The 46,342-nt window shown below is 43.1% G+C and carries 45 protein-coding genes and 1 pseudogene; 23 read left to right on the top strand and 23 right to left on the bottom strand.

All coding sequences use genetic code 11. From position 1 onward, the window contains the following. Both H6G48_RS27235 and H6G48_RS15685 read right to left on the bottom strand, forming a co-directional pair. A pseudogene (locus H6G48_RS27235) lies at window positions 1-302 on the bottom strand (IS1634 family transposase); the annotation flags it as partial. Between the two features lie 114 nt (window positions 303-416). After that, the gene (locus tag H6G48_RS15685) at window positions 417-662 is read right to left on the bottom strand and encodes a four helix bundle protein (protein ID WP_242034663.1); all 246 of its coding nucleotides are present in this window, start codon (window positions 660-662) and stop codon (window positions 417-419) included. Between the two features lie 182 nt (window positions 663-844). Between H6G48_RS15685 and hemE the strand changes: the two genes are divergently transcribed. Together hemE and H6G48_RS15695 are read left to right on the top strand one after the other, a co-directional pair. Further along, a complete protein-coding gene (gene hemE, locus H6G48_RS15690) occupies window positions 845-1,897 on the top strand; it encodes a uroporphyrinogen decarboxylase (protein WP_190722439.1) in 1,053 nt (350 codons plus the stop codon). Window positions 1,898-2,064: 167 nt separating this feature from the next. Further along, window positions 2,065-3,012 carry an NAD-dependent epimerase/dehydratase family protein gene (locus tag H6G48_RS15695; RefSeq protein ID WP_190722440.1) on the top strand — a complete coding sequence of 316 codons (948 nt, stop codon included), beginning with the start codon at window positions 2,065-2,067 and terminating at the stop codon, window positions 3,010-3,012. Between the two features lie 204 nt (window positions 3,013-3,216). Here H6G48_RS15695 and H6G48_RS15700 read toward each other — a convergent pair whose 3' ends face one another. Together H6G48_RS15700 and cysC are read right to left on the bottom strand one after the other, a co-directional pair. Further along, entirely contained in the window at window positions 3,217-4,944 is a 1,728-nt protein-coding gene (locus tag H6G48_RS15700) for an ABC transporter ATP-binding protein (protein ID WP_147073660.1), read from the bottom strand. A 372-nt stretch (window positions 4,945-5,316) separates the two neighbouring features. Continuing rightward, window positions 5,317-5,862 (bottom strand): adenylyl-sulfate kinase, encoded by a 546-nt coding sequence (cysC, locus tag H6G48_RS15705; protein WP_061432214.1) that lies wholly within the window; start codon window positions 5,860-5,862, stop codon window positions 5,317-5,319. A gap of 278 nt (window positions 5,863-6,140) precedes the next feature. Between cysC and H6G48_RS15710 the strand changes: the two genes are divergently transcribed. After that, entirely contained in the window at window positions 6,141-8,309 is a 2,169-nt protein-coding gene (locus tag H6G48_RS15710; RefSeq protein ID WP_190722441.1) for a lytic transglycosylase domain-containing protein, read from the top strand. Window positions 8,310-8,488: 179 nt separating this feature from the next. Then, window positions 8,489-9,319, top strand: coding sequence for an energy-coupling factor transporter transmembrane component T family protein (locus H6G48_RS15715; RefSeq protein WP_190722442.1), 831 nt, complete (start codon window positions 8,489-8,491; stop codon window positions 9,317-9,319). A 144-nt stretch (window positions 9,320-9,463) separates the two neighbouring features. Here the strand turns inward: H6G48_RS15715 and coaE are convergent, their stop codons facing one another. Beyond that, on the bottom strand, window positions 9,464-10,063 hold the full coding sequence (gene coaE, locus H6G48_RS15720) for a dephospho-CoA kinase (RefSeq protein ID WP_190722443.1): 600 nt from the start codon (window positions 10,061-10,063) through the stop codon (window positions 9,464-9,466). Window positions 10,064-10,228: 165 nt separating this feature from the next. After that, on the bottom strand, window positions 10,229-10,954 hold the full coding sequence (gene purC, locus H6G48_RS15725; protein ID WP_277925620.1) for a phosphoribosylaminoimidazolesuccinocarboxamide synthase: 726 nt from the start codon (window positions 10,952-10,954) through the stop codon (window positions 10,229-10,231). Window positions 10,955-11,291: 337 nt separating this feature from the next. Between purC and H6G48_RS15730 the strand changes: the two genes are divergently transcribed. Continuing rightward, on the top strand, window positions 11,292-11,588 hold the full coding sequence (locus H6G48_RS15730) for a DUF7219 family protein (protein WP_002743720.1): 297 nt from the start codon (window positions 11,292-11,294) through the stop codon (window positions 11,586-11,588). Window positions 11,589-11,674: 86 nt separating this feature from the next. Here the strand turns inward: H6G48_RS15730 and thrS are convergent, their stop codons facing one another. Next, window positions 11,675-13,474 carry a threonine--tRNA ligase gene (thrS, locus tag H6G48_RS15735; RefSeq protein WP_190722445.1) on the bottom strand — a complete coding sequence of 600 codons (1,800 nt, stop codon included), beginning with the start codon at window positions 13,472-13,474 and terminating at the stop codon, window positions 11,675-11,677. A 134-nt stretch (window positions 13,475-13,608) separates the two neighbouring features. Here thrS and H6G48_RS15740 point away from each other — a divergent pair, with 134 nt between their 5' ends. Further along, the gene (locus H6G48_RS15740) at window positions 13,609-14,520 is read left to right on the top strand and encodes a metal ABC transporter solute-binding protein, Zn/Mn family (protein ID WP_190722446.1); all 912 of its coding nucleotides are present in this window, start codon (window positions 13,609-13,611) and stop codon (window positions 14,518-14,520) included. A gap of 90 nt (window positions 14,521-14,610) precedes the next feature. On the opposite strand, the gene H6G48_RS15745 is transcribed toward H6G48_RS15740, so the two are convergent. Both H6G48_RS15745 and H6G48_RS15750 read right to left on the bottom strand, forming a co-directional pair. Next, window positions 14,611-15,705 carry a CobW family GTP-binding protein gene (locus H6G48_RS15745; RefSeq protein ID WP_190722447.1) on the bottom strand — a complete coding sequence of 365 codons (1,095 nt, stop codon included), beginning with the start codon at window positions 15,703-15,705 and terminating at the stop codon, window positions 14,611-14,613. A gap of 102 nt (window positions 15,706-15,807) precedes the next feature. Next, window positions 15,808-16,245 (bottom strand): DUF4079 domain-containing protein, encoded by a 438-nt coding sequence (locus H6G48_RS15750; protein ID WP_046660890.1) that lies wholly within the window; start codon window positions 16,243-16,245, stop codon window positions 15,808-15,810. Window positions 16,246-16,249: 4 nt separating this feature from the next. Here H6G48_RS15750 and H6G48_RS15755 point away from each other — a divergent pair, with 4 nt between their 5' ends. From H6G48_RS15755 to H6G48_RS15780, 6 genes are all read left to right on the top strand, one after another. After that, window positions 16,250-18,886 (top strand): M1 family metallopeptidase, encoded by a 2,637-nt coding sequence (locus tag H6G48_RS15755; RefSeq protein ID WP_190722448.1) that lies wholly within the window; start codon window positions 16,250-16,252, stop codon window positions 18,884-18,886. A 164-nt stretch (window positions 18,887-19,050) separates the two neighbouring features. Then, window positions 19,051-21,402, top strand: a complete 2,352-nt coding sequence (locus tag H6G48_RS15760) for a DEAD/DEAH box helicase family protein (protein ID WP_190722449.1) — start codon at window positions 19,051-19,053, stop codon at window positions 21,400-21,402. Window positions 21,403-21,774: 372 nt separating this feature from the next. Further along, window positions 21,775-21,960, top strand: a complete 186-nt coding sequence (locus H6G48_RS15765; protein ID WP_190722450.1) for a restriction endonuclease subunit S domain-containing protein — start codon at window positions 21,775-21,777, stop codon at window positions 21,958-21,960. A 95-nt stretch (window positions 21,961-22,055) separates the two neighbouring features. Continuing rightward, entirely contained in the window at window positions 22,056-23,288 is a 1,233-nt protein-coding gene (locus tag H6G48_RS15770) for a restriction endonuclease subunit S (protein ID WP_190722451.1), read from the top strand. A 109-nt stretch (window positions 23,289-23,397) separates the two neighbouring features. Further along, on the top strand, window positions 23,398-23,631 hold the full coding sequence (locus tag H6G48_RS15775) for a DUF2283 domain-containing protein (protein ID WP_190722452.1): 234 nt from the start codon (window positions 23,398-23,400) through the stop codon (window positions 23,629-23,631). Window positions 23,632-23,649: 18 nt separating this feature from the next. After that, complete coding sequence (locus tag H6G48_RS15780; RefSeq protein ID WP_190722453.1) at window positions 23,650-25,173, top strand: class I SAM-dependent DNA methyltransferase; 1,524 nt, start codon at window positions 23,650-23,652, stop codon at window positions 25,171-25,173. Between the two features lie 46 nt (window positions 25,174-25,219). Here H6G48_RS15780 and H6G48_RS15785 read toward each other — a convergent pair whose 3' ends face one another. The 5 genes from H6G48_RS15785 to H6G48_RS15805 all read right to left on the bottom strand — a co-directional run bounded on the left by H6G48_RS15785 (window position 25,220) and on the right by H6G48_RS15805 (window position 29,483). After that, window positions 25,220-26,260 carry a sulfate/molybdate ABC transporter ATP-binding protein gene (locus tag H6G48_RS15785; protein WP_190722454.1) on the bottom strand — a complete coding sequence of 347 codons (1,041 nt, stop codon included), beginning with the start codon at window positions 26,258-26,260 and terminating at the stop codon, window positions 25,220-25,222. A gap of 80 nt (window positions 26,261-26,340) precedes the next feature. Beyond that, the gene (cysW, locus tag H6G48_RS15790; protein ID WP_002797969.1) at window positions 26,341-27,183 is read right to left on the bottom strand and encodes a sulfate ABC transporter permease subunit CysW; all 843 of its coding nucleotides are present in this window, start codon (window positions 27,181-27,183) and stop codon (window positions 26,341-26,343) included. Window positions 27,184-27,224: 41 nt separating this feature from the next. Then, window positions 27,225-28,067 carry a sulfate ABC transporter permease subunit CysT gene (gene cysT, locus H6G48_RS15795; protein ID WP_004159580.1) on the bottom strand — a complete coding sequence of 281 codons (843 nt, stop codon included), beginning with the start codon at window positions 28,065-28,067 and terminating at the stop codon, window positions 27,225-27,227. Between the two features lie 19 nt (window positions 28,068-28,086). Next, window positions 28,087-28,428 (bottom strand): NIL domain-containing protein, encoded by a 342-nt coding sequence (locus tag H6G48_RS15800; protein WP_002768372.1) that lies wholly within the window; start codon window positions 28,426-28,428, stop codon window positions 28,087-28,089. Window positions 28,429-28,439: 11 nt separating this feature from the next. Further along, a complete protein-coding gene (locus tag H6G48_RS15805) occupies window positions 28,440-29,483 on the bottom strand; it encodes a sulfate ABC transporter substrate-binding protein (RefSeq protein ID WP_190722455.1) in 1,044 nt (347 codons plus the stop codon). Window positions 29,484-29,653: 170 nt separating this feature from the next. Between H6G48_RS15805 and H6G48_RS15810 the strand changes: the two genes are divergently transcribed. Next, complete coding sequence (locus H6G48_RS15810; protein WP_190722456.1) at window positions 29,654-30,433, top strand: Crp/Fnr family transcriptional regulator; 780 nt, start codon at window positions 29,654-29,656, stop codon at window positions 30,431-30,433. A 16-nt stretch (window positions 30,434-30,449) separates the two neighbouring features. On the opposite strand, the gene rnc is transcribed toward H6G48_RS15810, so the two are convergent. Continuing rightward, window positions 30,450-31,130: a ribonuclease III gene (gene rnc / locus H6G48_RS15815; protein WP_147069137.1), complete on the bottom strand. Its 681-nt coding sequence runs from the start codon at window positions 31,128-31,130 to the stop codon at window positions 30,450-30,452. 58 nt (window positions 31,131-31,188) lie between these two features. Here rnc and H6G48_RS15820 point away from each other — a divergent pair, with 58 nt between their 5' ends. From H6G48_RS15820 to H6G48_RS27240, 10 genes are all read left to right on the top strand, one after another. Then, complete coding sequence (locus H6G48_RS15820) at window positions 31,189-31,755, top strand: hypothetical protein (RefSeq protein ID WP_190359188.1); 567 nt, start codon at window positions 31,189-31,191, stop codon at window positions 31,753-31,755. Window positions 31,756-32,214: 459 nt separating this feature from the next. Continuing rightward, window positions 32,215-33,243, top strand: coding sequence for a chlorophyll a/b binding light-harvesting protein (locus H6G48_RS15825; protein WP_002787228.1), 1,029 nt, complete (start codon window positions 32,215-32,217; stop codon window positions 33,241-33,243). Between the two features lie 266 nt (window positions 33,244-33,509). Continuing rightward, the gene (gene fldA, locus H6G48_RS15830; RefSeq protein ID WP_002760221.1) at window positions 33,510-34,022 is read left to right on the top strand and encodes a flavodoxin FldA; all 513 of its coding nucleotides are present in this window, start codon (window positions 33,510-33,512) and stop codon (window positions 34,020-34,022) included. Between the two features lie 132 nt (window positions 34,023-34,154). Next, window positions 34,155-34,898, top strand: a complete 744-nt coding sequence (locus tag H6G48_RS15835) for an alpha/beta hydrolase (protein WP_190722457.1) — start codon at window positions 34,155-34,157, stop codon at window positions 34,896-34,898. Between the two features lie 19 nt (window positions 34,899-34,917). Further along, a complete protein-coding gene (locus H6G48_RS15840) occupies window positions 34,918-35,277 on the top strand; it encodes a hypothetical protein (protein ID WP_002787222.1) in 360 nt (119 codons plus the stop codon). Between the two features lie 90 nt (window positions 35,278-35,367). Then, window positions 35,368-35,727 (top strand): hypothetical protein, encoded by a 360-nt coding sequence (locus tag H6G48_RS15845; RefSeq protein WP_190359190.1) that lies wholly within the window; start codon window positions 35,368-35,370, stop codon window positions 35,725-35,727. 164 nt (window positions 35,728-35,891) lie between these two features. After that, entirely contained in the window at window positions 35,892-36,197 is a 306-nt protein-coding gene (locus H6G48_RS15850; RefSeq protein ID WP_190722464.1) for a hypothetical protein, read from the top strand. 132 nt (window positions 36,198-36,329) lie between these two features. Next, window positions 36,330-36,890 carry a Crp/Fnr family transcriptional regulator gene (locus tag H6G48_RS15855; protein WP_002742223.1) on the top strand — a complete coding sequence of 187 codons (561 nt, stop codon included), beginning with the start codon at window positions 36,330-36,332 and terminating at the stop codon, window positions 36,888-36,890. A gap of 11 nt (window positions 36,891-36,901) precedes the next feature. Beyond that, window positions 36,902-37,153, top strand: coding sequence for a hypothetical protein (locus H6G48_RS15860; RefSeq protein WP_002742221.1), 252 nt, complete (start codon window positions 36,902-36,904; stop codon window positions 37,151-37,153). Between the two features lie 48 nt (window positions 37,154-37,201). Beyond that, window positions 37,202-37,390, top strand: a complete 189-nt coding sequence (locus H6G48_RS27240; RefSeq protein WP_249264813.1) for a hypothetical protein — start codon at window positions 37,202-37,204, stop codon at window positions 37,388-37,390. Here H6G48_RS27240 and H6G48_RS15865 read toward each other — a convergent pair. The 8 genes from H6G48_RS15865 to H6G48_RS15900 all read right to left on the bottom strand — a co-directional run bounded on the left by H6G48_RS15865 (window position 37,360) and on the right by H6G48_RS15900 (window position 45,364). After that, complete coding sequence (locus tag H6G48_RS15865) at window positions 37,360-38,343, bottom strand: methyltransferase domain-containing protein (RefSeq protein ID WP_190722458.1); 984 nt, start codon at window positions 38,341-38,343, stop codon at window positions 37,360-37,362. The two genes, H6G48_RS27240 and H6G48_RS15865, sit on opposite strands and share 31 nt — an antisense overlap. Before the next feature lie 116 nt (window positions 38,344-38,459). Next, window positions 38,460-38,768, bottom strand: a complete 309-nt coding sequence (locus tag H6G48_RS15870; RefSeq protein WP_002742215.1) for a DUF5132 domain-containing protein — start codon at window positions 38,766-38,768, stop codon at window positions 38,460-38,462. A 237-nt stretch (window positions 38,769-39,005) separates the two neighbouring features. Continuing rightward, on the bottom strand, window positions 39,006-39,170 hold the full coding sequence (locus H6G48_RS15875) for a hypothetical protein (protein WP_002742213.1): 165 nt from the start codon (window positions 39,168-39,170) through the stop codon (window positions 39,006-39,008). Next, window positions 39,167-41,329, bottom strand: coding sequence for a heavy metal translocating P-type ATPase (locus tag H6G48_RS15880; RefSeq protein ID WP_190722459.1), 2,163 nt, complete (start codon window positions 41,327-41,329; stop codon window positions 39,167-39,169). The genes H6G48_RS15875 and H6G48_RS15880 overlap by 4 nt, the downstream gene beginning before the upstream one ends. 11 nt (window positions 41,330-41,340) lie before the next feature. Next, window positions 41,341-41,889 (bottom strand): HMA2 domain-containing protein, encoded by a 549-nt coding sequence (locus tag H6G48_RS15885; RefSeq protein WP_002787210.1) that lies wholly within the window; start codon window positions 41,887-41,889, stop codon window positions 41,341-41,343. A 124-nt stretch (window positions 41,890-42,013) separates the two neighbouring features. Next, on the bottom strand, window positions 42,014-42,253 hold the full coding sequence (locus H6G48_RS15890; RefSeq protein WP_190722460.1) for a FeoC-like transcriptional regulator: 240 nt from the start codon (window positions 42,251-42,253) through the stop codon (window positions 42,014-42,016). 109 nt (window positions 42,254-42,362) lie between these two features. Beyond that, the gene (gene feoB / locus H6G48_RS15895; RefSeq protein WP_190722461.1) at window positions 42,363-44,687 is read right to left on the bottom strand and encodes a Fe(2+) transporter permease subunit FeoB; all 2,325 of its coding nucleotides are present in this window, start codon (window positions 44,685-44,687) and stop codon (window positions 42,363-42,365) included. 35 nt (window positions 44,688-44,722) lie between these two features. Further along, window positions 44,723-45,364, bottom strand: coding sequence for a FeoA family protein (locus H6G48_RS15900; protein ID WP_190722462.1), 642 nt, complete (start codon window positions 45,362-45,364; stop codon window positions 44,723-44,725). Window positions 45,365-46,342: the final 978 nt, after the last annotated feature.

Consider the following 46,342-nt stretch of genomic DNA (forward strand, 5'->3'; position numbering starts at 1 on the left):
TTCTGATTCGAGAGGATTTTTCACTGATTATTTTATCTAAACCTAATTTTTTAATCGTCTCTAAAATAGCCATTACATGACCATGAGGAAGACTTCTAATCACTTCAAAATGAGCGGGAATGCCTTCAGTCATTGACAGTGTTGCCCCTTTAAGAGCCAGTTTTAGATTGTCGATAATATCATCGGGTAATTTTGAGAGATTGGCCAGGGTTCTTTTTTTGACTTGATCTCCTTCTCGATAGGATTCACGAAGAAGGACAGCGGGGGGGGGAATTACGGTTAGGAACTTTTTCTATATACATGACTACCATTCTAGCAAATAGAGAGAATTCTTGTCCATTAAGAAATATTACAAATTACATGGGTACATCAAGAAAAGTTAATGGGTGTATCCATTGATGGATAAGGGTTTTCGGCTATTGTAGTAGATATGTATGGGGGAAGTTCAGATATTCTCCCTTGGTTTTGCGTCCATACCCCTCGGCAATATTCGCTGCTATTGACACTGAAGCTCGGCGAATCTGTGTTGTCATCCTATAAAGCTCTTCTTTGGGAAAAGTTTTAGTGAGACGATAGCAACTTTCAGCTAAATTTACGGCCTCCTGCCAAACTCTTAAATCTCGGTAAGATTGAATTTTTGAATCCGCCAGAGATTTTATCAACTTATCCCTATTGCCTACACTCTACACCCTGTCTCAACCCAAAAGATTGTACTACAATTTCCAGTACCCAGTTTCAATGCAAAGGGGGATAATTTTCGTTAACAATTCTTAAGGAAAAACTAGAAAAATTAGCTGTACGGGGGATGATACCGTAGAAAAGGCAATAGAATAATCATCGTGATATGACTGACTCCCCTGAAATACCTTATTTATTACGCGCTGCCAAAGGAGAAATCTTACCCCGTCCTCCCGTGTGGATGATGAGACAAGCAGGACGTTATATGCAGATTTATCGAGAATTGCGGGATAAATACCCCAGTTTTCGGGAAAGATCGGAAAATGCCGATTTAGCGATCGAAATCTCCCTGCAACCTTGGCGCGCTTTTCAACCAGATGGGGTGATCATGTTCTCCGATATCCTCACTCCCCTAGCGGGAATCGGTATTCCCTTTGATATTATCGAAAGTAAGGGGCCGATTATCGATTCTCCCATTCGTACTCAAGCGCAGGTGGACCAACTTAATCCCCTCGATCCCGATCAGTCTTTACCTTTTATCAAAACGATTTTAAAAACCCTACGTCAAGAGGTGGGAAACAAATCCACTGTCCTCGGTTTTGTCGGAGCGCCTTGGACTTTAGCAGCCTATGCAGTGGAAGGGAAAGGTTCTAAAAGTTATTCTGTGATTAAAGGGATGGCTTTTTCGGAACCCTCGGTACTGCACCAATTTTTAGATAAATTAGCGGATATGATTGCCACCTATGTCCGTTATCAAATCGATTGTGGGGCGCAAGTGGTACAAATGTTCGACTCTTGGGCGGGTCAATTAACTCCCCAAGATTACGATGTTTTTGCCTTACCCTATCAACAAAAAGTAGTTCGTTTGGTGAAAGAAACCCATCCCGATACACCGTTAATTCTCTACATTAGTGGCAGCGCCGGCGTTTTGGAAAGAATGGGTAAATCGGGGGTTGATATTATTAGCGTCGATTGGACTGTCGATATGGCGGAAGCGAGACAGCGTTTAGGTAAAGCGATGATGGTTCAAGGTAATATCGATCCGGGGGTTTTATTCGGTTCCCAGTCTTTTATTCGCGAGCGGATTCTTGATACTATTCGTAAAGCAGGTAATCAAGGTCATATTCTTAATTTAGGTCATGGTGTTTTGGTGGGAACTCCTGAAGATAACGTGCGTTTCTTCTTTGAAACCGCTAAACAATTTAGTTATCAGGACTAGGGAACAGGGAACAGGGGATGGGGAAATGGGGAAATGGGGGAATGGGGAAATGGGGAAATTCAACTAAAACCCTAAAACCCTAAAACCCTAAAACCCTAAAACCCCAACACCATTTTTACTTTTTACTTTCAAACTGTCCCCTAAATTCTGCCGGATCAATTAAAATAATGAAAAAAATATTTCTAACGGGTGTGAGTGGCTGTATTGGACATTATATCGCCGAGATTTTACTGGAAAATCCCGACTATGAATTATATTTTTTATTGCGTAATCCAGAAAAGTTAAAATTTAGTTACCAAGGGCGATCAAATGTTCATATACTTTTAGGCGATATGCAAAATATTGGGGTATATGCGGAGCTTTTAAAAACAATGAATATAGCGGTTTTAATCGCTACCAGTTGGGGAGGAGAGGAGGAAAGTTATCAGATTAATGTGGTAAAAACCCTAGAATTAATTAGTTATTTAGATGCTCAAATCTGCGAGAAAGTCCTCTACTTTTCTACCGCCAGCATTCTCAATCAAAATAATCAACCTTTGCCCGAAGCTGGGGAAATAGGAACTAATTATATCCGCACTAAATATATTTGTTATAGTAAATTTGCTCACCTAGAAATCGCCGATAAAATTATCACTTTATACCCCACTTTTGTCTTAGGTGGTGACGAAAATAAACCCTATTCTCATATCTATGGGGGTTTACCGGATGTGTTGAAATATATCGGTTTAGTGCGTTGGTTTCAAGCTGATGGCAGTTTTCATTTTATCCATGCCAAAGATATAGCTCAAGTGGTGAATTATTTAATCGAAAATCCCGCACCAGAAAGCAAAATTGTCCTAGGCAATCAACGCACAACAGCTAACCAAGCAGTGGAGGAAATCTGCACTTATTTAAACAAAAAAATCTACTTTCGCATTCCTTTATCTTTAACCATTGCTAACTTTTTTATCAAAGTTTTTAACTTGCAGATGGAACCATGGGACCGCTTTGCCATGAATTATCGCCACTTCACCCACGTTAAAACCTATACTCCTGACGATTTTGGTTTAAAAAACTATTGTTCCACCCTCGATGATGTTTTAGCCTTGCGAGGAATTCCCCGAAAAAAACCCTAAGTAGTTGGGCTGCGGGGTTTGGGGGAGGCACTTCGTCCCCCGACGGGTAGGGTTGATTCATGAATCAACCCTACCTTGAATCAACCCTACCTTGAATCAACCCTACCTTGAATCAACCCTAGGGGTTTGGGGGGTAGAACCCCCCAAAAACTTGGCTTGAGTGATAAAATCAGAAATAATGCCCAACTCTTAACGCCAAATAGACTAATCCTGAAATTGTCTAGCATGAAATTGAGCGTAACGACCATTAAGATTTAATAACTCCTCGTGATTACCCACCTCGATAATTTCACCCTTTTCTAAGACTAAAATACGGTTAGCTTTTCTGACAGTTGCTAATCGGTGAGCAATAACAAATACTGTGCGCTCCGTCATAATTCTTTCTAAAGCTTCCTGCACTAAAGCTTCCGATTCCGAATCGAGCGCGGAAGTCGCTTCATCTAAGATTAAAATTCTCGGATTAGATAAAACCGCTCGCGCGATGGCGATTCTTTGTCTTTGTCCACCCGATAAATTAACACCCCTTTCTCCCACATAGGTATAGTAACCCTGAGAAAGTTCACTGATAAATTGATGAGCATTAGCAATTTTTGCCGCTTTTTCCACCTCTTGCAGATTAAAATCTCCCTGACCAAAAGCGATATTTTGGGCTATAGTGCCAGAAAAGAGAATATTTTCCTGTAAAACTACGCCAATTTGTCGCCGGAGACTTTTTAAAGTCACATCACGAATATCCACCCCATCGATTAAAATCTTGCCGGAAGTGGGGTCATAAAAACGCAATAAAAGATTAACTAAAGTGGTTTTTCCCGCTCCCGATGCTCCCACTAAAGCAATCATTTCGCCAGCGTGTGCAGTAAAATTAATATTTTTTAAAACCTGTCTGTCCTCATTGTAAGAAAAATTTACTTGACAATATTCAACTTCTTTGCTATGGAGTGGCAACTCGATCGCATTCGGTTTTTCGGTAATTGTTGGCAAAATAGCTAACAATTCAAAAATCCGATCCATGGAGGCTTGCCCCTGTTTAAATTGATTATAATTACTGGTAATATGGGCGATGGGATCGATTAACATTGCCACCGCTGCCACATAACTAACAAAGTCAATTCCAGTTAAATTCTTTTGGGAAATTTGCCAACCAGCGAGAAAGAATAAAAAGATGACACCGAGAGCTTGTAAGAATCCCACCACGACGTATTGTAAAGCTTTGGTGGATTCTGATAGGTATTGAGCGCGGCGATTTTCCTCCGCTTCTTGGGCAAAAAGCTCGGTTTGATAATCTTCAGCAGCGAAAGCTTGCACCACACGAATACCGCTAAAAACTTCGGTTAATAACGCAGAAAGATTAGATATTTTCGCTTGGGCGCGACGAGCATATTGTAATAATTTTTCACCAAAAAATCCCACCAAAACTCCCAACAAAGGAGCGATAATAATGACAGCGATCGTCAATTGCCAGTTAACAATAAACATATAGGCAAAGACGACAATTAACTGTAAGGCTGAGGGGATAAAATCATGGAAAAATTTGTTAATTACTTCCCCAATGCGATCAATATCTTCCGTTAAACGATAGGATAAATCACCAGTTTTCGCAGTTTCAAAGTAATTTAAACCGAGGGTTTGCAGGTGTGCATAAACTTTTTTTCTTAATTCGAGGGCAATTTTTAAAGAAGCTTTTGCCATCAGGGAATCTTGCCCATACTGAGACATTCCCCGCAGTAAAAAAACCACTGCCCCCACCCCCGAAAGTGTCGCCAATGCTTGCACATTTCCCTCGCCGATATATCTGGCCATTTGTCCGGCTAACCAAGCTAAAATCGGCCAAAATACCGTAAATCCGATCGTACAGATAAACGCCAAAATAATTGTTTGGGTTTGGGGACGGAGATAGGGAATGAGGTTCCAATAACTAGAGCGAGATTTCAAAATAATTTAGCGCCTTTAAATATAAGTATTCCTGCAAAATTAATTTGCTAGTCGAGACAGTTATCAGTTATCAGTTATCAGAACGTAGGTTGGGTTGAAGCATGAAACCCAACACACCCATGGATTACGCTACCGCTAACCCATCCTACAAATAATTGTGCCTCCCTACTTACTGTTTACTGATCACTGATTACTGTTTAGGCTCTCTTTCACTTTGGACAGAGGTTTACTCAGAGGTATAATTAACTTTGCTTAGGTACTGAAGAAAAGGAGATTGACTAACAAATTTGCTTAAGGGGTTAATCAGGATGTAGAGACGTTTGTAGTCCACGTCCCTACGATATTTTCCAACAAGACAAAGTTATGCTGCGATTAAACCGCCACAGCTTGATGAATGTAGCCTAATTCCGTCAATTTGTTCCAGACTTTGGCGACACTTTCCTCTAAAGTCTCTAAATCGGTGCGGCATTCCACTTCCGGGTTAAAAGGTGGTTCATAGGGATCATCAATTCCCGTAAAAGACTTGATTTCGCCAGCACGCGCTCTTTTATATAATCCTTTCACATCGCGCGCCTCACAGACATTTAAGGGAGCATTCACGAAAACTTCGACAAAACTGCCAATTTTTTGCCGTACTTCCTCGCGAATCTCACGATAGGGAGAAATAGCCGAAACTAGGACAATCACACCGTGACGGGTGAGCAAATTAGACACAAAACCAATGCGACGGATATTTTCATCGCGATCCTCTTTACTAAATCCTAAACCTTTGGTGAGGTTCGTCCGTACTACATCGCCATCGAGAACTTCAATGGAATAACCTTCAGCGATTAATTTTGCCTGTAATGCCTCGGTAATCGTGCTTTTCCCCGCACCGCTCAATCCCGTTAACCAAACCGTCACGCCGCCTTGTTTCATAGCAATCATTAATAATACTTAAATCCTGTTTAGCGTACCATATCTCAGTGATCAGTGATCAGGAGTCAGGAGTCAGGAGATAGGAGATAGGAGATAGGAGACAGGAGACTCCGAGACAGGAGACTCCGAGACAGGAGATTATTTTTATTTATCCTTCCCATCCCCCCACACCCCACTTCCCCACACCCCACACCCCACTTCCCCAACCTGATTGAAACAAACAACCTGTCACCACGATCACTGATAATGTATGTTGAGTTACTGTCTTGAATAAGGTAATGTTTAAGAAATTCCCCCCTCACACCCCGCTCATTCTTGGACTAGGTTCTGGGGTTGCGCTTTTTACTCTCACCAGTCTCTTTCTCTTTCACCCGAAACTTCTCGCTTGGCTCGATCGCAATAGTGCTTCGCTTCCTAGCCAAGATCCTAACCAACCCTCTGCCGTGGTTGATAGCGCTTCCTTACCACAAACCGAGCGAGATGTCAAGTTAAAAGATGTTGCCGATGCCAACGCGCCCTCTTTAGATCGTAGTCGCGCCCGCTATCTCCTGGCCATGGATTTATTGAGAAAATATGAAGGGGGTCCGGCTTTAAAACAATTAGAAGGCTTAGAAAAACAATATCCTGTCCTCGCTCCCCAGATTCTCCTCAAACAGGGACGCGCCCACGAATTAAGCAATGATAGTGAAAGAGCGCGAGAAATTTGGCAAAAATTACTGGAAACCTATCCCCAATCGCCCGTAGTGGCGGAAGCTTACTACTCTTTGGGCAAATACGACCCCAGTTATCATGAAAAATTGCTCAAGGAATACCCCCGACACCCGCGTACTTTGGCTTTAATTCGCCAACGTCTTCAAGAAAATCCCGATCAATTTCCCTTATGGTTGCAGTTAGCCAAGGCTAATCCTTTTGATCCTACCCTCAATCAAGCCCGCGATCGTTTGGTGAAAGACTACGCCGAGCAGTTAACTCCGGCGGATTGGGCAATGATTGGGGCGGGTTATTGGCAGTCGGGATTGTACGAAAAAGCCTATAAAGCCTACGCTAAAGCCACTCCTAGCCCCGAACAAGCCTATCGTTACGCCCGCGGGCTACAAATTGCCAAAAAACTGCCAGAAGCTCGCACCGCTTACCAAAAATTAATTAAAACCTATCCCCAGGCCCCAGAAACCGGTTTAGGATTACTGCGACTCGCCCAAATTTCTCCTAACCGCGATGCTATAGCATATCTCGATCGCATTGTCAAGCAATTTCCCGATCGCGCCCCGGAAGCTTTGGAAGCGAAAGCCAAATTACTGGACTCAACTAATGCCCAGGCCGCTAGTCAAACATGGCAGACTTTATTAAATAAATACCCAAAATCCGACGAAGCCGCCGATTATCGCTGGTTAATGGCCCAAAGAGCCGCTAAATCCGGTGATTACGCCAAGGCGTGGCAGTGGGCGCAGCCAATTGCAGTTAATAATTCCGATAGTCAAATTGCCCCGAAAGCAGCCTTTTGGGTGGGAAAATGGGCGCAAAAACTAGGAAAAAACCAAGAAGCAAAACAAGCTTTTACCTACACTATTTCTCGTCATCCCCATTCCTATTATGCTTGGCGCTCGGCGGTTTTATTAGGTTGGGACGTGGGGGATTTTACCACTGTCCGCTCCTATAACCCTACCACCGTCAAACCCGCCACTCGTAACGATCCCCCCGCTGGTTCGGAAGCTTTCAAGGAATTATATCGAATTGGTGAAGATACGGACGCTTGGAATCTCTGGCAAGCAGAAATTGTCGATCCTTGGAATTTAACCGTTGACGAACAATTTAACCTCGGTTTATATAAACTCTCTCGCAATCAAAATTTAGAAGGAATTAACCTGATTTGGCGCTTGCGAGAAAGAGATACCCCAGAGGAAAAGAAAGCTTGGAAAGTCCTGCGACAAAATGATAAATACTGGCACGCTTTATTCCCTTTCCCCTACTACGATACCATCCTGCAATGGTCAAAAGATAGACAATTAAATCCCCTGCTAGTGACGGCTTTAATCCGGCAAGAATCCCGCTTTGAAAAAGAAATTCGTTCTCCTGTGGGGGCAGTGGGATTAATGCAAATTATGCCCGATACGGGTAAATATATCGCGGGTAATACTGGCAATAAAAGTTATTCTTTAACTAATCCCGAAGATAACATTATGATGGGGACATGGTATCTCGATTATACCCACGATAAATTCGCCGGAAATTCACTTTTTGCCGTGGCTAGTTATAATGCCGGACCTGGGGCAGTTGCCAAATGGAAACAGCGTTTTGATTTTAGCGATCACGATGAATTTGTTGAGAATATTCCCTTTAGAGAAACTAAGGGTTATATAGAATCGGTGTTTGGTAATTATTGGAATTATCTCCAGATTTATAACCCCGAAATTCAAGAGCAAATGAACAGAATTGCTAACCCTTCCTAGGGAATTGATGGGGATGGGTAATTAACTCATTCCCTTAAAGTTATAATTAAATTGAAGATATATCCCCCCTTAATCCCCCCTTAATAAGGGGTGTGCCGATCCCCCCTTAATCCCCCCTTAATAAGGGGGGCATCTGACAGTTTTTAACACCTAGCTACTTACTAACTTTTTTCCTAATTATGCAATCATTTAACTGGCAAACCGTTGATCGAGATTCTCCTTTTACTCGCCTAGATTTTCGGACAAAATTAACCATGATGATCGTGGTTACTCTCATCGCTTTTACTTGGGAAAGTCCCCTCGCTGGCGGTTTACTAACTCTTATTGTCGCTTTAGCTTGTCTCTGGGCTGGGGTAAAATGGTCTTATCTCCTCACTATTTTAAAATTCATGGCTCCTTTTTATCTATTCTTATTAATTACCATGGGATTTTTTAATGTGGAACAGGTAAAAGCTTTAACGGGAAAAACTGAATTAACTCCCTTATTAACTGTCGGTTCTACTCAAATGACTGTCGAGGGAACCCTCTACGGTTTAAATGTGATCTTTAAAACTCTCACCATGGTTTTAATTATTCCCCTCGCTATTTTTACCACTGATATAAATCAGATGATGGTGAGTTTAACTAAAGCCAGAATTCCCTACAAAATAGTCTTTATTTTTTCCTCTACCCTGCGCTTATTTCCTCTCCTAGTAGAAGAATCTCGATCGATTATTTCTGCTCAAAGATTACGAGGATTAGCAATAGAAAAAATGGGTTGGTTACAAAAAGGAAAAATTTACGCTTCTATCGCTGTACCTTTAATTTTAAACGCTATGGCTAAATCGCAAAAATTAGAGGTAGTTCTACAAGCTAAAGCTTTCTCTGGTGATCCCGATCGCACATTTTTACAGGAATCAATCTTAACCAATAAAGACTATTTATTAATGATTGGCTTTCTATTTTTATTGGTTTTGGCAATTATTCTCTATGTAAAATTCGGGGTGGGAAAATTTGCCTGGTTGTTTTAAAATTAATCCCTATTGTAAGTAGTTAGGTGTTAAAAACTATCAGTTTCCCCCCTTATCAAGGGGGATCCCCCCGCCTATCGGCACCCCCCTTATCAAGGGGGGCAGGGGGGATCGGCACACCCCTTATTAAGGGGGGATCTATCTTCAATTTAATTCTAACCAGCTACTTATAGCTCGATCGATCTGGGTATATAAAGCTTCTAAATCCCCGGAATTGTCCAAAACAATATCAGCTAAGGCAATTTTTTCGGCTAAAGGCATTTGATTATTAATCCGAGCGATCGCTTGTTCTCTAGTTAAGTTATTTCTAGTCGTTAAGCGTTGAATTTGTTGCTCGAAACTGCATGAAACCACCCAAATCTCCGTGACTAAATGGGTTAATTTGGCTTCCAATAATAAAGGAACAGAAAAAACAACTATCGGGGCTTCTAACTGCTCTAAATGCCGCTTAAAACATTCTCTAACGTAGGGATGAATCTGACTTTCTAACCAGATTTTTTCCTCGGGATTATTAAAAATAATCTCTCCTAACTGTTGGCGATTAAGGGAATTATCCTCAGTTTTAACTTTTCTGCCATAACGCTGAAAAATTCTCTCTAAAATTGCCGAACCTTTTTCCACTGCTTCCCGGGCATAAATATCCGCATCAAGGACAGGAATTTTGTAGATATTTTCTAAATAATTGGAAACCGTGGATTTACCACAGGCTATTCCCCCTGTTAACCCGATAATTCTTCTTGACATAAATTATTAAATTGCTAATCTCAATTAAGGTGCGTTACGCGCTCGCTAACACACCCTACGGTTATAAACTCTCTATCTAAGGTGCGTTACGCGCTCGCTAACACACCCCAAAGTTATAAACCCTCTATCTAAGGTGCGTTACGCGCTCGCTAACACACCCCAAAGTTATAAACTCTCTATCTGTTGTAAAACTCTTGCTTGTACTTGTTGATAGGCAGTTTCCACATCTCCTAAATCGCGACGAAAACGATCCTTATCGAGAATGCGCGCTTGGGCATCCTCTTGGGTTTTATCCCAGAGACGACAGGTATCGGGGCTAATTTCATCACCTAGATAAATTTTGCCCGTTTTATCAACTCCAAATTCTAACTTGAAATCGACGAGAATAATCTGGCACTTATCGAAAAATTCTTGCAGATATTGATTAATTCGCAGGGCTAAATCTCGTAACTGATTGACTTGATCCTCGCTGGCAATATCGATCACTTTTATGCGATCGGTTGTTAACAAAGGATCGCCCAAAGCGTCATCCTTGAGGTAAAATTCTACAAGAGGAAAAGGTAAAACTTTCCCCTCCTCTAATCCCGTTTGCTTGCACAAACTCCCGGCGGCGATATTTCTGACTACTACTTCCAAGGGAATAATTTTAATCGCCTTGACGCGCATTTCCCTAGAACTAGGGCGATCGATATAATGGGTAGGTATTCCTAGGGATTCTAACCATTGAAATAGGGCAGTGGAGACAGTACAGTTAATTTCTCCTTTGCCGACAATTTGCCCGCGTTTTTGGGCATTAAAAGCGGTGGCATCGTCTTTGTAATAAGTGAGGAGAATATCAGGATCCTCGGTTTGATAGAGAATTTTGGCCTTACCTTCATAGAGTTTTTCCATAGTTATCATCCTCGGCATTGATAAACGAAAATCGATGGTTAATCAGATAGCGGCAGCAGCAAATTTTGGCGATCAACCTAGACAAAAAATTTATATCATCGGGGAGATGATCGTTGAAAAAAAATAATGTATAATTGCTGCTTAAAGATAACTGTCAACATTTGACGATCGAACCTTAACCTATAACCAAAAAGTGTCACGATACCAGGGGTCAACTTTTGGCGAATCAGCCAAGTTTTTACTTGAATCCTCAATCATAGCCAACAATTGATATTATCTCCCATTACCATTACCGAAAAATCTAAAGAAATTCCGCAAAATTACCCGCCATCGCCCTATGAACCAGAATCCTCCTAACGATGATAACCCGAATCTCCCCGATCGCCGCAAGGAGGATTTTCTCTATCCTCGCGCCCCCTACTATGGAGAATTTAAGCCAGAAAACTTGCTATTTAACGCCAATTTACAGGAATTTGCCCAAAAAGTCAGTTTTATTTGTAATCTGGAAACGGGGGGCAAAATCAGTTCTCTAGAAGCCTATCAAAAAATTAAAGCTCTCTGGAAAGACTTAAAACAGAGCAAAAAAGGCCTAGGCATTGGGGAAAATCCCTTTCAAAAAGATGACGATACCTAAAGGATAATCAAGAAAAATCTCCTCGCTTGATAAAAAATACTGGGACAGAAATATTTTCTGCCCCATAGAATGAGATGAGCAAACGCTTAAAAATTACCGTGATTTTGGATGGCACTTTCTAATTTTGCCACCACTTCCTCGACGCTAATTACTCCTAAATCGCCCGTGGCACGGGTGCGAATACTTAAACTATTACTTTCCATTTCTTTGGCCCCCACCACTGCCATCACGGGGATTTTTGCGGTTTCAGCATTGCGAATCATTTTACCCAAACGTTCGCCACTGGTATCGGTTTCGGCGCGAATTCCTAACAACTGCATTTTCGCTGTCACCTCTTTAGCGTAATCCAATTGACTATCACTAACCGGTAATAATCGTATCTGGACAGGAGCTAACCAAAGAGGAAAATCGCCTGCGTATTCTTCGATTAAAATACCGATTAAACGTTCCAAAGAACCAAAGGGTGCGCGATGAATCATCACCGGACGTTTACGATTACCATCTTCAGCAACATATTCTAGTTCAAAACGTTCGGGTAAATTATAATCTACCTGTACCGTTCCTAACTGCCATTCTCTTTCGAGGGCATCTTGGAAAATAAAGTCTAATTTGGGACCATAAAAAGCCGCTTCTCCGGGGGCTTCAAAATAATCCATCCCCAAAGTTTGCACCGCTTTTCTAATCGCTGATTCTGCCTTTTCCCAAGCTTCATCGGAACCGATATACTTATCCGATTCGGGGTCACGAAAACTCAATCGCGCCTTAAAATTCTTTAATTGTAAACTCTTAAACACCGTCAAAATTAAATCAACAACGCTTAAAAATTCCTTGTCTAATTGTTCGGGAGTGACAAACAAATGGGAATCATCCACGGTAAAACCGCGAACTCTAGTTAACCCCCCCAATTCTCCCGATTGTTCGTAACGATAAACTGTCCCGAATTCTGCCAAACGCATCGGCAATTCCCGATAGGATCTCAAATCACTTTTATAGATTTGAATATGAAAAGGACAGTTCATCGGTTTGAGGACAAATCCTATTTCTTTACCAGCAGATTCCTCATCGTCTGCCATCATGGGAAACATATCTTCTTTGTACTTTTGCCAGTGACCGGAAATTTTAAACAAATCGACGCGAGCAATATGGGGAGTAACTACGGGTAAATAACCGCGTTTTAACTGTTCTTTTTTGAGAAAATCTTCTAACAAAGAACGAATTAAAGTTCCTTTGGGGGTCCATAAAGGCAACCCCGGCCCGACAGAATCAGAGAAAATAAATAAACCTAATTCTTTGCCTAATTTCCGATGGTCCCGTTTCAGTGCTTCTTCCTTACGGCGCTTGTATTCGGCTAATTGTTGGGGATTTTCCCAGGCTGTGCCGTAAATGCGCTGTAATTGCGCTTTATTCTCATCCCCACGCCAATAAGCACCCGCTACCGTCTCTAATTCGATCGCTTTTGGGTCTAGTTCGCTTGTATTATCTAGGTGCGGACCGGCGCACAAATCCCACCAAGCGTCACCAAGATGATAAAGGGTGATGGGTTCTTGAATTCCCGCCAGAATTTCCAGCTTATAGGCTTCATTAATCGCTTTAATGCGCTTTTCCGCCTCTTCCCGAGAAACTTGCTCGCGAATCACCGGCAGTTTTTTATTGATAATTTTGACCATCTCTTTTTTGATGTCCTTGAGATCCTTATCGGTAAAAGGTTCCGGCACATCAAAATCGTAGTAAAATCCAGTTTCAGTCCAAGGCCCGATAGTAACTTGGGCTTTTGGGAATAATTTCTGCACCGCCATGGCCATAACATGGGAGGTGGTGTGACGAATTCGCTTGAGGTGGTCGGATTCGCTGGTTTTCGGTAGTTTAATCGGGGCTTGGTTATCCATATCTCTTCAATTTACACCTTCTCTATTCTCTATTTTAATAGTAAAAGGAGTCTTTAGTCAGGAAAAAAATCAAGATAGATATCAATGCCATTTACCCTCATCTCTAACCTCTAAACCCTCATCTCTATTTCCCGATGAAAAAACTAATTTTATCCTGTTTATTTTTGGGATTGGTTGCTTGTAATCCCTCAGTTAACACCACCGATAACCAAAAACCAAAGGTAATCTCCACTAGCACAATGATCGCCGATTTAACCGCAGGAGTGGGCGGTGAAGAAATTGACCATCAAGACATTTTAAAACCAGGGGATGATCCCCACGTTTATGAACCGGTTCCCTCCGATAGTGTGGCTTTAGAAAAAGCCGATTTAATTCTCTATAACGGTTATAATCTCGAACCGGGGTTAATTAAAATGATCAATTCTACGGCAGTTAAAGCTAAAAAAGTGGCTGTGGGAGAAGCCATTACACCTTTACAACTGGAAAAAGAGGGGCAGAAAGTACCCGATCCCCATGTTTGGGGTTCGGCAAAAAATGGCATAATCATGGTGAAAACAATCCGAGATCAATTGATTGAATTAAGTCCCGAAGATAAAGAGATTTTTACTGAAAATGCCGCCCAATTAATCAGGGAATTAGAAAATCTTGATCGCTGGATTACTGTGGCTATTGAAACTATCCCCCCTTCCCAAAGGCAATTAGTCACCACTCATGACGCTTTTCAGTATTATGCTCATGCCTACGGGTTAAAAGTAGCGGGAACTTTAATTGGCATTAGTACCGAAGAACAACCAAGCGCCCAAACGGTGAAAAATTTAGCCGATGCTATTAAAAATCTCCAGGTTCCTGCTATCTTTGCCGAGACGACTATTAATCCCGCTTTAATTACCACTGTAGCCGCAGAAGCGGGGGTGAAATTAGCACCACAACAATTATATTCTGATTCGATCGGCGCGGTGGGTACTGGAGGGGATAGTTATGTAAAAATGCTGAAAGAAAATACTCGATCGATCGTGGAATCTTTAGGGGGAAAAGTACCCGAATAAAAATAAATAATTGGGGGAAGTGGGGTAGTGGGGTAGTGGGGAATTTAGGTGATGGGGGTGCGTTACCCTAGGCTAACACCCCCACGGGGTTTATTTGCCAAATCCTTTACCGCGATTGACAGCAGGTAAAATGAGACAACTGTTAATCTGTTCTTTTAGGGTTTCATGATCGAGATTTTGACCGATAAGAACTAGCTGATTTTTGGGAGTACCTTTCCATTCGTCGTCTTCGAGAGTAAAACGTTTGCCACTGAGGTGAAAAATATGACGTTTAGGACTTTCATCAAACCAGAGAATCCCCTTAGCGCGGAAAACGCTTTCCGGTAACTGATTATCGAGGAAATATTGGAACTTCCGAATCGAAAAAGGTTGGTCACTAGCAAAGGAAATAGAAGTAAATCCATCTACCTCTAAATGATTGGAATGGTCGTGATGATCATGATCGTGGTGATGATGATCGTGATCATGATCGCAATGGTCGTGATCGTGGTCGTGGTGATCATGGTCGTGGTGTTCTTCTTCTGTGTCGAAATATTTATCCGATTCAAATAGTCCGACGCTGAGAATTAAGGGTAAAGGAACCTGACTTTTGCTAGTACGAAGAATTCTCGCTCCTTGCTTCATGTCCCGGATTCTTATTTCTAAAGAATCCACATCCGCTTCATCCACTAGATCGGTTTTATTGAGAACAATAATATCACCGTAGGTGATTTGACTTAAGGCCGCTTGCGAGTTGAATAAATCGAGACTAAAATTGGCACAATCCACCATAGTGACAATGGAATCTAAACGGGTCATTTCCCGTAATTCTGTACCTAAAAAGGTTAAAGCTACCGGTAAAGGATCGGCTAATCCCGTGGTTTCTACGACTAAATAATCGATTTTTTCGGGACGTTCGAGAACTTTATAAACCGCTTGAATTAAATCCTCGTTGATCGTGCAGCAAATACAGCCATTATTTAATTCTACCATGCTGTCATCACTGCTGATAATCAGTTCGTTATCGATACCTATTTCACCGAATTCATTGACAAGAACAGCAGTTTTTAATCCCTGTTGATTGCTGAGAATATGATTGAGGAGAGTAGTCTTACCACTACCAAGAAAACCAGTAATAATTGTTACTGGAAGACCTTGTTTTGGCACTGACATCGTGTTAATAGCTTGTGATTCGACGGTTTGCATAATGATTTGGGGGTGAGTATTCTGTCACTAAAAAGCGATTTTTCGGGATGAGATAGCTAGTTTTTCTCGATCAAACAGTCTCCACTCGATCGCCGACTATTTTTATTGTAGATATTTTTGGACCACATCCCATCCTGTTAGGGTAACAAAAAGAAAACCCAGAAACAATAAAAGATTAGTGCCGATGTGGAGAGACCGCGCTAGAGGTGGACGAGTTGTAATGTTCAGGCCGCTAATTGCCGAAACAAAAACCAGAAAAACCACCGATAAACCCGCTATCAGGTGGGAAGAGTGGCCTAAACTGCCATAATGACCGATTGTTCCCACTAATCCGATTCCCAGTAGAATTAAGACCAAAGCAACCATGATCAGGCCGCTGAGGAGATGAAAGGATCTTAACCATTTCGGTCGAGATTGGCCCGCAAGTCGTCGATAACCCATGTTTACCCCCGAAACCGCTAATAAAAAATAGGCAAAGAGAGCAAATCCCATCGACCAAGCGGCAATTTTCCATAACCAGAGAAAGGAAGGGAGATTCATAGGGGTGGGATTATTATTAGCAAGGAAAGGGACGACCGATCGTGTTAATTTAAGTTTACCGGACAAAAATCAGCAAGTTAGGGCTAATATGTCTCATCTCACCATCGACACGGAAAATAATCAGCGTCAACCCTTTGAGTTACCCGGGGCTAAACCCCATTATAACCCCGATCGACCCGGACAAGTTAATCATATTTTTCTCGATTTAATTATTGATATTCCCCAACAAAGTTTTCAGGGCAGCTGTCAGATTACCCTCACCCCCATTCGTCAGGGAATTAGCAGTTTAACTCTGGATGCGGTGGATTTAAATATTAATTCTGTGTTCATTGAAGGTATCAGTCAACCCTTTGACTATGATCGTTCTCTTCTGACCATTCATCTGCTGCAACCCACTACCGATAAACCGATTATCCTGACGATTAACTATCAGGTTAAGCAACCACAACGGGGATTATATTTTATCGGCCCCGACGAATATTATCCCGATAAACCGATGCAAGTTTGGACCCAGGGAGAAGATGAAGATTCTCGCTTTTGGTTTCCCTGTTTTGATTACCCCGGCCAATTAGCCACTTCCGAAATTCGGGTGAAAATTCCCCAACCCTATATCGCTATTTCTAACGGGGAATTAATCTCGGTGGCAACCGTTGGTGAAGAACGAATTTATCACTGGTCACAAAAGCAAATTCATCCTACCTATTTAATGACTCTTGCGGTGGGATATTTTGCCGAATTATGCGACTCATGGAATGGTGTTCCTGTCACTTATTATGTGGAAAAAGGACGGGAAGAAGAGGGCCAAAGAAGTATGGGTAAAACTCCCCGCATGATCGAGTTTTTTAGCCAAAAGTTTGGTTATCCCTATCCCTATCCCAAATACGCGCAAGTTTGTGTAGATGATTTTATTTTTGGTGGGATGGAAAATACCTCCACCACAATTTTAACCGATCGCTGTTTAATTGATCAAAGAGCCAGCATCGATCATACTTGGACAGAAAGCTTAGTTGCCCATGAATTAGCTCATCAATGGTTCGGTGATTTAGTGGTAATTAAACACTGGTCTCACGCTTGGATTAAAGAGGGAATGGCCTCCTATTCTGAGGTTTTATGGACAGAATCGGAATACGGAAAAGCTGCTGCTAGTTATTATTTATTAGGGGAAGCAAGAAGTTATTTAGAAGAAGATACTTCCCGCTATCGTCGTCCGATTGTTACTCATGTTTATCGAGAAGCGATCGAACTTTATGATCGTCATCTCTACGAAAAAGGTGCTTGTGTTTATCACATGATCCGCTCTATTTTAGGGGAAGATTTATTCGGAAAAGCGATTCAGACTTTTGTGCGAGATAATGCCCATAAAACCGTGGAAACTGTGGACTTATTACGGGCGATCGAAAAAGCGACCGGGTACAATTTATTATTCCTTTTTGATCAGTACGTTTATCGCGGTGGTCATCCCGATTATAAGGTGGCCTACAGTTGGGACAATCAGAATAATTTAGCCCAATTAACTGTCACCCAAACCCAGGACGAAAAAGAACTATTCGACTTGAAAATTCCCGTCGCTTTTGCCTATCTCAACTCTGAGGATATTACCTACAATCTGCGGATTCACCAAAAAGAACAAACTTTCTATTTTCCCCTAGCACAAAAGCCCGATTTTGTCAAGTTCGATCGGGGTAATAATTTCCTCAAAACCGTCACTCTTGAGTATCCCATCGGTGAATTAAAAGCGCAATTACAACAGGATCCCGATCCAATTTCCCGTATCTATGCAGCCATAGCCATTGCTAAAAAAGGCGGTTTAGAAGCGATCGAAGCTTTAGGGACATCCCTAGAAAATGAGCCTTTTTGGGGGGTGCGTGTGGAGGTGGCCAAACAGTTAGCAACTCTTGGTTTAGATCAGGCGGTTACTGCTTTAATTAAAGGTTTAAACGATGAAAAAGCACAAGTCCGTCGGGCAATTGTCGAGGGATTAAGTGAAATTAAAACCTTAGATAGTTATAATGCGCTTAAATCCCTATTAGAAACTGGAGATGCTAGTTATTATGTGGAAGCGGCCGCGGCGCGAGGATTAGGCTCCATGGCCGTGGGACAATTGCAAAATAAAGAAGGGGAAATTATTGACCTGCTCAATCATGTTTTACAGTTAAGAAAGGGGTGGAATGAGGTAGTAAGAGCGGGCGCAATTGGGGGTTTAAGCCAGTTAAAAACCTCGTCGGCGGCTTTGGAGTCAATTTTGACCTACACGGCTTTAGGCACGCCTCAACCCCTGAGATTAGGGGCTATCCGCGCCCTGGGAGCGATTTCTTCCGGACAAACCACCGACAAATTAACCGTAATTTTGGAACGTTTAGAAACCATTGCCAAGGAGACTTTTTTCTTGACGCAAGTGGCAGTGTGTAACGCTTTAGGACAGATAGAAAATGCCAAAGCTATCGCTATTTTACAAGCTTTGAGCGATCGAACTCCCGATGGTCGCGTCCGTCGTGTAGCGGAGGAAGCAGTACAAAAAGTCCAGAAAAAATTAGGTTCCGAGAAAGCAATTCAGGAAATTCGCGAGGAATTAGAAAAAATGAAACAGGAAAATCAGGAACTTAAAAGTCGTTTGACCAAATTAGAGGCGAAAAATAGTTAATTAACCTGAGTTATCAGTTATCAGTTATCAGTTATCAGTTATCAGTTGAGTATAGGCTACATATCAGAACAGGCAAAAGGCAATAGGGGCAATAGATAATCAGTTTTTAATAACCAGATTTTAGTATCATTCATTAGTTATCTGTTTACTGTCTTGAGAGAACCATGGGATTAGGAGAAACAGACACCAGAGCCAAATTAATTGACCCCGTCCTGCATCAAAGAGGATGGACCGAGGATTGTCTCAAGCGAGAAGAAACCCCGGGGGCAATTCAAATTATCGATGGGGAAGCCGAACGCGCCAGGGGAAGGATCGATTATACCCTGCGAGTGGCCGTCAGTAGCGACAGCCAACCCTTAGCCGTCGCCCTAATAGAAGCAAAAAAGGAAGATGCGCCCCCCACTGAAGGCTTAGAACAGGTTAAACGCTATGCCAAAGGGTTAAATGTACCGTTTGTGTACTCCTGTAACGGTCATCTTTTTGTCGAACACGATCGCACGACGAATATAACTTCAGCCCCTCAGCCCCTCAGCCAATTTCCTACCCCGGCCGAACTGAGGGGGAGATACGAGCAGTATGTAGGCTTCAGCCTAGCAGAGGAGGTCGCCCGTCCCCTGCTGACTCCCTATAAGGGGGGAGAAGGAGGACGGCGTTACTACCAAGATGCTGCCATCCGCGCTGCTTTGGAAAAAATTGCCCGCTGCCAGCAAACAGGCTCCCCGGCGCGAGTCCTTCTAACCCTGGCAACGGGCGCGGGTAAGACTTTTATTGCCTGTAACCTACTGCGAAAAATAGCAGATGCCGGACAGTTGCGGCGGGCTTTATTTGTCTGCGATCGCGATGAGTTGAGAACCCAGGGGGCGGCGGCTTTGCAAATTGCCTTCGGTTCCGAGGCGGCGGAAGTAGAAAAGAACCAACCCCACAAGAATGCCCGTGTTTTAATTGCCACCTATCAAACCCTGAATGTGGACAAGGAAGAGGACATGGGGAATTTTTTAACCACCCATTACCCGGAAAATTATTTCAGCCATATCATCATCGATGAGTGTCACCGTTCCGCTTGGGGTAAGTGGTCGCAAGTTCTCACCCGCAACAGTGAGGCGGTACAGGTGGGGTTGACGGCAACTCCCCGGGAATTGGAGTTTACAGAAGACTCGCCCGAATCAGAAGCCGATAGACAAATCACCGCCGATAATATGGCCTATTTTGGCGAACCTGTCTATGAATACGACATCGGACAAGGGATAGAGGATGGCTATCTTGCCGCCTGCGAAATTGTTAGGAGTGCCATCAACCTCGATGACACGGGCATTACAGTGGAGGAGGTCATCAGCAGAAATCCCCTTGATGCCAACACGGGACAGCCCATCCCAGAGGCAGAAATTAGGGAAATGTACGAGAAAACCAGTTATGAGCGGTTAATTTTGCTCCCTGACCGTGTGATGGCGATGGCGGGGGATTTATTCAATCATTTGTTAACAACGGGGGGAGTGGAACAGAAAACGATTATCTTCTGTGTTAATGACCGCCATGCTGATGCTGTAGCCATTGAGATGAATAATCTCTATAGCCGTTGGTGTGCCGCTAAGGGGGAAAAGCCGAAGGATTATTATGCTTTCAAGTGTACGGCCAAATCTTCGGGTAATGACTATTTGCCGGATTTAAAGGGCAGTTCCCGTTCCCATTTTGTCGCGACGACGGTAGATCTTTTAACCACCGGCGTCGATGTCCCCAATGTGAGAAATATTGTCTTTTTTAAATATGTCAATTCTCCCATTAGTTTCTATCAAATGGTAGGGCGGGGGACGCGGTTGCATCTACCCACTAATAAGTTAATGTTTCGGGTGTATGACTACACTAATGCTACCCGTTTATTTGGGGAGAAGTTTCTCGATAAGTTAGCCACCAAAAAGGGTACGGCGGCGGAACCAAAGGAAAGGCAGCAACGGCGGGTTATCTCCGTTGAGGGGTTTGAGGTGAATATTACTCCGGTGGGGCGCTATATTCTGACGACGGTGGACGGAGAAACGAAACCGATAACGGTAGAAGAGTATCGAGAGAGGCTGGCGGAATCCTTGGTTAATCAGGTGACTAATTTGACTTTATTTCGTTCAATTTGGGTTCAGCCGGAGGAGCGGGGGAGGTTATTACAAATATTGCCTGATGGGGGGCGATCGGCAAGTATAATTAGGACACTAGATGAGTTGGAAGCTTGCGATTTATTTGATGTTTTGGGAGAGTTAGGTTATGGTTTGCACCGTCTGACTCGTCTGGAAAGGGCGGAAGCTTTTAGTTATAAACAGGGGGATTGGTTACGCGAAATGCCAGAAGAAACGGCGGCGACAGTGAGGGCGATCGCTTCTCAGTTTGCTAAGTCGGGGACGGAAGGATTAGAAAATAAGCTCATTTTTCAAGTGCCGGAAGTGACTAAGGCTGGGGGATTGGCGGCGTTAAAGTTAGTAGGTAAACCCTCTGAGATCATACAGGAAACTAAGATAAGATTGTTTGCCGCTTAGGGGTTTCTAAATAGAACAGAAAGCGGGTTTCTAGTAAATAGCTAAATTAAGGCTCAGATTTTGTTAAGAAACCCGCTTTCTCCCAGCTTCTTTCTCCAAGCTTGTTGAATGGTATAATATCTGATTAGGATAGGAATGTTATTTTTATTGGGTGATTCCAAGAGAGTGGTGGGTTACGCTATCGCTAACCCACCCTACGCATTGGAGGGGGGTGAGTGCATTGGTAGGGTGGGTTAGACGGCAACAATCTAGGCGTTAAAGTCAATCTAACAATCCGTCGTAACCCACCGTTTTAGTCAACCGAAAGGATGTTTGATTTATGTTTGAAAATAAGATTGATCAGGTTTTACACGCGTTAAAGGAGATGTTGGGATGAGTTGGACAGAAGTAGCTTTAGTCGATGTCTGTAAACCAAAGCAGTGGAAAACTATTCCAATATCAGCATTAAAAAAAGAAGGGTATCCTGTATATGGTGCGAATGGAGTCATTGGTTTTTACGATGAATTTAATCATCTTGAAGAGACATTAATGATTACATGTAGAGGAGCTACTTGCTGAGATCATACAGGAAACTAAGATAAGATTGTTTGCCGCTTAGGGTTTTTAATTTGGGATTGGTATTTGAATGTTTATGATTGGGCAAGGGAGTTATTATGAGTCAGGAAAATGATCGGCAGTTGCCCGATGGTTGGCAGTGGGTAAAGTTGGGGGATGTTTGCCGTGATGTTTCAGATGGCAGTCATTTTACTCCAACTTATATTGAAGAAGGAATACCATTTTTATCAGTAAAAAATATTAGAGAAACTGGGATTAATTTTGATGACTGTAAGTTTATATGTGAAGAAGAACATAAAAAGCTATGTAAACGATGTAAGCCAGAAAAAGGAGATGTACTCTATACAAAAGTTGGTACTACAGGTATTGCTAAAGCTATTGATATTAATCGAGAATTCAGTATTTTTGTCAGCGTAGCACTTTTAAAGCTTAAATCAGAAGTTATTCCAGAATATTTAGAGAAGGTCTTAAATGCTCCGATTTGTAAAAAACAAGCAGAAAGCCTAACTCAGGGAGCAGCTAATCGTAACCTTGTTATCAAAGATTTAAAATGTATTGAAATCCCCCTCCCACCCCTAAGCGAACAAAAACGAATAGCCGCCATTCTTAATGAACAGATGGAAGCGGTAGAAAAGGCACGAAAAGCAACAGAAGCACAGTTAGAAGCTGCCAAGGCTTTACCTGCTGCCTATCTTCGGGCTGTTTTTGAAAGTGAGGAGGCTAATTCTTGGGAGAGGAGAAAGTTAGGGGAAATATGTCAAAGTAATGGTCAATATGGAACATCTGAAAAATCTACTAATGTAAATCAAGGTTTGCCTGTTCTTAGAATGGGAAACATTATAGAAGGGAAAATAAATTGGTCTGATTTAATGTATGTTAATTTACCGACCGACGAAGAAACCAAATTTTTATTAAAGAAAGGCGATGTTTTATTTAACAGGACAAATAGTGCTGAATTAGTAGGGAAAACCGCAGTTTTTGACGCTGAATTTAAAGCAGTATTCGCATCTTATTTGATTCGATTTAAAATGAGATACAACTTAGCAGATCCCTATTATATTTCTGCTTATATAAATTCAAGACAAGGTAGGAAATTCATAGAAGCTAATATGACTCGCGCTATAGGACAGGTGAATATTAGTGCTTCTACTATGTACAATATGCCAATTCCTATTCCTCCTACTTTAGAAAAACAAAAACAAATCGCCTCAACTCTAACCGAACAAATGCAAGAAGTGGAACGACTAAAACAGAACTTAAAAGAGCAACTCGACACCATCAATAAACTCCCCGCCGTCCTATTGCGCCGCGCCTTTAAGGGAGAATTATAGTTATGCAAACAATAGACATAGAAAAAACACAGCAAGCATGGACAAACTTAAACCAAATACTGTTCATACCTCGTACTGAATCAGAAGAAAATCCCTATTATTTTACTAAATGACAGAAAACCTAATTATCAAATATGACCCAACGGGAGACATTCTCTATATCAATAAATGCGCTCCCTATCCCGAACAAGAATCAGAAGAATTAGGAGATGATATTATTGTGAGAGTCAACCCCCAAACCGAAGAAATCGAAAACCTAGAAATCCTATTCTTTTCTCAAAGAATGCAAGAAAACAACGAACTCCAACTCCCCCTCATCGCCAATCTCCGCTTGGCAGGTTAGACAAATTAGGTAAACTCAATGGCTAAAAAAAACAGCAACGACAACGGTAAAACCTTCACCACCCAACAGGGACTTAACAGCTACATCAAAGGCATCTGCGACATCATGCGGCGTTCCAACTGTGCCGGGGCATTACAGTACGTCCCCGAACTCAGTTGGCTACTGTTCCTCAAAATCCTTGACGACACCGAACAGCGAGAAGCGGAAGAAGCGGAAGCCGTGGGGGACTCTTTTGCCGATTCCATCCCCGAACCCTACCGTTGGCGAGATTGGGCCAACCCTGAAGGCAACCGCCGCCTTAACCTGCAAATGGGGCAAATGGGTCAATTTCTGCCCTTTGTCAATGAAAAAGTCATTCCCTACCTCAAAAGTCTCAAAAACAAACCCCAAGCCACCCCCCGCCAAAAAATTATCAGTGAGGTCATATCCAGTGTCGAACGAGTCCGCATCGACACCGAAACCAACCTGTTAGACATCCTCGATAAAATCCACGAAATCGACTACATTGACCCTACCCACATCTTCCCCATCTCCCAAGTTTACGAGGGATTGCTGTTGAAAATGGGAGAAAAAAACAACGATGGCGGTCAATTCTTTACCCCCCGGGAAGTCATCCGGGCAATGGTCAAAGCCATCGCCCCCCAAGTAGGAGAAACCATCTATGACCCCTGCTGCGGCACGGGCGGATTCCTGGCCCAATCCTACGAATACATCCGCGATTTCCTAGCAGATGACATCACCCCCGAACAGCTAGAAACCATCAAACTAAAAACCTTTTACGGAAGGGAAAAAGAGAACCTCATCTACCCCATTGCCCTCGCTAATTTAGTCCTACACGGCATCGATTACCCCCACCTCTGGCACGGCAACACCTTAAACCGAGAAGTCATCTATGGCGACCTGTTCCAAGATGCTCCGCCCCAGTTCGATATTATCCTCACTAACCCCCCCTTTGGCGGCAAAGAACACAGGACCGTACAGGCACAATTTGCCTATAAAACCAGTGCTACTCAAGTCCTATTTTTACAGCACGTTATCGATAGTTTGAAACCGGGGGGACGCTGCGGTATCGTCCTAGATGAAGGGGTGTTATTTCGCACCAATGAAAATGCTTTTGTCCAGAGCAAACGAAAACTATTAAACGACTGTAATCTCTGGTGTATCGTTAGTTTGCCCGCGGGGACTTTTGTGGCTGCCGGTGGGGGTGTTAAAGCTAACATCCTCTTTTTTACTAAAGGCAAACCCACTGAAAAAATCTGGTATTATGACCTGTCCGATGTCAAAGTTACCAAGCGCAAACCCCTGATGATGAATCACTTTCAGGAGTTTATAGAACTATTACCCAACCGAGAAGATAGTGAGAGGAGTTGGACAATCACCCGTGAAGAAATCGAAGCCAAAAACTTTGACCTCAAGGCTGTCAATCTTAACACCAAAGTAGATGAAGATAAAAGCACCGTCAAGGAATTGCTAGATTTTATTGAGGAGAAAGGTAAAGAAGTTGCTCTAACTCTATCAGTGCTGAGAAAGTGGGAGCGGTGAAGGTCACTTATAGCTTTATGAAAAATTTTTAATAAACCTAGAGTTTTTAAATTGAGTAATCGATAACTTTCTCACTTTTATTGTCAAAATCAGTGAGTAAGGTCGCTTTTCTCGGTTTTAAATGTACCGTTTGTTCTGGTTGTAACTGTAATTGCTTGTATTCCTCCCGATTGAGATAAGCCACCACCATTTCCCCATCGGCTAACATTAATTCTACTTGTATTTCCCAGCCTAAATGAATAACTCTTTTTACCACTGCCCAACTATTCAAACCATCTTGTTCGGGCATAATTTCCAGGTCGTGGGGACGGATAAAAACGGTGGAATTATCACCCGGATGATGTCCATTTCCTAATCCTGCTAAACTGGGTAAGATATTCACTTCCCCAATAAATTGCATCACAAAAGCTGTGGCCGGATGATCGTAAATTTCGGCGGGAGAACCCACCTGTTCAATTTTACCATGATTCATCACGACAATCGTATCAGCTACTTCCATTGCTTCCTCTTGATCGTGGGTAACAAAAACACTGGTAACGTGAACTTCTTTATGTAAATTTCTCAGCCATACCCTTAATTCTTTTCTGACTTTTGCATCTAAAGCTCCAAAGGGTTCATCTAATAATAATACATTCGGTTGAATGGCTAAAGCGCGGGCTAAAGCTACTCGCTGCCGTTGTCCTCCCGATAATTGGGCGGGATAGCGATCGCCTAATCCTTGTAATTGAATTAATTCTAATAATTCCTCAACTTTTTCCTTAATTACTGGGGATTTTTGCTGGCGAATTTCTAGACCAAAAGCAATATTTTGACGGACAGTTAAATGTTTAAATAGGGCATAATGTTGAAAAACAAAGCCGATATTTCTCCGTCTAGGATCCACATGGGTGGTATCTTGTCCGTTAATGATAATCGCGCCACTGTCGGGACTTTCTAATCCGGCAATTGAACGTAATAAGGTGGATTTTCCCGATCCCGATGGTCCGAGGAGGGCGACTAATTTACCTTCAGGAATGGTTAAACTTATATTATCTAAAGCCTGAAAATTGCCGAAACGTTTAGAAACTTGCTGGATGGTAATACTCATATTTTTAGGTTTTTTGTAGAACGTAGGTTGGGTTGAAGCATGAAACCCAATGCCCGCTCATATTTTTAGGTTAATTGTAGTTAGGTAGTGTGAATTTTGTGGGCGGTTTTACGTTCGAGAATTTCTTTGATAATTAAAGTAACTCCCGCTAGTAAGGCGAGAATAGCCGCCGCACTAAAAGCGGCAGGAGTTAGATAATTTTTATAGGCCTGTTCTACGAAAATTGGCAGGGTAGCAGTTCTCCCTAAAATACTGCCAGAAACCACAGAAACCGCCCCAAATTCTCCCATCGCCCGGGCATTAGTTAACAGCACTCCGTACATCAATCCCCAACGAATATTGGGTAAAGTTATGCGCCAGAAAATCTGCCAATCACTTGCCCCTAAAGTGCGCCCCGCTTCCTCTTGTTCCAAGCCAATTTCTTCTAAGACTGGGATAACTTCTCTAGCGACAAAAGGCATAGTAACAAATATAGTTGCTAATACCATTCCGGGTAAAGCAAAAAGTATTTTTATATCGAAAAATTCTAGGAAAGAACCTAACCAACCATTGCGCCCATAGAGCAGTACAATCATTAAACCCGCTACCACGGGAGAAACGGCAAAAGGTAAGTCAATTAAACTAATTAATAAAGTTTTGCCACGAAATTGATTGCGAGCAATTACCCAAGCTGCACAAAGTCCAAAAATTGTGTTTAAAGGTACAGTAATTAGGGCAATAATTACTGTTAATTTTACCGCTTCGATAAAGTCAGAAGTTCCCGCCGCTTCTAAAAAAGCTTGGAATCCATTGCGAAAAGCATAGTAAAATACTGCCGCTGCTGGAATAAATAATAATAGTGCCAGATAAACAAGGGCGATGATAATTAGTAGGGGTTTGTAATCCCACTCTTTCGGTTTAGTTGATTTTTTTAGACTCAGCATTTTTGATCTGTCTCCAGTTATACCCTAATATTTTTTACTCTTTACTTAACTCTGTATTTTTGCCCCCATTGCTGCAGGAAATTAATTACTACTAACATGAACAAAGAAACCAGTAATAAAACCATGCCGATTACTGTCGCACCTGTGTAATCATATTCCTCTAGTCTTTGGAAGATTAAAACTGGGGCAATTAAATCCTTAAAGGGAATATTAGAGGAGATAATAACTACGGAACCATATTCACCGATCGCTCTGGCAAAACCGAGGGCAACTCCTGTTAAAATAGCGGGTAGTATTGTGGGAAAAATAACTCGCCAGAAGATTTGCCAAGAGGAAGCACCGAGGGATAAAGCCGCTTCTTCTACCTCTTTTTCCATTTCCTGTAAAACCGGCTGTAAGGTGCGGACAATGAAGGGTAAAGCGATAAATAACATCGCCACAAAAACCCCTAAAATGGTAAAGGATATCTTAATGCCAAAGGGGGCAAAAAATTGACCGAGCCAACCGTTATCACTGTAAACTGTGGCTAGGACTAAACCGGCAACAGAAGTGGGTAAAGCAAAGGGCAAATCTACACAAGCATCGACAATTTTTTTACCCGGGAATCGATAACGCACTAATACCCAAGCGATAATAGTGCCAAAAACTCCGTCAATTAATCCGGCGATTAAGGAAGTAAAAAAAGTGACTTGGTAAGCGGATAAAGAAATCGGTAAAGTGGCAATGCGCCAAAATTCGGCAAAACCAAGAGTTAGGGATTTAGCAAATAGTGCCGCCGCCGGTAAAACCAACAAAACCACTAGATAACTAATGGTAATTACCCAAGGAATAGAAACTTTTTTCAGGGGTTGACTGGGAGATAAAGATAATTGTGGGTTAGCCATTGTTTATTATTGCTAGAGATTACCAATTGTCCGCTTCTTCAAGAACTTGTGCTGAATCATACCAAACTTCTACATCTAAATCTGCCAGATAGGAAAGGGCATTTTCTATCCCTTGGGAGTTGCCTTGTAGTTGTAGATCGAACCAGCCATCTTGATTATTATTTGCCGCTAACAAAGCGGAAAATATATTCACTTTTAGACCAGGAAAAGACCCTAAACGTGCTATAATTGGCTCGTTAATATATTGTTTAGGAATCCGAATTTTTATTCTTCGGGACGTGGGGCGATCGAGTCCTGATTGATCGAGATGTAAGTCACTTTGGGGATGATTAATAGTTTGCCATTGAGGTTGATTATCCATGGGTTTCCTCCTTAGGATTTACCAGCTTTAGTGAGAATTTTATCGAACAAGGCTCCATCATCAAAAAATTGCTTTTGTACCTGATCCCAACCGCCTAAATCCTGCACGGTAAAGAGATTTTTTATCTGAGGAAATTTACTCTCAAACTCTTTAAATACCGTCGGTTCAACGGGACGAAACCCCACCTGAGCAAATTCTCTTTGGGCTGCGGGAGTAAATAAAAACTGCACAAAAGCCTCGGCCACTTTTCTCGTACCTTTTTTATCCACATTGGCATCAACAACCGCCACGGGATTATCAATAGAAATATTGTAATCGGTGGGAACAGTGTAGGACAACTTCTCGCCTTTTTGGTTAGCGAGAATCATCTCATTTTCGTAATTAATCAGCACATTTCCCTGGCCTTGTTTAAAAAATACATCACTAGATTCGCGAGCATCTCTAGGTAAAACTGGCGCATTTTTAAACACTTTTTCGACAAAAGTTTGCGCCGCTTGTTCACTGCCTCCCGCTTGCGTCACCGAACCCCAAAGAGCGAGAAAATTCCAGCGCGCTCCGCCAGAAGTCTTGGGATTAGCGGTAATAACTTTAATATTATCCTTGGCTAAATCTGACCATTGATTAATTTTAATATTGGCATCACGAGGAACAAAAGCCACTACAGATTTATGAACAATAGAGTCATTGGGAGCTTCTTTTTCCCAACCGGGTTGAATTAATCCCGCTTGCTCAATTTTCTTGGTATCCAAAGCTAAAGCCAACGCTACCACATCCGCTTCTAAACCATCGATAACGGCACGAGTTTGGGAACCGGAACCACCATAACTCTGTTCAAAAGTTACCTTTTGCCCCGTTTTTTGTTGCCATTCCTCGACAAATTTGGGAATGATTTTTTCGTAGGCACTTTGGGTGACAGCATAGGAAACAAGCGTCACAGTCACGGGTTTTTGGCTGTCATTGCCGCTATTGGTGGGGGATGGGGTGCAGGATACCAGCGTTCCCCCCGTCAGGACAGTTGCCACGAGTAGGGATAAACAAGACTGGGATAACTGCATCGGCGGCGCTCCTGAGATTTACTCTAAGGTTGTATCTGTTTTCAGGTCTATTTTAATCCTACAGCACAGGAAACAAAATTTCAATACATTTATAAAACAAATTGGGAATAAGGTGATAACAAGGGAAACTGTGAGAAGATGGAATCAGTGCTACATCTAGGTTTGAGACTATGGGCAAGAGCGTCAAGGCTAAAAAAACAACCCTCCTACAACAACTGATTAACCAGAGTTTTCTCTTTCGCGGACTAGAGGAAGCTTGGTTAAGTCAGTATCTCGATGCCGACAATCTCAAGCTAGAGACGCTATTTTCCAATCGTCCCGTCTATACGGCTTTTCTCCCCGATGAATTTCTAGATGTTTTGTATGTGATTTTGAATGAGGGTGTAATCGTCGTCCGCAGCACTCCCCTCGACCGGATTATTGCCATTACCTACCCCGGTGGCTGTTTTGGCATGAGGAGTTTACCCTTTAGTTATGGTTTAGCCAGTCGCGCCTTTCCCTGTTTGGTGGAATCCTATAAAACTACCCACGTCCTGAAAATTCCCTTATCGGCGCTAGAAAAGATTTACAACGATAACCAAAGTTTTCGTCAACGGTACTGTTTGTTATTTGAATTACAGCAAAAATTCGAGTATCATTTGCTTAATTGCAGTAGCTATCCACCCCAAGCTGTAGCCACTTTACTCAGAGCTTTAATCTATCAAGAAAGAGAATTAGGCAGTCAACCAGATGCCGAAAATATCTATACTTTTGATCTATCCGTCGATGTGATTGCTCGCGCTTGTCAACTCAATCAACGCACCGTCGAACAGGTATTAAAAGGATTGCAAACCGTGGGATTAATTGCCTCAGAATCGACGGGGGATTTAATTCGGGTACTAGATGCCGAGGGTTTAAAAGAAGTGTACAGTGCCACCCGGGATAAAGTTAATTGGTGGCCCCTAAGATAAGTAGGGTTGTCCCTATTTACCCTTGCAATTGACAGCGCTTTAAGGCATCTTCGGCAGCCGCTTTGGTGGCATCCTGTTTCCGTTTACCTTTACCTGTACCGTAGAGAAGATTATTAACCCGCACTTCGGCAGTAAATTCCCTAGCGTGGGGGGGCCCTGTAACATCAATGATCGCATATTCTGGATTAGAGGCGAAATTAGCCAGCGCCCACTGTTGAAAGAGATTTTTGGCATCGATAAAAGATGGCGATTCCGATTGTTGAGAGACTAAATGAGAGGCTACAGGGATAAAAAGCCCGTGCAGATAATTTTTAACCGCATTTAACCCCGAATCTAGATAATAAGCCCCAATTATCGCTTCAAAAGTGTCCGCTAATAGGGTAGGATTTGATCGCCCCCGATCTTTAATTGCCCCCTTACCTAAACGCATTAACTCTCCCAGGCCGATTTCAAGACCCAATTGCGCTAATTGTTCTTCTTTGACCAAATTTGACCGCAAACGGGTTAATTCTGCCTCGTTCATGGCGGGATATTTTTGATACAATAGTTCGCCCACCAAAAAAGCCAAAATCGCATCGCCCAAAAATTCTAGGCGCTCGTTATTTTCCGTCAATTCCGACTGTTCATTGACATAGGAACGATGGGTTAAAGCTTGGGTGAGAAGGAGAGCATTTTGAAAAGGAGGCAAACAAGACATTACAGAAATGATCAAGTCAAGAGCATTTCTTATCTTAATCCGACCCCACCCCGAATAGATGAGACGAACGATGCTTTTTTTACTGTTTTTTCCGGCTAGTTTAGGCATAATCTCCCAAATCTTCTCACCGGAAAACCTATCCGCTGCTATTCTTGCCCTAGGTACCCTGGGGATGTGTATGGAACAGGCACGCATGGCAGCGGTGGACTTGGGAGAAATTGCCCAATTTCAGCAAAAAACCAGCGATCCTCGCCTCGATCGCTTTTTTATCGTCACAATTAGTACAATTGTTTTAGAATTATCGGGCTTTTATCTGGCTGCCCTCTGGATAGGATGGGGAGCTTTAATAGTTTTAGTTAGTCAAATTTGGTTTCATTGTTTAGCCAAAATTCAACTGCAGCCAAGCACAGAAAAAATCATTGACCATGGCATAGTGCCACGTTTACCCATCTTACTCGCCGACGGAATCGGCATAATCTTCGTGGCTTTCTGGTTAGCCAAAATCGCTCCCCTAATTATGGCCATAACTTTAACGACAATGTTATTAATCTACGGCTCTATTAAGTATCTTTTCAGAACTGGGGAGGGGGGAGAAAGTAACCTCCAGAGGCGGCAATCCCTATAAATGGGCGCTCAGAGACTCTGACGCAGTTTAAATTCAGTACAGCTTACCACAACCGACAGCGAGGCGAGTGGCACCAGTGGGTATTTTATCGAATAAAAAAGATATTTCAGGTTAAAAATGAAATAAAAAGCGTAAATAAGCTTAAATATGCTCTTTAATGCCTAATTATAGGCTTGTTTAAGTGATGACAAGCTAATTATCCTCTAGTCTTCGTTAAAAATTAATTAGTAATTATTCTCAATTATTTGAGGCGATTACTCTAGCTGCGATCCAAGATTCATGCTGAAAAGCCTTGATTGTCAAAGGCTGATCAGGCTAAAAATACTGAGGCATCAAAGGATACCGAGCAACTGTAACAATTCTTAACTTGACTTTATTGAGAATTATTCTAGACTAAGACTTAAAGCTTATTGCATATAATTATCAATAAGCTTGGTTCTATTTCCGTTAAAAGATGCCATGCAGACCTACGATAATCCTCAGATCGAATACGACTGGTGGGCAGGAAATGCCCGTTTTGCCGATAAATCAGGCTTATTTATCGTTGCTCACGTTGCTCAAGCTGCTTTAATCGCTTTTTGGGCAGGAGCCTTCACCTTATTTGAAATTTCCCAGTATCGCCCCGATATAGCCATGGCAGAACAGGGCTTAATTTTACTGCCGCACCTGGCCACTTTAGGCTTTGGAGTTGGAGAAAAGGGGCAAATCATTGATATCTATCCCTTTTTCGTGATTGGCTCAATTCATCTGATTTCTTCGGCAGTTTTGGGAGCAGGAGCCTTATTTCACCTGTTAAGAGTCCCAGAAACCCTGAAAGATTCCTCCGGTCCAGGGAAAAAATTCCATTTCGATTGGAGTGAACCCCGACAATTAGGAGTTATTCTCGGTCATCACCTGCTCTTTTTAGGTATAGCTGCATTATTGTTAGTGGCCAAAGCTATGTACTGGGGGGGATTATACGACGCAACTATCGGCGCTGTCCGAGTCGTTAGTGAACCAACCCTCGATCCTTGGGTTATCTATGGCTATCAAACCCACTTTGCTACTGTGGACAATCTCGAAGATTTAGTCGGTGGTCATATCTACGTCGGTTTAATGTTAATTGGGGGCGGTATCTGGCATATTATCGTTCCCCCGCTTAAATGGGCGAGAAATGTGCTGATTTTCTCTGGAGAAGCCATTTTATCCTATTCTTTGGGCGGAATTGCCCTAGCTGGTTTCGTGGCCGCCTATTTCTGTGGGGTAAATACCCTCGCTTATCCAGTCGAATTTTACGGGCCAATTTTAGAAGTGAAGTTAGGAATTGCTCCCTACTTTGCCGACACGGTGAAATTGCCCTTTGGAGTACATACGGCGCGCTGTTGGTTAGCTAATGCCCACTTTTTTCTCGCTTTCTTCTTTTTACAAGGTCATCTCTGGCACGCTTTACGCGCGATGGGTTTTGACTTTAAACGAGTAGAAAAAGCCTTAAATGCGATAGAAGCCTAGTTTTTTTGAGGAAAATTAGGATAAATTATCGATTTTCCTAATTTTCCCCGCTGATCAATCTTTCTAACTGTCCCTTATGCCTTACTGTACCTGTTGTAACACCAAATTGCTGCATCACATTGGACGCTCTCGCTCTTATTGGTACTGTAGTTCTTGCCGGCAGGAAATGCCAGTTTCAGAGGGAGAAAACTGTAATCAGGGGCTTTATTCCCTATCAAGGAGAATTAAGAGTTAAACTCACTTATTTCGCAACAAGGACAAATTTTATGGCAAAAATTGGCTTATTTTTTGGCACGCAAACCGGCAAAACCGAAACGGTGGCGGAAATGATTCAGAAAGAATTTGGAGGTGAGGCAATTGTAGAATTACACGATATCTCCTCCGCTTCTACCGAGGATTTTGCCCCCTACGATGCCCTGATTATCGGTTGTCCCACCTGGAATATCGGCGAATTACAAAGCGATTGGGAGGGTTTTTACGATGAATTGGATGACATTGATTTCGTCTCCAAAAAGGTCGCCTATTTCGGGATGGGGGATCAAATCGGTTATGCGGATAACTTTCAAGATGCTCTGGGGATACTGGAAGAAAAAATCGCCTCCCTGGGGGGTAAAACCGTCGGTTACTGGCCGACAGAAGGTTACGATTTTAACGAGTCGAAAGCCCTAAAAAATGGCAAATTTGTCGGTTTAGCCCTCGATGAAGACAACCAATCCGATTTAACTGAACAACGGATCAAAACCTGGGTCGCGGGACTTAAGGGCGAATTTGGCGTTTAGTTAGCTATCAATCAGTTATCAGTTATCAGTTATCAGTGAATAGTATTAAGTGGCTAGTTCGCAGCTTTCTTTTCACCAATTACTGATTACTGTTTACTGATCACTGAAAAATCCCCTATATCCTTGATTATTATGTCTCGATTACCTGATGCAGTTTGGATTAATGTTAACCCCAGTTTTCGCCGTTTTGATCGCCCGGTGTTGGATTTTTTAGCCAGGGAAGTTGCGATCGCTGATTGGCAATACTGTCAATCTCTTGATCAGCCAGCTTCTCTTGATATTGCCTTGGTATTAATACAAGATTACCTGAAACAATGCGAGCGACCGCTGCATTTAGTCGGCCACGGCACGGGGGGATTAGTAGGATTACTGTATGCGCGTCGTTATCCGGAAAGGGTAAAATCCTTAACTTTGCTCTCTGTGGGAGTCTATCCGGCGATCGATTGGCAAGCTCATTATTATGTGCTATCAAAATTACTGCCTTGTTCTCGTCAAACTCTGCTCAATCAATCGGTTCACAATCTTTTTGGTCATCAATCCTGCGCTTTAACCCAAGAATATCGCTATCTCTTGGAACAGGATTTATTATTGTCCCTTTCTCCCCATAATCTCTATCAGAATGCTCATTTCGCCCCGGGGACAGTTCCCGTACCCCTGTTAGTCTGTGGGGGAGATATCGATACGGTAATTGATCAGCATTTATTGCAGGGATGGCAACCCTGGTTAAAGTCAGGCGATCGCATTTGGAGTTGTCACAAAGGGCGTTATTTTTTCCACTATTCCCACCCCTACAGCGTCAGTCAAGAGATTTTTAGTTTTTGGCGATCTCTAGTTCCACAGGAATTTCTTTCTGAGCCAACTGTAATTATTCCTTAATTGACAAAAATCGAGATTTATGTTAAGGCTAATACCGCTCTTTTGTCCGATCGCGATCTGGATAACGCTGCTGTTCTTTTTTACTGCTCTTTTTCTTGCTGTTGCCCAAGGGCGCCGGCAGTTGCAAAAGCTGCATCGAATTCCCTGTAGTCGCTGTGTTTTTTGTACTGGAGATTATCGCTTGAAATGTGCGGTGCATCCAATGCGTGCCTTTTCGGAAGAGGCGATCGATTGTCGGGATTTTGAGCGAGAAATTCAGGAAAATCCCCTTAATTCTCTCCCCTTGCTGACGGTAACTTTTCACTGGCTATGGAGTGTGTCTAAGCAGAGTATAGTCAGTCTAAAAAATAGGGGGGATGATTACGGACTCAACCCTTGATATACATGGCTTATAGATATTGACACAAAATCAAAAAAGGATGCTAGGCTAAAGGAGTCAGGTAAATTGTCTAGAAATGGAGCGTGAATTATGTCAGGAAGAGGTGGATGGCGCGGTGGCGCAGGACGTAAAAGAGCGTGGCAAAATGGAGAAACTCAGACTATCCGGGTTCCCATTGCCATTAAAGACCAAATACTCGATTTTAGCCAACAATTAGACCGAGGAGAGGCATTTTCCCCCAGAGACTTGCCGCTATTGCTAGAGGAAATTCTCGCTCAGTGGGAAGTTAAATGTCAGGAGAACAATAGCGCAGAATGGCAACCAGTGCGTCAACTATTGGCAGAAATAGAAGCACTACTCGCTCAAGAAACAGAGTTTAAGAGAGGACACGGGAGAAGTAAAGCCCATTGTGGCGTTTTTCGTCATTATAACCTAGATTCTGGCTGTTAAGTCGAGAATATCGTCGATAATCCCTGCTTTTAAAACGGGGAAACCTCCAGTTTGAGCGGTAAGCTATCAGCGTTGAGCTTGCCGCTAGAGGATTTGAGCGCATTTTTTTCTCAGACATCAGCCCTCCTTTGCTAAAATGATAATGATTATCGTTTTAACTAGCAATGGTCAATCAGATTGAGTATCCCCGAGCAGAAAGCCCCGTTATCGAGGAAGATTCGCAAAAAATCGTAAAAATACGCCATACTTGCGCCCATGTCTTAGCAATGGCCGTACAAACTCTCTTTCCTGAAACCAAAGTCGCTATTGGTGACTATTCATGGTTGCGGGGGAAATCTCATAACTTCATTATCACACAGTTGCAAATAATTATCAATTGGTTGAAAGCTAATCGCGATCATTCTCAGTCTCGATCGAGGGGATATTTCGAGGTGAAATCTTGGTCTTTGGCTGTTTACAGCTTTGAATGAGGGGTATAAGGAAGCTCATCTTTGGTAAGTCCCATCAGTTGGAGGAAATTTTTCTGGAAGATCCCTGTTGATTTTATTGAGAAAATTATGCAATAATTAGAGGAGAAGGTAATTCTACTAGCGGTGGTACTTATGCGGGAACCTCTCGTCACTCGTCTATTTCAACCCCGTGACCCCCTACCCTCGCGTCTGGATGCTCTTTGGTTAATCAATCGCGGTGTGGTTAAGGTGATGACGTGGGATGAGGAAGGAGAAATCGTCATCCTCGGCTATTGGGGAGAAAATGATGTGGTCGGCCGTCCCCTATCGCAGATTCAACCCTACGAGATGCAGTGCTGCACTAGCGTTGAAGCTACTTGTCTTCCTCTTGAACGGGGTAGCAGTCTTTCCTCGGCTCTCTGTCGTCACGTTCAACAAACTGAGCATTGGCTCTGTTCCCTGCGTCGCGATCGGCCTAGGCTGCGTTTTCTGAAAACTCTAATTCAATTATCGCAAAAGTTCGGTCGTCCCGCAGAAACGGGCCAGCGTATCGATATCCGTTTCACTCATCGGGAATTAGCCGAAATGGTCGGGATGACCAGAGTGAGCATTACCCGACTCATCAATGAATTCGAGCAACAAGGTCTGATTTCTCGTGCGGGAGGACATATTATTGTTTTACCTTCTGCTGACACCCAATTTCATCCTTATTAGGAGATAAACCTATGGCGATTATTCACTGGGATAAATCGATTCTGACTTTTCATCTCAAAGAAATTATCGAAGATCACGAATCAGGAGATCGAACGGCTCTCTTTGGTTTGGGAACAATTGTTATCGGTGCGGTTGTGCTGCCAGCTGCGGTCAAATTAGGCCGACCAATTCTCAAACAAATTATCAAAAGTGGCCTATCTCTCCAAGCTCGATCGTCACTGATCAAAACTCCTACTATTCCCCACAACCCGATCAATAATTAATTGGATTGCCTCTAGTTAGGGTTTGTGGCAAAAAGTTTTTCCTGTGGGGTGTGGGGTTTTATCGATTTTGAGAGGGTCAATTACCTAATTTTCAGGGAAAAAGTCCAGGAATTTTCCCCCCGATCACTCCAATGGTTGGGACTTTTTGAGGAAAAAAAAGTCCAAAAGTCTTACCCAACAAGATTTTTAGATTTATTCAGCAAACCCTACATAACTGAGGTAAGAGACTCTTGCTGACTTGGTTGCAGATGGGATTGAGCGCGAACAGCGCGGAACATCCCAAAACGACATAAACCCGTGCCAAAGGCCAAACGCATCAGCAGAATTGTCGGCACTTCTCGGACGGATTTAAGCAACCCAGTTAGACCAAATTGCCACCAGCCTTGGGGACGAATCACCCCCTGCCAAATGGTATCAATCCAAGAGGGTAGAGTGGCTGTTGTCCAGTCAGCAGTCACCACTTCCCCATCTACCAATCCCGTGGCCGCTAACTGTTCGGCAAAACCTTCGATACTGGCAAAAGCGGGGTGAGACCACTGATCCAAAAGTTGGCGCATTACGGGACGTTCCCAGAAATTAAGCGGTTTTTGACGGTCATCTCGCTGATTCCAGTCCGCTACCACCAAGACTCCCCCTGGTTTGAGAACTCGCAGTAATTCCCCAGCAAAAACGGCTTTGTCCGGCATATGGGGACCGGCTTCAATTGACCAGACCACATCAAAACTCTCGTCAGGAAAAGAAAGGTCCATGGCATCATCGACCAAAAAGCGAGCATTTAAATCTGGGGGTGTTAGTTCTTTGGCCCGTGCCACTTGTTTGGGACTAATAGTGACACCGGTAACGGCAAATCCGTAGTCGCGGGCCAGAATGCGACTGCTGCCACCAATACCACAACCGACATCGAGGAGAGTTGCACCGGCGGGTAATTTATCCAAACCTCCCCAAGAGACCATTTCCGCCACAAAGTCGGCTTTTGCCGCTAGAAAGTCTTTTTTTTCTGGTGGGGAACCGTAGTGACCTAAATGGATGTGTTCCCCCCAATAATATTCTAAAATCCCGTCCTCAGTCCATTGGTCGTAGGAATTGGCCACCGAGTCTGATGATTGGTACTTGCGAGAGGAAACAAAATAGACGACGATAGCGATCGCTAGGAGTAACCCTAAAGATGATGTCACCAAAAGTATATTCATTCAATCCTGCTGGGCAAACTGACACAAAGCTTAATAACTCTTAAAGATTATATAACTTTGAGGTTCTGCGGGTTGAGGGCCAACAGGGTTGAGTGACTTTGGTTACTCACCAGAAATTAACTATCGCGTAATGAGGGTTCCGAATTAACCCCACTGGGTAGAACCACTTGATGATCGCGTTCGGCTATGACTTCTGCTTTGGCCTCGGCGACGATATCCCCCAGCACTTCTGCTGTTTCGGCCAAGGAACTCTTAGTTTTTTCGTAGAGAACAACGCCAGTTTTAATCGTTGCTTTGGCGACCGGTTTCAGTAAAGAAATCACGGTGGGGGCCAACAGCAGCGCACCGATTCCGAAAACGATCGCTTTCCCTGGAGTAATTTGTGCTAGTTTTCTCGTTTGTTCTAACATCTGTGTTTTTTCCATGAGCTTTAAACCATTGATTTTGTTGCCTTCAGTCTGTAGATAGCAAAAGTTTTTAACTTAGAAGCATTATCTACCTACGAGTACCATTATAGAATAGTTTTTGAGGGAATATTATTAAGTTTTTTTTCAAGAGAATATAGCCTAGATATTCACCTATCAGTTATTAGTGGATGGGTCAAGACTTCCCCAGATACCGACTCTTAAACCATCATAACAATCTTTGATTTTTATGATGGTTTAATGTCTATTATCACCTCGCTCGAATTCTTCTAATGGAAAAGAACGGGAGGAGAGAATATTTTCTAAATCCAGTCGGTTATAGATGGCTTTAATTAACTTTTTGCTCAATTTTTTAGTAACTTTTTTGGCAATTTTATTAGCTAATTTATCATATTTACTCATGGAGTCTCCCTTTGACCTTGTAGTTGATGAAAAACCAGAGGACGCAAACTATTTAAACCGGCAATAATTGCTGTCCCGTTATGAATTGCGGTGGCTAAAAGTGGATTAAGACCGATGCTAGTGGCCAAAACGAGGGCGACTAAATTCGGGGCGACCACTAGAAAAATATTTTGTTCAATTAAAGCTTTAGTTTCTTGGGCAATAGCGATCGCCTCTAGTAAACTGCTCAGATCATTATTCATCAGTACCACGTCGGCGGTTTCTCTTGCCACTTCCGAACCCTTCTCGAAAGAAATCGACACATCTGCATAGGCCAAAGCCACGGAATCATTGAGACCATCGCCAACAAAAGCGACTGTATGGCCAGAGCGATGCAATTCTCGAACTATTTTAGCCTTTTGTTCGGGAAAAGCCTCAGCATGAACCTGGCCAAAGGGAATATTTAACGCTTGCGCCACTTCTTTCGCCCTTTGTTGATTATCCCCCGTCAACAGATGCACAGTCATGCCATAATCTTGCTGTAGGCGATCGATTAACCAACGACTATCGGCACGCAAAGGGTCAGTATAGTGGATTACCCCCTGAAATTGCCCATTACAGGCGAGATAATTGCGAGACACCCAAGCACTGGCGGGGTTGGCTAAATCACCGCCAAATTCGTCTAAATTGACCCCTTGCTGGCGTAAAAACTTGTCACTGCCCACCAATACCTGATTACCATCAATTTCTGCCCGCATTCCTAGTCCTAACTGGTAATCCCAATCTCCCCTCGGTAAGATTTCCACACCCTGGCGCTGGGCATAATTAGCGATCGCCATAGCGACGGGATGGGTGATCCTTTGTTCGGCCGAGGCCGCTAATTGAAGAATTCGTTCTGGGGATAAGCGGCCAGGGATAGTTTCCACTCCCACCACCATCACTTCCCCCGTGGTCAAAGTTCCCGTCTTATCAAAAACAATCGTATCGATATCTGCCAATAACTCCAAAGTTCTGCCACTGCGTACCAAAACCCCGTGACGGGTGGTATGATTCAACGCGCCTAAAAAAGCTGTAGGTAAAGATACCCGAATCCCCGTGACAAAATCGAGGGTGAGAATAGCGGCGGCCCGGGCAGCATCTCGGGTGGTGAGAAAAATTAGTGATGCTAACCCTAAAGAAGGCAAAATCAGGCGATCAGCCAGATTAGCGGCATAATTGGCCATGCGGGTATCATGGACAGGAGCTTTTTGCAGAAGTTCGATACTGGCAGCGGCGCGAGTTTGTTGACCGACTCGTTCACAGGTGAGGCGGATCTGACCGGAACGAACTAAGGTGGAGGCATAAACGAGAGTTCCTTTTCGGGCGACAATAGGCAAGGATTCCCCGGTTAGTTGCTGTTGGTCGATTACCGCTTCCCCTTGCCAGACTGTGCCATCAACGGGGATGCTTTCCCCGGGATAAACCACCACTGTCTCGCCAATTTGGACAGCATCACTGGTAATTTGCTTGATTTCGCCGTCTTTTTCCACCCAAGCGTAATGACCGATTGTATCTAATAAATTAGCCGTTCGTTTTTCCGTTGCCCTAGCGGTACGATCGCGAATAATGTCCCCCAATTCATGGAGGGTGATAATCAGGGAAGGTGTCAATAATTTCCCTTGAAAACCGCTAAAAATCAGGGCTAAGAGGTCTAAACAATCGATATTTAGTTTACGCTCTCCGAAGATACTTTTCAGCGCCCGGGCTGCCACGGGAAAAGCTGCGGCCAAAAGGACGCTTCTGGCCAAGATGCTCAAACCGGGTTGGGGAAAACGTTGACAGGTGATCGCGAGGAGGGTGGCGGCGGTGGGAAGGGCAAGGTTAGACCATTCTTCTTTCCCTAGTTTTTGGGGCTTGTCTGGCTCGATCGAAGACTCGTTGGGCTGATTGAGCATTTTTTGCCAAAGCAAGCCAAAATCCCTGTTTATTTCAGGGGTGAGGGCGGGGGCATACTCGATCACCAGAGAGGCGACGGCGGCGTTGATGCGGAAATGGGTAATGGCGGGATGGGAAGTTAATTTTTGTTCTAAGGTCTTGACAAAATGCCTATCAGATGCTAGGCGGGAAATTCGCAAGCGCAGCCGACCAGGGAGAGAGTGAACAACGCTTACGGAATTGAGGGAAAGTTTGCTTAAGTTCATCGGAGTAAAATCTAGCTAGTTTCAAGATTACTGTCAGAATTGGCTAAATTAAGTAGATTGATCAGACGAAAGCCTAAATCTAACTCGGAGAGGCCGGCTGCTTCGTAGGTAATTGCCAGAGAGGCAGCGGTAGGATTAAGGCGATGACTAAGAACAATTGTCTCAGCTGCGAGGAGGTGGTTTAATCTTTTAGCAAAGGCAGCATCTTGACTTAAACGGTCGATACGAAGGCGAATTCGTCCCGGTACCGAGTGAACAATGCGACAACCCGGTATTATTTCCTGATTGCTATAATCTGGGCTTTTTTCGGCAGTTTTTGGGTTACTGGTGAAGGGAGATTTTAACTGTTGGAAAATTTGTCGCGAGATACTGGCTACGGCTAAATTAACTAATAGTGCATTGGCCCCTCGCAGTTGAAAACGACTGGTAATAAATAATCCCATTAAAACTGGAATAATCATCTCCACTTCATTATGTTCTCGCAGAAATTCGGCCAATTGTATTTGCGGATCCTCGCTGGTGGCCGATTGTGTCGAGACAATTTCTGTGTTAGTGATCATAATTTTATCTCCTACAAAAAGATAGTAAGTAGTCGTGCAAAATAAATTTCCTAGTGAAGATGGGCAAAAGGCAAAAGCTTTATCGAAATGTGTAATTAATTTTGCCTAGGTACTTATTCAACTCTTAGTTGTTTGTCCCTGTGGAATTGCCCTCAATCCATTCGTAAAAAGCCATAGATTCCGGGGTACAACGGCTGCATCCTCCGCATTTTTCTAGGGAAATCAGGCGAATTCGCCCTTTTTTCAGCAAGCGATCGAGCATGGGACTTAAGGCATCCGCTGACATCCGAAAGTGTGTGGATAAGTCAGACAGAGATGCTTTCTGATTTTTGGCAAGATAAGCCTGTATATCGGTTAAAATCATGGTTTATAAGCGAAAAAAATCGAGAAAAGTTGCTTGATTGCGGTGGGTTACGGCGAATCTAAATAATTAGTTAGTTGCCTAGCTTTTCGTCGCCTAACCCACCCTACTTTTAAATTGCCGGACGGTTGATTTTTCGGGGACGGAGATTTTTTAAGGTGAATAAAACCCCGACTACGGTTAAACCCATCAAGACTATCCAAAAGAGAGAAAATCCCGGATGTCGAGAAAAAGTGGCGATTTGATAGAAGGAAGTGGCAACAATATAGGCCATTCCTGTGGTCCAGAGGGCAATAAAAACAGTCCAACCGGCATTAGTTTCGCGATATACGGCCGATGTGGCCGAAACACAGGGAAAATAGAGCAGAACAAACAACAGATAGGCAAAAGCACCCGCTTGACCATCAAATCTTTTCGCCATTGCCCCAAAGATTCCTAAATCTACCTCTTGCTTCTCGGCAGCCGTTTTTTGATCCTGCAAATCACCAAGATTTAAACCCAAGGGATCAAGTAATTGATTGGGTAATTCCGCTAAATTGGCGGGAATAGTGGCAATAGCTTCCTGAATTTGCCCCCAGAAGTCGAATTTTACCTGTGCTGCCCCCTTATTCGGGTTATCTTCCCCTGCTAGTTGGCTGTAAATTGAGTTTAAGGTTCCTACCATCGCTTCTTTGGCAAAAACTCCCGTAAAAATGCCCACCGTTGCCGGCCAATTTTCCGGTTCTAGTCCCATGGGTGAGAAAATAGGAGTTACAGCTTTACTGGTAGCACTTAAAACCGATCGCTCGCTGTCTTGATTACCAAAAGAACCATCAAAACTGACGGAGTTGAGTAGTCCCAAAATCATCACCATTAAAACGATAACTCGTCCAGCTTTCCATAAAAACGCTTGCAGACGTTCCCAAGTACGAATTAAAACCCCTTTCAGACGCGGTAGATGATAGGGAGGCAATTCCATAATAAAGTGACTGACTTCTCCCTTGAGTAGGGTTTTTTTCATCACCAATCCCGTCAAAATAGCGGCGAGAATTCCTAAGATATAAAGACCAAAAACGATGTTTTGACCACCTATGGGGAAAAAAGCCGCCGCAAATAGCGCATAAACAGGTAATCTGGCCCCACAGGACATAAAAGGGTTCATCATAATCGTCATTAAACGATCGCGAGAATTTTCTAGGGTCCTGGTGGCCATAATTGCCGGCACACTGCAGCCAAATCCCACTAGCATGGGGACAAAGGATTTACCCGGCAATCCCACCAAACGCATCAATCGGTCCATGACGAAGGCTGCCCGGGCCATATAGCCGGAATCCTCTAAAATTGACAAAAAGAGGAACATAAAGCCAATTACGGGGATAAAAGTGGCGACGGTTTGCACACCTCCCCCCGCCCCATCAGCGAGCAGAGCAATTAGCCAACCCGGGGTATGGATTTTTTGTAAAACTTGGGACAAACCATCGACAAAGATAGTCTGGGCAGTTAAATCGAAGAAATCGATAAAGGCAGCACTAACATTGATGGTAAACAAGAACATTAGGTACATTACGCCCAAAAATATCGGAATTCCTAACCAGCGATCGAGAACAATCCGATCAAGGCGATCAGACATAGTATCATTTATCTGTCCAGTCCGTTGAGTGGCTCCCTGGGTAACTTGTTGAATAAAGCCATAACGAGTATCAGCAATTAAAATATCGAGGTCTTCCCCTAAAACTTGGTGTATTTGTCGTCTATGCTTGACGATAATGCTTAATAGTTCCTGTGAGCGCAATTCTGGGGCGATGCGATCCTCGTATTGCAGTAGATTTAAAGCAGTCCATCTTGGCTCAACGATCCTTTTACTGCTATGGTCGTTAATGTAGGCAATAATCTCGTTAAGGGCTTCCTCAATTACCGCAGGATAAGCCACATAAGCGGCAGTATGGTTAATATTACCAACTAATTCCCCAATTTTTTGCTTTAATTCTCCGATTCCCTCCCCTTTAACCGCACTAATCGCCACGACAATTGCATCCATGCGATCGCTTAAGAGTTGCGGATTAACCACAATACCCCTAGTTTTGGCCACATCCATCATATTCAGGGCAATCAACATCGGTAAACGCATCTCCATGATTTGGGTAGTAAGGTAGAGATTGCGCTCTAAATTGGCAGCATCGACGATATTAATCACTAAATCCGCTTCTCCTGACAGCAGATAGTCCCTAGCGACTAATTCATCCATTCCTGTCTCCCCTTCTTCTACATCGAGGGAATAGACTCCGGGTAAATCCACAAGGGTGATATCTTCCCCGTTAACTTGAAATTGTCCCTCTTTGCGATCGACTGTTACTCCCGGCCAGTTGCCGGTGCGTTGATTGGCCCCCGTGAGAGCATTAAAAAGGGTAGTTTTGCCACAGTTAGGATTGCCAATTAAGGCGATAATCGGTTTGACCATAATTAGGATATTGAGTGACGAATAGGCTTAGATGATTAAATTTTGCTTTCTGGGTCTATTTCTTCGACGATTAAAGTGTCTGCCTCCTGTTTTCGCAGACTGAGATGAAATCCCCGCACTCGAATCTCGACGGGATCCCCCAAAGGTGCGACGCGAATGACGGTAAACTCTGTCCCCGGAGTTAATCCCATTGATAACAATTTTCCTTTGTATCCGCGCAATGCTCGGTCATAACCGACAACTTTACCCGCTTTTCCTATGGGTATCTCCCGCAGAAATGTTCTTACTTCAGGTAGGTCTTTTTTGGGTTCCAGTTTTTTCGGTTGACTGTCACTAACGAGGATTTTTTCGGCCATTTCTGCCCCGATACCAATACGATTGTCTTGAATGGCAATTAAAACTGACCCCCTCGGTTGGGAGCTAATTACCTGTAATTGAATGCCGGGGTTTAATCCCATACCTAGGAGTCGATTGATTCCTCCTGTCCCCTGAAATCCCACTAACCAGACGGTTTTTCCCATTTCCACTTGTGCGAGGGGATAGGTGGCTGTTAGCTCAGTACCCATGGAGTTAGTACGTTCTGCTACTGCCTCTTTACCACCCCAAGGAGAAAATTGGGCTTTATTTGGCGATTTTTCTGGTTCTTCTGGGTCATTAGGTCTAATTTTATCGTCCATGCTTTTCTTATCTCCAAAGGCAAAGAAGGTCTTTCATTCAAGAGTGATAATAATTCCTTGATAGCTCATCGAGTTTACTTCAGTAGCCAAAGGGTGATAACTGCACTACTGTTAGTCTCAGTCAACGGTTTTGAAACTGTCTAAGACTTGCGATCGCTAAAATAAATGCTAATTATTCTCAATTACCAGTCTAATCGAAAAGGGGAGACAGAAAAGAAAAATATTTATTTAGGGTCGGCTGAATAATGGTAAAACCCTTTGAAAATAAGGCTTTTGACCTGTTAAAATCCGATGTTAGTGCTGCGAAAATCGGATTGGGACCCCCAAAAACCTGGCATTATCCTCCTTTCAGTACATAAGTTAGTACAAAAAGAGAGGGCAACAAAGCCTGAAACGACCGGCTACTGACGACCGACTCCTAACCCCACCAACAAACTTTTTGCCGCAAACCCTACCTAGTGGTCTGCGGCAAAAAGTAGGGGCGAAGCATTCGGGCAATAACCTATCGGTGAAACCGTAGATTTTCTATCCGAATGCTTCGCCCCTACAGGACGCGGGCCGATGAAGACGCCAGGTTTTGAAGCACGATTCTCTCAAAATCTTGCACCTGTGGGAGCAAGAAAAGCCACAAAACCCTTACCATGCCTACATTTCCCTCACCCCCTTCCCTGTCCCAGAGCGTTAGAGGGGAGGGGGTGAGGGCAATTAACCATCTCTGCCATTACTTTTGAAAAATGGGATAATTCGTTGTCAGTATCTCCAAACAATGACTAATGAAACTAAAAACTTGACTAACTATCAATGGCTAACCTATCGCTGAAACCGTAGATTTCCTATCGGAATGTTTCGCCCCTACTTTTTCAGCTATACTTTGCACGGCTACAACTTGCATTTTTTACTCAAGGACAATAATATAGTTTAAGAGTCATAATTAGAAGCAAAGCACTCATTAAAAACATGATTAACCTAGAATTCACG

Origin of the sequence: Microcystis flos-aquae FACHB-1344, assembly GCF_014698375.1 — a bacterium.
GTDB lineage: Bacteria > Cyanobacteriota > Cyanobacteriia > Cyanobacteriales > Microcystaceae > Microcystis > Microcystis aeruginosa.

What these genes read in the sequence shown, in the direction of transcription:
- H6G48_RS15715 (WP_190722442.1), top strand. Translation starts at nt 8,489, where the DNA reads ATGCAATCATTTAACTGGCAAACCGTTGATCGAGATTCTCCTTTTACT.
- H6G48_RS15825 (WP_002787228.1), top strand. Translation starts at nt 32,215, where the DNA reads ATGCAGACCTACGATAATCCTCAGATCGAATACGACTGGTGGGCAGGA.
- cysT (WP_004159580.1), bottom strand. Translation starts at nt 28,067, where the DNA reads ATGGCTAACCCACAATTATCTTTATCTCCCAGTCAACCCCTGAAAAAA.
- H6G48_RS15745 (WP_190722447.1), bottom strand. Translation starts at nt 15,705, where the DNA reads ATGCAAACCGTCGAATCACAAGCTATTAACACGATGTCAGTGCCAAAA.
- rnc (WP_147069137.1), bottom strand. Translation starts at nt 31,130, where the DNA reads ATGTCTTGTTTGCCTCCTTTTCAAAATGCTCTCCTTCTCACCCAAGCT.
- fldA (WP_002760221.1), top strand. Translation starts at nt 33,510, where the DNA reads ATGGCAAAAATTGGCTTATTTTTTGGCACGCAAACCGGCAAAACCGAA.
- H6G48_RS15835 (WP_190722457.1), top strand. Translation starts at nt 34,155, where the DNA reads ATGTCTCGATTACCTGATGCAGTTTGGATTAATGTTAACCCCAGTTTT.
- H6G48_RS15865 (WP_190722458.1), bottom strand. Translation starts at nt 38,343, where the DNA reads ATGAATATACTTTTGGTGACATCATCTTTAGGGTTACTCCTAGCGATC.
- H6G48_RS15855 (WP_002742223.1), top strand. Translation starts at nt 36,330, where the DNA reads ATGCGGGAACCTCTCGTCACTCGTCTATTTCAACCCCGTGACCCCCTA.
- H6G48_RS15805 (WP_190722455.1), bottom strand. Translation starts at nt 29,483, where the DNA reads ATGCAGTTATCCCAGTCTTGTTTATCCCTACTCGTGGCAACTGTCCTG.
- H6G48_RS15765 (WP_190722450.1), top strand. Translation starts at nt 21,775, where the DNA reads ATGAGTTGGACAGAAGTAGCTTTAGTCGATGTCTGTAAACCAAAGCAG.
- H6G48_RS15820 (WP_190359188.1), top strand. Translation starts at nt 31,189, where the DNA reads ATGAGACGAACGATGCTTTTTTTACTGTTTTTTCCGGCTAGTTTAGGC.
- H6G48_RS15890 (WP_190722460.1), bottom strand. Translation starts at nt 42,253, where the DNA reads ATGATTTTAACCGATATACAGGCTTATCTTGCCAAAAATCAGAAAGCA.
- thrS (WP_190722445.1), bottom strand. Translation starts at nt 13,474, where the DNA reads ATGGATAACCAAGCCCCGATTAAACTACCGAAAACCAGCGAATCCGAC.
- H6G48_RS15785 (WP_190722454.1), bottom strand. Translation starts at nt 26,260, where the DNA reads ATGAGTATTACCATCCAGCAAGTTTCTAAACGTTTCGGCAATTTTCAG.
- H6G48_RS15860 (WP_002742221.1), top strand. Translation starts at nt 36,902, where the DNA reads ATGGCGATTATTCACTGGGATAAATCGATTCTGACTTTTCATCTCAAA.
- H6G48_RS15770 (WP_190722451.1), top strand. Translation starts at nt 22,056, where the DNA reads ATGAGTCAGGAAAATGATCGGCAGTTGCCCGATGGTTGGCAGTGGGTA.
- H6G48_RS15750 (WP_046660890.1), bottom strand. Translation starts at nt 16,245, where the DNA reads ATGAATCTCCCTTCCTTTCTCTGGTTATGGAAAATTGCCGCTTGGTCG.
- H6G48_RS15875 (WP_002742213.1), bottom strand. Translation starts at nt 39,170, where the DNA reads ATGAGTAAATATGATAAATTAGCTAATAAAATTGCCAAAAAAGTTACT.
- H6G48_RS15900 (WP_190722462.1), bottom strand. Translation starts at nt 45,364, where the DNA reads ATGGACGATAAAATTAGACCTAATGACCCAGAAGAACCAGAAAAATCG.
- H6G48_RS15740 (WP_190722446.1), top strand. Translation starts at nt 13,609, where the DNA reads ATGAAAAAACTAATTTTATCCTGTTTATTTTTGGGATTGGTTGCTTGT.
- coaE (WP_190722443.1), bottom strand. Translation starts at nt 10,063, where the DNA reads ATGTCAAGAAGAATTATCGGGTTAACAGGGGGAATAGCCTGTGGTAAA.
- H6G48_RS15885 (WP_002787210.1), bottom strand. Translation starts at nt 41,889, where the DNA reads ATGATCACTAACACAGAAATTGTCTCGACACAATCGGCCACCAGCGAG.
- H6G48_RS15775 (WP_190722452.1), top strand. Translation starts at nt 23,398, where the DNA reads ATGACAGAAAACCTAATTATCAAATATGACCCAACGGGAGACATTCTC.
- H6G48_RS15760 (WP_190722449.1), top strand. Translation starts at nt 19,051, where the DNA reads ATGGGATTAGGAGAAACAGACACCAGAGCCAAATTAATTGACCCCGTC.
- hemE (WP_190722439.1), top strand. Translation starts at nt 845, where the DNA reads ATGACTGACTCCCCTGAAATACCTTATTTATTACGCGCTGCCAAAGGA.
- H6G48_RS15880 (WP_190722459.1), bottom strand. Translation starts at nt 41,329, where the DNA reads ATGAACTTAAGCAAACTTTCCCTCAATTCCGTAAGCGTTGTTCACTCT.
- cysC (WP_061432214.1), bottom strand. Translation starts at nt 5,862, where the DNA reads ATGAAACAAGGCGGCGTGACGGTTTGGTTAACGGGATTGAGCGGTGCG.
- H6G48_RS15800 (WP_002768372.1), bottom strand. Translation starts at nt 28,428, where the DNA reads ATGGATAATCAACCTCAATGGCAAACTATTAATCATCCCCAAAGTGAC.
- H6G48_RS15780 (WP_190722453.1), top strand. Translation starts at nt 23,650, where the DNA reads ATGGCTAAAAAAAACAGCAACGACAACGGTAAAACCTTCACCACCCAA.
- H6G48_RS15870 (WP_002742215.1), bottom strand. Translation starts at nt 38,768, where the DNA reads ATGGAAAAAACACAGATGTTAGAACAAACGAGAAAACTAGCACAAATT.
- H6G48_RS15845 (WP_190359190.1), top strand. Translation starts at nt 35,368, where the DNA reads ATGTCAGGAAGAGGTGGATGGCGCGGTGGCGCAGGACGTAAAAGAGCG.
- H6G48_RS15695 (WP_190722440.1), top strand. Translation starts at nt 2,065, where the DNA reads ATGAAAAAAATATTTCTAACGGGTGTGAGTGGCTGTATTGGACATTAT.
- H6G48_RS15850 (WP_190722464.1), top strand. Translation starts at nt 35,892, where the DNA reads ATGGTCAATCAGATTGAGTATCCCCGAGCAGAAAGCCCCGTTATCGAG.
- H6G48_RS15810 (WP_190722456.1), top strand. Translation starts at nt 29,654, where the DNA reads ATGGGCAAGAGCGTCAAGGCTAAAAAAACAACCCTCCTACAACAACTG.
- H6G48_RS15710 (WP_190722441.1), top strand. Translation starts at nt 6,141, where the DNA reads ATGTTTAAGAAATTCCCCCCTCACACCCCGCTCATTCTTGGACTAGGT.
- purC (WP_277925620.1), bottom strand. Translation starts at nt 10,954, where the DNA reads ATGGAAAAACTCTATGAAGGTAAGGCCAAAATTCTCTATCAAACCGAG.
- H6G48_RS15840 (WP_002787222.1), top strand. Translation starts at nt 34,918, where the DNA reads ATGTTAAGGCTAATACCGCTCTTTTGTCCGATCGCGATCTGGATAACG.
- cysW (WP_002797969.1), bottom strand. Translation starts at nt 27,183, where the DNA reads ATGCTGAGTCTAAAAAAATCAACTAAACCGAAAGAGTGGGATTACAAA.
- feoB (WP_190722461.1), bottom strand. Translation starts at nt 44,687, where the DNA reads ATGGTCAAACCGATTATCGCCTTAATTGGCAATCCTAACTGTGGCAAA.
- H6G48_RS15730 (WP_002743720.1), top strand. Translation starts at nt 11,292, where the DNA reads ATGAACCAGAATCCTCCTAACGATGATAACCCGAATCTCCCCGATCGC.